Here is a 51,300-nt window from a genome sequence, read left to right as displayed (position 1 = left end):
CGCTCCGGCCCCGCGCCAGCAACCGGCGCCGCAGCCCAGCGTCGAAGACGATGCCGCCGCCTTCGTAGCGCCGCGCGCCCGCACCCCGGGCACGCCGTCGCCCGAAGCCCTGGCGCGTCTGGCGGCCGCGGTGCACAAGCAGCCCGCCGGCCGCGCCGCGCCGCAGCAGCAGGCCGCCCCCGCGGCGCCTGCCGCCCCGACTCGGGCACAGCAGGCAGAGCGCCCGCGCTTTGGCATCAACTCGCTGATCAATCGCATGACCGGCCACGGCCACGAGGGCGCCGCCGAGCATCGCGGGCCCGAGCGGGGCCAAGCCGCGCCGCAGCGCCAGCAACCGCCGGTCACGGCGTTCGAGGAAGACCACGACAACGATCCCGAGCAAGAGCGCATCGAGATCCCCGCGTTCCTTCGGCGTCAGGCCAACTGACACCGACCTGGCCCACCGACTGGGCCCGCCGGGCAGTCCCGCAACCGCCCGCATCACCACTCACGCACCGCACAGGGGCCGGGGAAACCCGGCCCCTTGGCTGTTTCAGGGGGCGTGATCGGGGCCGTTGACGCCACGGAAACCGCGGGGAAACCGTTCACAAATTTACGTCGTGAGACATCGTTGTCGCCGCTATGGAGCGAATGATTTCAGTGGGTTGCGTGGCGGAAGGTCAGCTTCGGCGCCGTTTTGCCAAAGCGTGAAGCCTATGTTACATCGCGTTGCAAAGAGTGAGTTGTGATGCGCTCACCCCCCGACTAATTCCAAGATGCGGACCCGGGCATACTGCCTTGAGAAGTTCGCGCAACCAGTCGAGGTCGTCGTGCAAAACGCTCTCAAATCGCCAGTTACCTTCACCGGTGTCGGCCTGCATGGCGGCAACCCCGTGCGCATGCGCGTGCTGCCGGCCTCTGCCGACTACGGCATCTGGTTCAAGCGGACCGACGTGATCGGCACCGACCCGATGATTGCGGCGCGCTGGAACAGCGTCGTCCCGTCGAGCCTGTGCACCCTGATCGAGAACGCCGCCGGCGTTCAGGTCTCGACCATCGAGCATATCATGGCAGCCCTTGCCGGCTGCGGCATTCACAATGCGCTGATCGAGATCGATGGCCCCGAGGTTCCGATCCTCGACGGTTCGGCCATGCAGTTCGTCAACGCCTTCCTCGCCCGCGGCATCCGCCAGCTGGGCGAGCCGGTCCGCGCATTCCGCATCGAGAAGACGGTCGAGGTCCAGCACGGCCTCGGCTGGGCGCGGCTGGAGCCGTCGGACATGCTGGAAATCGACTTCGCCATCGACTTCGACGACGGGGCGATCGGCCAGCAGCGCAAGACGCTGAACATGGCCAACGGCGCCTTCGTGCGCGAGCTCTGCGACAGCCGCACCTTCTGCCGTCAGTCGGACGTCGACGCGATGCGCGAGAAGGGCCTGGCGCTTGGCGGCACGGTCGAGAACGCAGTTGTGGTCGATGGTGATCGGATCCTCACGCCCGGCGGTCTGCGCCACGCGGACGAGCCGGTGCGCCACAAGATGCTCGACGCACTGGGGGACCTTGCGCTGGCCGGTGCGCCGATCCTCGGCCGCTACACGGGCTACCGTGCGGGCCACGCCATGACAAACAAGCTCCTGCACGCCCTCTTCGCCACGCCCGGCGCCTTCCGACTGGTCGAGGTCGGCAGCTTCACCGGCTGCAAGCTGCCCGGTGTCGGCCTCTCGCGCCTCGACATCCCGGCCGTCGCGTAAGGCATGATCCCCCTGCCAAAGGCGTTTTGCGCCCCGGATTTTTCTGTGCTAACAGACGGTCGAAGAGGGGCCCTGCGTCATCGCGTCTGCCCCCGAAATCGGTAAAGGGGCAGGCGGAAATGGCAGGCGGCATCTCGTATGCGAAGCTGATCGGAGCAGGTGCGCTGGTAACGATTCTCGCGTCCTGCGGCGGCGGCAAATCGGCCAAGGACGCCCCGCTCGATCAATACACCGCCAAGCAGATCTATCAGCGCGGCGAGTATGAGCTGAACGTCCGGCACAAGGCCAAGGACGCGGCGCATTACTTCTCGGAGGCGGAGCGGCTTTATCCCTATTCGCAATGGGCCAAGCGCGCGATCATCATGGAGGCCTACGCCTACCATGCCTCCAAGCAATACGAGAAGTCGCGCGGCGCGGCGCAGCGCTACCTCGATTTCTACCCCGCGGATGACGACGCGGCCTATGCGCAGTACCTGCTGGCGCTCAGCTATTACGACCAGATCGACGAGGTCGGCCGAGACCAGGGCCTGACCTTCCAGGCGCTCCAGGCGCTGCGTGACGTTATCGAGAAGTACCCGGATTCCAACTACGCCAAGTCGGCGATGCTCAAGTTCGACCTCGCCTTCGATCACCTCGCCGCGAAGGAGATGGAGATCGGGCGCTACTACCTCAAGCGTCAGAACTACACCGCCGCGATCAACCGCTTCCGCACCGTGGTCGAGAATTACCAGACCACCGAGCAGACGCCCGAGGCGCTGGAACGGCTGGTCGAGGCCTACCTCGCGCTTGGGCTCGACAACGAGGCCCAGACCGCCGGCGCCATTCTCGGCTACAACTTCCAGTCCAGCCCGTTCTACAAGGAGGCCTACGCCAAGCTGAAGGGCCACGGGCTGGAGGCGAAGCCGAAGGGCAAGGGCTGGCTGCGCGAAGTGTACCGCCAGATGATTCAGGGCAAGTGGCTCTGACGGCGTAGACGCGGTTCCTCCCCGTCGCGGGGGCGGGGGCCGCGGCACGCCCGGACCGGAGTTTCGACGCAGATGCTGCGCAGCCTCGATATCCGCGATCTTCTCATCATCGACCGGCTGGAGCTTGGCTTTCAGCCCGGCCTCAACGTGCTGACCGGCGAGACCGGGGCGGGGAAGTCCATCCTGCTCGACGCGCTCGGCTTCGTTCTCGGCTGGCGGGGCAGGGCGGAGCTTGTGCGCACGGGGGCCGATCAGGGGGAGGTCACGGCGGTCTTCGACCTGCCCGCCGGCCATCCCGCCCGCGCCGTCCTCGACGAGGCAGGCCTTCCCGCGGGGGACGAGCTGATCCTGCGCCGGGTGAATGCTGCCGACGGGCGCAAGACCGCCTGGGTCAACGATCGCCGCGCCAGCGGCGAGGTGCTGCGCGCGCTCTCCGAGACACTGGTGGAGCTTCACGGCCAGCATGACGACCGCGGCCTCCTGAACCCGCGCGGCCACCGCGCCCTGCTCGACGATTTCGCGGGCAATGCGGGCCTTCTGTCCGATACCGCGACGGCCTGGTCCCGCCTCGCCACCGCGCGCAAGGCACAGGAAAAGGCCGAGGCGGCGCTGGATGCCGTCCGCGCCGAGGAGGAATTCCTGCGCCACGCGGTGGCCGAGCTCGACAAGCTCGACCCGGCCCAGGGCGAGGAGGGCATCCTCGACATCCGCCGCCGCGAGATGCAGGCGGCAGGCAAGATCCGCGAGGATATCCGCCGCGCCCACCAGGCCCTCGGGCCGGAGGGGGCCGAGGGCCCGATGCGCGACGCCATGCGCTGGCTCGAAGGTGTCGCCGACCGGGCCGAGGGGCGCCTCGACGCGGCGCTCGAGGCGCTGAACCGTGCCCTGATCGAGCTGGGCGAGGCCGAGCAGGGCGTCGCCGACACGCTCGACGCGCTCGACTTCGACCCCGGGGAGCTGGAACGGGTCGAGGAACGCCTCTTTGCGATCCGCGCCCTGGCCCGCAAGCATTCCGTGGCGCCCGACGATCTCGGCACGCTGGCGGCCGATCTGCGTGCACGCCTTGAGGCGCTCGATGGGGGCGAGGCCGAGATCGCCCGCTTGCGCGAGGCGACCGAGGCGGCGCGCAAGGCGCATGGCACCGCCTGCGCCGCCCTGACCGAGGCCCGCAAGGCCGCCGCCATCCGGCTCGACGCGGCCATGGCGGGCGAGCTGGCCCCCCTGAAGATGGAGCGCGCCAGCTTCTCGACCGAGATCGCGTCGGCCGACCCGGGCCCCGAGGGCGCCGACCAGGTGGCCTTCACGGTGGCCACCAACCCGGGCGCCCCGGCGGGTCCGCTGAACAAGATCGCCTCGGGCGGCGAGCTGTCGCGCTTCCTCCTCGCGCTGAAGGTCTGCCTGACCCGCGGCCAGACCGCCCTGACGATGATCTTCGACGAGATCGATCGCGGCGTCGGCGGCGCCACGGCGGATGCGGTCGGCCGCCGCCTCGCCCGCCTCGCCGAGGAGGCGCAGGTCCTCGTCGTCACCCATTCGCCCCAAGTCGCCGCCCGCGGCGCCCATCACTGGCGCGTCGCCAAGGCCGTGAGCGACGGCATGACCACCTCGCAGGTCACCCCCCTCTCCCCGCGCGAGCGCGTCGACGAGGTCGCCCGCATGCTCGCCGGCGACACCATCACCGACGCCGCAAGAGAGGCCGCAAGAGCCCTCCTCAAGACCTGATCTTCTTCTGAGCGAAAATATCCTCGGGGGGTGCAGGGGGCAGACGGCCCCCCTGCTTTCCTTTTGGTGCGCCATTCTCCAAGGAGAATGGCGGCGGGGCAGACGGCCCCCTCCCGACCCTCGGTGCGCCGTCCAGGCGAAATCGGCGGGCCCGAGGCCTCCCTTCAGCTCTCCTCGACCGCGAACTGGGCGGAAACCGCCTGCCAGCCGCCGCCCGGCGCCTTGGTCACCACCGCCATCAGGATCGTCGCGATCCGCCCCGCGTCGGAGCCGTCGGCGTTCAGAACCCCCGACAGGACGAAGCGCTGGTGGAGGATCGCCGCCTCCTTGCCGAGGATGCGCATCTTCGATCGCCCGGTGACCAGCCGCGCCTTGGCGAAGGCGCCTTTCAGCTCTCCCGTCAGGGTGCGGGCGATGGCCTGGCGGCCCTCGCACCAGTCGCCGGTCAGCGTCAGGAAATCCGCGTCCTCGGAAAACAGCGTGGCCAGCGCCGGCACGTCATGAGCCAGCCACGCCTGTGAGAAGGCGCGGGCGAAGACCTCGGGTGCTTCAACCGGCATTGGTCGGCACCATCTTGCCGGGGTTCATCAGGTTCAGCGGATCGAGTGCCCGCTTGATTTCGCCCATCACGTCCCAGCCCCCGCCATGCTCGCGCTCCATGTAGCCCAGTTTGCCTATGCCGATACCATGCTCTCCGGTCACGGTGCCACCCAGACGAAGCGCCCTTTCGGCCAGGCTGGCGGCAAGCCGCTTGGCGGCGGAGATTTCGGCGGGATCGTCGGGCATGACCAGCAAGATGGCATGGAAGTTGCCGTCGCCCACATGGCCCAGGATCGGCCCGGGGATCGGCCCAGCGGCGATCTCCGCCGCGGTCTCCTCGACCGCCTCGGCCAGGCGCGATATCGGCACGCAGACATCGGTGACCCAGGCGGTGGCGCCAGGCCGCTGGCGCAGGATCGAATGGTAGGCCTCGTGGCGCATCTTCCACAGGCGCGACCGGTCCTCGGCCGCCTGCGCCCACTGGAACGGGCCGCCGCCGAACTCCTCGACGATCTCGCCGAAGCGGGCGGCCTGCTCGGCGACGCCGGCCTCGGAGCCGTTGAATTCCACCAGAAGGTGCGGCTGCTCGGGCATCGCGGCGCCGGATTGGGCGTTGAAGGCCGCAACCGTGGCGCCGTCGACGAACTCGATCCGGGCGACCTGTATGCCCGACTGGATCGTCGCGATCACCGCCTCGACCGCGGGCGCCATCGCCTCGAAGGCGCAGATCCCGGCCGAGACCGCCTCGGGCTGGCCATGCAGGCGCAGCGTGATCTCGGTGATCAGGCCCAGCGTCCCCTCGGAGCCCACGATCAGCCCGGTCAGGTCATAGCCGGCCGAGGATTTCGGCGCCATGGAACCGGTGCGGATCACCCGCCCGTCGGCCAGCACCACCTCGAGCCCCAGCACGTTGTCGCGCATCGTGCCGTAGCGCACCGCCGTGGTGCCCGAGGCGCGCGTGGCCGCCATGCCCCCGAGGGAGGCATCGGCCCCGGGGTCGACCGGGAACATGAGGCCCGTGGCACGCAGCTCGGTGTTCAGGCCGGTGCGTGTGAGGCCGGGCTGCACCCGGGCGATCATGTCCTCGGGAAGGATCTCGATCACCCTGTTCATGCGGCTGAAATCGACGGTCACGCCGCCCTCCACCGCCAGCGCGTGACCTTCCAGCGAGGTGCCTGTGCCCCAGCCGATCACCGGCACCCGTGCCGCGGCGCAGGCGCGGACGATGGCGGCGACCTCCTCGGTCGTTTCGGGGTAGGCCACGGCATCGGGCGGGGCGGGGGGGAAATGGGTCTCGTTTCGGCCATGCAGGTCACGGTCGGAGGGGGAGCGCGAGAAGCGCGCACCCAGCAGCGCGCCGAGGGCGTCGGTCAGGGTCTTGGGCAGTTCGGGCATGGGATCAGCTTCCGCAGCGATAGGCGTAGACTTCGCCATACCCCCCCGGCGGGCTGAATTCCAGATGGTCGATGGCGCTGCCGTAGCTGACCATGCCAACCCGCATTCGCCCGATCTTGTCGCCGTTCAGGATAAGCTCCTGCCCCGCGATTCGGTAGGTGACCTGGTAGACCGTCGCCTGAGGGCCCTCGGAGATCCGCAGAAGGCCGTGCTGGAAGGTGACCGGATCGGTGCAATCGGCGAACACCGTGCCCGGCGCTACCCGCTGGGTGGCCGAGCGCATGGTCCAGCGACCCACGATGAACGAGGGCACCTGCGCCTGCTCGTGGGTATAGCCCTCCAGCAGGCGGTACTTGTCGAGATAGGCGGCGAACCCTTCCGACTTGCGCAGATCGTCGAGGTAGCGCAGGGGGTCGGTCTTGCGCAGGTTGGCGTAATAGGCCTCGGCCCGGTAGTTCTGGATCGAGAGGTAGCCCACGTAGAAGGCGGCGAAGAGCGCGACCCCGAAGAGCACCTTGATCGTCTCGCGGCGCAGACCCACGCGGCGCCGTTCGGTCTGGGCAGCCATGTCGCCCCTTCCTCTGTCATTCCTCGATCCCGGCCGCAGGACGGCCGGCTCCAGTTGACAAAAAGGCTGCGCGGGAAGCAACCACCGATTATAACTGCACGGAAAAAGGTGCATTTTCGAACCCCGGTGCAGGGCGCCGGTCTTGACGGCGCGGCAAGGAGGAGATTGTCTGAGGTCATGCCGAACACACAGCCTGCCGGCCCGCGCGCCGCGACGTCAGATTCCGCCGCCACGCCCGCCAGAGCCTCTGGGCAGGCCGATACCCGACAGGCCTCGGTGATCGCGCTGTCGCTGATGGCGGTGGTGATCGGCATCGTCGCGGGGCTTGGCGCGATCGTGCTGCGCTGGATGATCTCGATCTTTCACAACCTGGCTTTCTCGGGCACGCTGTCGGCGCATTACGATGCCAACATCCCGACGCCGCCCTCGCCCTTCGGTCCCTGGGTGATCCTGGCGCCGGTCGTGGGCGGGCTGATCGTGGTCTTTCTGGTCAAGACCTTCGCGCCCGAGGCCAAGGGCCATGGCGTGCCCGAGGTTCTGGACGCGATCTATTACAAGCGCGGGCGGATGCGCCCCGTGGTCGTGGTGATCAAGGCGATCGCCTCGGCGCTGTCGATCGGCACCGGGGCGTCGGTCGGGCGCGAGGGGCCGATCATCCAGATCGGATCGGCCATGGGGTCGGTGCTGGGACAGGTGTTCCACCTGCGGTCGTGGCAGATCATCACGCTGGTCGGCGCCGGCGCCGGGGCGGGGATCGCTGCGACCTTCAACACTCCGCTGGGCGGTGTCCTCTTCGCGGTCGAGCTGATGCTGCCCGAGATCACGGCGCGCACTCTCCTGCCGCTGGTTCTGGCCACGGGGACCGCCACCTACATGGGGCGTCTGGCCTTCGGGATGGAGCCCGCCTTCTCGGTCGCGGCCTATGAGCGGCCCGACATCTTCGTGCCGCTCTCGGCCGACATGCTGCCGCTCTACGTGCTGCTGGGCGTGCTTTGCGGGCTTGCGGCGACGCTGTTCGTCAAGACGCTCTACTGGACCGAGGACAAGTTCGACGAGCTGCCGATCAACGACTACCTCAAGAACGTCCTCGCGATGACGTCGCTTGGCGTGCTGTTCTACGTGCTGATGCAGACCACCGGCATGTATCACACCCAGGGTGTGGGCTATGCCACGATCCAGGCGATCCTGTCGGGCCAGATCGACGCGCCGGCCTTCCTGTTCCTGCTGTTCCTGCTGAAGCTTTTCGCGACCTCGGTCAGCCTGGGCGGCGGCGCCTCGGGCGGGGTGTTCTCGCCCTCGCTGTTCCTTGGCGCGACGCTCGGGGGCGCGTTCGGATCGCTCTTGAGCCTGGCGTTCCCGTTCCTCGCCTTCTCGCCCATCGCCTTCGCGCTGGTGGGGATGGCGGCGATCGTGGGCGGCACGACCGGGGCCTCGATCACCTCGATCGTGATGATCTTCGAGATGACGGGAGATTATTCGATCACCGTGGCCGCGATCATCGCGGTGGCCTGCGCCGTGGGTGTGCGGACGGGCCTGTCGCCCGAGGATATCTACACCACCAAGCTGGCGCGCCGCGGCCACCACATCCCTCGCGGCCTGCGCACCCACATGTTCGCGATCCGCAAGGCCCGCGACGTGATGGAGAAGGTGGTGGGCGTGGTCGAGACATCGGCGCTGCACGGTGCGGGGCGTCTGCCCCATGCCTCGGACGATCCGCATTACGCTGTGGTGGTCGAGGGGCGGCATATCCTCGGCGTGATCCAGGTCGACCCGGAGGACAAGACCCGCGCGCTGGGGCCGCTGATCGAACCCGTGGGCGTCGCCAAGGAATCCTCGTTCATGCAGACGGTGATGAGCCACATGGCCGACCGCAAGCACCTTGCCGTGCTGGTGGTGCCGGACAAGAAGGTGCCCCGGCCCGAGAATGTCATCGGCGTGCTGACCCGCGACGCCGTGGCGCGGGTGGTGATGAACGACTACCGCAGCTGAGGCAGGGCGGGGGCAGCCCCTGACGTCCGGGACGACCAGCCCCGGGCCGCGCTCGACTCCCTCCCGGGAGGGCGCATCGCAACCTCACCGCACGCACAAGCGTGGGAGGGGTGCGGGACGATAAAGCGCAGACCACGCGCGCGGCACATGCGCCCAACCAAGGGCCGGGTGCGTTCCTAATCCCCAAGGGCTGCAAGCCGTCTGGGGAAGGCGCCTCAGATCCGCTCGACCGTCGCCCGGTCGGGGTAGAAGGCGAGGTGGCCCCTGATCCGCTCCACCCCCTCGATCGGGTCCTCATAGCTCCAGGCCGCGTCCTTGATCGTCGTCGACTTGGTGACGATCGAGTAATAGCTCGCCGCGCCCTTCTTGGGGCAGGTCGTCACCGTGTCCGACGAATCGAGGAAGGCCATCGCGATATCAGTGCGGGGAAAGTAGATCACGGGCGGATAGCTGCCCTCGGTAAGCTCCAGCGCTTCCTTGGTCTCGCCCAGGATCGCGCCGCCCGCGCGCACCACCCAGGTGCCCGGTGCCTTGACGATGGTGATGTCGCGTTCGGGCATCGGCCCCTCCCTCAGTCTGACGGACCCCAAGCTAGCGGGAAATCGTGACGGCGCCAGCGCTCAGATCGGTGCGGTCGCGTCGGAAAGCCAGTTTCGGGCGGTTTCCGAGACCCGCGGGCCGATCTTCGCGAACACTTCCGCGTGATAGGCATTCAGCCATGCGCGCTCGTCGGGGGCCAGCATCTCTGCCCGGATCAGCCGGCGGTCGATCGGCGCGAAGGTCAGCGTCTCGAACGACAGCATCTGCCGCTCGGGGTCGGCGGTGTCCAGCGCCGGGGCCTCCTCGACCACGAGGAGGTTCTCGATTCGGATGCCGAAGGCCCCCTCGCGGTAATAGCCCGGTTCGTTCGACAGGATCATGCCGGGTTCCAGCGCGATCTCGGACACGCGCGACAGGCGCTGCGGCCCCTCGTGCACCGAGAGGTACGACCCGACGCCATGCCCGGTGCCGTGGTTGAAATCCTGCCCGACGATCCAGAGGTGATAGCGCGCCAGCGGGTCCAGGTCGCGACCGGCAAGCCCCTTGGGCCAGCGTGCGCGAGAGATCGCGATCATCCCCTGCAGCACCCGGGTGAAGGCGGCCGAGGCCTCTTCCGGCGGGGTGCCGATGGCGACGGTGCGGGTGATGTCGGTGGTGCCGTCGATATACTGCCCGCCGGAATCCACGACGATCAGCTCGCCCTCGGTCAGTGTGCGGTTCGTATCCTCGGTCACGCGGTAATGCATGATCGCGCCGTGCGGGCCTGTGCCGGCGATGGTTTCGAAGCTGATTTCCTTCAGCGCATTGGTGGCGCTGCGGTACCCCTCGAGGCTGGTGACCACGTCGATCTCGGTCAGCCCGCCCTTGGGGGCGGCTTGGTCGAGCCAGCAGAGGAATTCCACCATCGCCGCCCCGTCGCGCAGATGCGCGTCGCGCGCGCCCTGCACCTCGGCCGGGTTCTTGCGCGCCTTGGGCAGAAGGCAGGGATCCTGGCCCCAGCTGACCGGAATCCCGGCCTCTTCCAGCGCACGGCTGACGGCGACGGGGGCGGTCGCGCGGTCGACGCGAACCGGACCGGTCAGCGCGGTCAGCTCCGCCTCGAAATCGGCGGGTGCGTACAGGGTGACGCCCTCGCCCAGATGCGCGCGCACCTCGTCGTCAAGCTTGGCCGGGTCGATGAAGAGCGCCAGCGTCGCGTCGGCATGGAGGATCGCGAAAGCATGCACCACCGGGTTCCGCGCAACGTCGGAGCCACGGATGTTCATCAGCCAGGCAATCGAATCCGGCAGGGTGATGACGCAGGCAGCCTGGCCCTTGGTAGCCATCTGCGCGGCCAGATCGGCACGCTTGTCAGCCGAGGAGACGCCCGCGAATTCAAGAGGCTGCACCGCGACCTTGCCACAGGGCGGGGCGGGCTGATCGTCCCAGATCGCATCCACCGGATTCCCGGCGACCGCAACCAGCGAGGCACCGCTGTCCTTCAGCGCCGCTTCGATCTTGGCGATCTCGTCGGCGGTGTGCAGCCACGGATCGTAGGCAACCTGCCCCTCGGGCAGGTGCTGGGCAATCCAGGGGCCCGGAAGCTCATCCGGCCAGGGCACGGGGGTATAGACCCCAAGATCGACCTGCGATTTCACCTGGGTACGGTAGCGGCCGTCAATGAAGACGCCCGCGACGTCCGGCAGCACGATGCAGAAGCCCGCCGAGCCGGTGAACCCGGTCAGCCAGCCGAGGCGCTCGTCATGCGGTGCCACGTATTCGCCCTGATGGACATCGGCGCGCGGGATGATCATCCCGGCAAGGCCCCGGTCCTTCAGATGGGCACGAAGCGCGGCAAGGCGCGGCGGCCCCTGTTCGGGGCGGGCGGTGACGGTAAAGGTCTGGTACATCAGCGGGCGGCCTTGGCTATTCCCATGATCCGGGCGCGGGCCCGGGGATCCTGGTCGAAGAGGGCGGCGAGTTGCTCGGTCATGGCACCCGCCAGCTGTTCCACGTCGGTGATGGTCACCGCGTGCTGGTAATAGCGCGTCACGTCATGGCCGATGCCGATGGCGATCAGCTCCACCATCCGGCGTTTCTCGACCATGGCGATCACGTCGCGCAGGTGCTTTTCCAGAAAGCTGGCCGGGTTGACCGAGAGGGTGGAATCATCAACCGGCGCGCCGTCGGAAATGACCATCAGGATCTTGCGGGCCTCGGGGCGGGCGGCCATGCGGCGGTGCGCCCATTCCAGCGCCTCGCCGTCGATGTTCTCCTTCAGGAGGCCCTCTTTCATCATCAGGCCGAGGTTGGCGCGCGCCCGGCGCCAGGGCGCATCGGCGGATTTGTAGATGATGTGGCGCAGGTCGTTCAGGCGGCCCGGCGATTGCGGACGGCCGGCGGCAAGCCAGCGCTCGCGGCTTTGCCCGCCCTTCCAGGCGCGGGTGGTGAAGCCCAGGATCTCGACCTTGACGTCGCAGCGTTCCAGCGTGCGGGCCAGAACGTCGGCGCAGATCGCGGCGATGGAGATCGGGCGGCCGCGCATGGAGCCCGAATTGTCGAGGAGCAGCGTCACCACCGTATCGCGGAACTCGGTGTCTTTCTCCTGCTTGAAGCTGAGCGGCGTGGTGGGGTTCGCGACCACGCGGGCAAGGCGGCCCGCGTCGAGGATGCCTTCCTCCAGATCGAACAGCCACGAGCGGTTCTGCTGCGCCTGCAACCGGCGCTGAAGCTTGTTGGCCAGCCGCCCCACCGCACCTTTCAGCGGGTCGAGCTGCTGATCGAGATAGGCGCGCAAGCGTTCGAGTTCGGCCGGCTCGGCCAGATCCTCGGCCTTGATCTCCTCGTCGAAATCGGTGGTGTAGACGGTGTAATTCGGGTCAGCGTCGGAATGCGCGGGCGGCGGCGGCGGCTCCAGCGGGGCGTCGGCATCCGGCATCTCGGTGTCTTCCGACATGTCGGTGTCGGCGTCGTCCTCCATCGAGACCTGGGCCTGGCTGTCGTCTTGCTGTTCCTCCTGGGATTGCTCGGGCGAGGCCTCGGCCTCTTCCTGCTCATCCTCCTGGCCCTGGCTGTCGGGGTTCTCCTCGTCTTCCTCGGCCTGGTCCTGGTTGTCGTCCTCGTCCTCGAAATCCGGGTCTTCGCCGAGTTGGTCGCCGTAGCCCAGATCCTGGATCACCTTGCGCGAGAACCGGGCGAAGGCGGTCTGGTCCATCAGCACGTCGTTGATGTCTTCCAGCGTGCCGCCGGCCTGTTCCTCGATGAAGCCGCGCCAGAGGTTCATCACGTTGTCGGCGCCCTTCGGCAGGGGGCGCCCGGTGGCGAGGTGGCGCACGAGATAGCCCGCGGCGGTGGCGAGCGGCGCGTCCTCGGCCCGCGTGATCTGGTCATAGCCCTTGCGCGCGGCCTCGGCGCCGATCTTGGCGTCGATGTTCTTGGCCGTGCCCGGCATGGTGTGGGCGCCCACGGCCTCGCACCGCGCGGTCTCCATCGCCTCGTAGAGGTCGCGGGCCATCTGGCCCGAGGGCTCGTAGCGGGCGTGGGTCTTGGCGTCGTGGTAGCGGTGGCGCAGCGCGTAGGCATCGGCGGTGCCGCGGGCAAGCAGAACCTCGTCCGCGGACATGCGGCGGCTGACCTGCGGCAGGCGCATCGCATCGCGCGTCAGCCCCGGCGGGTCGACCGAGTAGGTGACGCCCAGGTCGGGATCGTCCGCCATGGTGCGGGCGGCCTCGGCCAGGGCCTTCTTGAAGGGATCGGCTGGGTTGTCGCTGGGCTTCGTCATAGGGGAAGGTAAAGCACCGCCCCGCGGCCCCCGCAAGCGCGAAAGCGCGGGCAGGGGGGCGCGTCGATGCCTCGCCGGGCCCTTGCGGGCCCTCGCCGACCCCTCGTCGGGCGCCGACGCCTCTCCTCGTCTGTGCGGCGCGGAGAGGCGGGGCGCGTGAGGGGTGGCCGGGTGGTGCCCCCGGGGGGCGGGGGGGGGCAGTGCCCGGGGGGGCAGTACCGGTGTTCGCTAAAGGGCATCAGGCCCCGAGGCGTGCCGCCCCGGTCGCCAGATCGGCAAGCAACGCCACGTGAACGTCAAGCGCGTCGATCACCGGGTAGCCCGGATCATGCCCGTCGAAGGCAAGCCCGAGGTCGGTGCCGCCCAGCACCACCGCCTCGGCACCCTGATCCTCCACCATGCGCCGCCCGGCCTCGAACAGCGTGCGGCGCTGCGCGTCCGAGCATGTGCCAGCCACGGCGATGTCCTGATAGAGCTGACCGATACGGTCGATCTCGTCGCTGTCGGGCGCCGTGGGCGCGACCGCGCGGGTGCGGCTGAGCTGGCCGTAAAACCCGGTGCGCATCACCACCCGGGTCCCGAGGATGCCGACACTCCCCAGCCCCCGGCCCGCGAAATGGGCGTCGAGCGGGGCGATCGCCGAGACCAGCGGCAGGGCCGAGATCGCCGCCGTCTCGTCAAAGCAGAAATGCCCGCCGAGCGAGGTGATCGCCGCGCAATCGGCGCCCGCGGCGGCGAGGCGGTCGATCAGGCGCCGGTAGATCTCGGCCTGTTCGCCGCGCCGGTCGGCGAGGTTGTTGGCGATCAGCTCATGGATGTCGGCCTGCACGATCGTCAGCTCCAGCCGCCCGCCGCGCGCGGCGACGGCGGCACAGAGCCTTTGGTAATAGACCACCGTGGCGGCGGGACCGATGCCGCCGATCAGGCCGATGTGCATGTCATGCCTCCCATGACGCGTTCTGCAGAACGACGCGGTGGCCGTCCGGGTCCTCATAGGTGCGCCCGCGCCGGTCCCAGTATGGATTGAACGAAGCGACCGGCGCATGGCCTGCGGCTTCCATCCTCGTGCAGGCATCGCGCCATTCGGCCGGGTCGGGGAGGTAGAGCACCAGGAGGTTGTCCTCGGTCGGCGCCTCGCCTGCCGCATGGCCCTCGCGCCGGGTGAATTCCAGGTGCCAGGGCGCGGAGGGATGCCCCAGCATCACCCCGTCGAAACCATCGTGGCAGGTGACGCCGCCCAGCACCGAAAGGCCGAGCCCGTCGCGGTAGAAGGCGGTAACCGGCCCAAGCCGGTCGGTAGGGCGCGCGACCCGCAGGATCGGGGTCGCGGCCATCCCGCTCACCGCATCGCGGTGGAGACGGCGCTTTCCGGCAGTTCCTCGTCGAAGCAGCGCTGGTAGAACTCGGCCACCGTCTGGCGCTCCAGCTCGTCGCACTTGTTGAGGAAGGTCAGGCGGAAAGCATAGCCGATGTTGCGGAAGATCTCGGCGTTCTGGGCCCAGTTCAGCACCGTCCGCGGCGACATCACGGTCGACAGATCGCCGTTCATGAAGGCGGTGCGTGTCATGTCCGCCACCGTCACCATCTGGCCGATCTGCTTGCGGCCCTTCTCGGTGTTGTAATGCGGGTTCTTGGCCAGCACGATCGCGGTCTCGGCGTCGTGCGACAGATAGTTCAGCGTCGACACCAGCGACCAGCGGTCCATCTGCGCCTGGTTGATCTGCTGCACGCCGTGATAGAGGCCGGTCGTGTCGCCCAGACCCACCGTGTTCGAGGTGGCGAACAGGCGGAAATAGGGGTTCGGCGTGATCACCTCGTTCTGGTCCAGCAGCGTCAGCTTGCCGTCATGTTCCAGCACGCGCTGGATCACGAACATCACGTCGGCCCGGCCCGCATCGTATTCGTCGAAGACGATGGCGGTGGGGTTGCGCAGCGCCCAGGGCAGGATGCCTTCCTGGAACTCGGTCACCTGCACGCCGTCGCGCAGCTTGATCGCATCCTTGCCGATCAGGTCGATCCGGCTGATGTGGCTGTCGAGGTTGACGCGCACGCAGGGCCAGTTCAACCGCGCCGCGACCTGTTCGATATGGGTCGACTTGCCGGTGCCGTGATAGCCCTGGATCATGACGCGGCGGTTGTAGGCAAAGCCCGCCAGGATCGCCAGCGTCGTGTCCGGGTCGAACTTGTAGGTCGTGTCGATCTCGGGCACGCGGTCGGTGCGCTCGGCGAAGCCCTTCACCTTCATATCGGTGTCGATGCCGAAGACCTCGCGGACCGAAATCTCTTCGGTGGGTTTCGCGTTCATATCCATCGTGCCGTCCGCCATGTGTCTGCCTCAACGTGCCCGGGCGCCGGCCCGGAAAAATCCAACCCTCGTTTGATGGAGCATTTGCCGCAGGGGTGCAAGGGGAGGGGGCGATGGGAGAGGAGGATCCGAACGCCGGGCCGGATGCGCGGCCCGGGAAGCCGGCACCAAAGAGTTTTCAGAAAACTCTTTGCAAATTCCTTCGAAAGGAATTTGGGCCCGCCCCGCCGCCGCGTCTCAATCCCGGAAGTTGCGGCTGTCCTTGATCTGGTCCCAGGCCCAGACGACCTCCTGCAGGCGGTCCTCGTCCTCGCGCTTGCCACCATTCATGTCGGGGTGCAGATCCTTCACCAGGCTCTTGTACTGCTTGCGGATCTCGACCCGGGTCCAGGTGTCGCGGGCCTCGAGGATCTCGATCGCCTTGCGCTCGGTGGGCGGCAGCTTGCGGGTCGCGCCGGAGGGGTTGGCCTTGCCCGGGTTGCGGGTCGCGTTCTCGCCCAGGATCTCGTGCGGGTCCTCGACGCCCAGCCGGTGCCAGGCACGGGTTTCCTTGGCGTCGGCGAAGGGTTTCGTCGCGCGGCCCCAGACCCGGTCGTTGTCGAGCATCTGCTCGAACTCTTCCTCGGTCTGACCCGAGAAGAAGTTCCACTTGAGGTTATATTCGCGCACGTGGTCGCGGCAGAACCAGCGGTATTCGTCGAGGTGGTCGGGCGAGCGCGGCGCGCGGTATTGCCCGGCTTCGGTGCAGCCCGGATGTTCGCAGACCCGCGTCGACGTCTCGAAGGCGCCCGACATGCCGCGCTTTCCGCGGTTGCGGCGCTTCTTGTCCGACGAGACGCTTATGTCGAATTCGAAGGGGGAACCTTTGGTCATCTAGCTGCCTTTCCGACTCGGACGCATGAGTTTAGGGTTTTTCCCGACCAGTTGAAGGGGTTGACAGGCAGAAAGTGCCGATCCCCGGGGAGGAAGAATGAGCGTAACGCAAGAGATCGAGACCCGTCTGCGCGATGCCTTCGCACCGCGGGAATTGGAGGTGGTCGACGACAGCGCGCGCCACCGCGGCCATGCCGGATACCGTGAGGGCGGAGAGAGCCATTTCAACGTCACGATCCGTGCGCCCGCCTTCGAGGGGATGAGCCGGATCGCCCGTCACAGGGCGGTTCATTCCGCCCTTGGGCGCGACCTTGTCGGGCGAATCCACGCGCTGGCCCTGACCATCGAGGCCTGAGCGTCGAAGTCTGACTATCGGTGTCTGCGCCGGGGGCGTGTCAGTCGGCGGGTGACTCGCCGCGGGCCGGGCCTACGGCGGGGGCCTTGCCGCCCTCGTCCTCGCGCGAGGAGACAAGGCGCGGCCCCTCGGCGCGCGGTGTCTCGGTGCGGTTCGGTTCGGTTCTGTGCGGCTCGGTGCGGGAGGCCTCTGGGCGAGGGGCCGAGATCACGCTCGGCATCCGGTTGCCGGCGGGGATGTCGGGCGCCTGGGTGTCGTCCATCGGGTCGAAGCTGGGGGCTGCGCGACCCTCGTCCTCGATCACCCGGCGGAACACCAGCATGTTCTGGAAGGTCGTGGTGCGCCCGGTCAGGCCCGAGCGTTCCTCGCAGGGCAGGGTTTCGGCGCGCAGGTAATCCCAGCCGTCACGCCCCATGCGGTTCATGAGCGAGGCCAGCGCATGGGCGAAGCGGTCCTCGGTCTGCTTGGCCCCGCGCGCCTTTTCGCCGCGCCGCGGGGCGGGCACCACCTTGTATTCGTAGCGGGTCGTCACGCGGGTCATGGGTAAGGGCCTCCGGGTCGCAGAATGGCGCCACCTTAAACGTTTTGCCCACCCGAGGCCAAGGCACCATCGGCCGGGCCTGCCTTCGGTGGCGGCCTGTCCGGCGGGAACGCGCCGCCGGGCAGGAGGTTCCCCTGTCTTTCCCACCTCCGGTTCCGCGTCAGCCCCCGGCCGTGGCCCGTATCGCGCGCAGCGACGGGGCAGGACAGGGGTGGGGCAAGTCAGGGGCGGGGCAAGTCAGGGGCGGCGCAAGGGCCGTGGGCGCCGGCAGCAATTCACCATCGGCCGATCAGAAGTCGCCGTTCGCGCCCTTCTTCATGATGTCGAGGATGACCTCGCGCACGTGAAGCGCCTCTTTCTTCAGATCCGGCGGCAGCGGTTTGCCGCCCCAGATCATCATGTCCATGTTCAGGGAATAGAGCCAGAGCTGCCCCGACTTGTCCTCGACCAGCGCGATGCGGCAGGGCAGGTAGGCACTGTAGGCCTCGGAATAATCGACCATCTTCGCCGCGGTCAGCGGGTTGCAGTAGAGGTAGATCTTGAGCTTGCGCCAGGGCTTGCCCTGCATCGCCGAGACCTGGTCTCCAAGCGGCAGGTTGCCCACGTCCTTGATGTTGTCTGCAAGAGCGGCGGACTGGATCGACTGGTCGACATCATCGAAGCTCAGCCCCGCCTTGACCTTGGCCTTCCACACCGTCGCCTCCGCCGCGTTGCCGGTGGCGGCCAGTGTCTTGGCCATGTTCCAGTAGACGCCCGGCGCCTTCGGGTCGAGGTCGCGGAAACTCCACGCGACCCAAAGCACAGCGACGAGCGCGACAACGCCGATGATCGCCATCAGGTTTCTCAGAAACGTCATGAAGGCCCTCCCTGTCCTCATGGCTGCATGCGCCACGGCCTAGGGGGCACCCGGCCGCGACCTTTTGTCAACCCGTGATATTCGAATGCGTCTATCCAATGGCGGCCGCCCCCGTGAAGCGGGGGAGGCGTCGTGCGGGCGCGGTGACGGGGGCTCAGAGCCCCAGTTTCTGCGCCACCAGTTCGGTCACGACCTTGGGGTTGGCCTTGCCGCCGGTGGCCTTGAGGACCTGCCCGGTGAACCAGCCCGCAAGTTTCGGATTGGCCTTGGCCTTTTCCACCTGCGCCGGGTTCGCGGCGATCACCTCGTCCACCGCCGCCTCGATCGCGCCGGTGTCGGTGACCTGCTTCATCCCGCGGTCCTCGACGATCTTCGCGGGATCGCCGCCCTCGGTATAGACGATCTCGAACAGGTCCTTGGCGATCTTGCCCGAGATGTCGCCCTTCTGGATCAGGTCGACGATGCCGCCCAGCTGCGCGGCCGAGACCGGGCTGTCGGTGATCTCGTGGCCTTCCTTCTTCAGCCGGCCGAACAGCTCGTTGATGACCCAGTTCGCGGCCATCTTGCCGTCGCGCCCTTCGGCCACCTTCTCGAAGAAACGCGCGGAATCGAGTTCCGCGGTCAGCACCGAGGCGTCGTAATCGGTCAGGCCGAAATCGGCCATGAAGCGGGCCTTCTTGGCGTCCGGCAGCTCCGGCATCGCGGCTGCGATGTCGTCGACCCAACCCTGTTCGATCTCCAGCGGCAGGAGGTCGGGGCAGGGGAAGTAACGGTAGTCGTGCGCCTCTTCCTTCGACCGCATCGACCGCGTCTCGCCCTTGTCGGGATCGTAGAGGCGGGTTTCCTGGTCGATCTTGCCGCCGTCTTCCAGGATCGCGATCTGGCGCCGGGCCTCGTAGTCGATGGCCTGCTGGATGAACCGCATGGAGTTCATGTTCTTGATCTCGCAACGCGTGCCGAGATGGCCGAAATCCTGGGTTTCCTGGTACTTCTCATAGGCACCCGGCAGGCAGACCGAGACGTTGACGTCGGCGCGCAGGTTGCCGTTCTGCATGTTGCCGTCGCAGGTGCCGAGGTAGCGCAGGATCTGGCGCAGCTTGCCGACATAGGCGGCGGCCTCTTCCGGGCCGCGGATGTCGGGGCGCGAGACGATTTCCATCAGCGCGACGCCGGTGCGGTTGAAATCGACGAAGGACATGGTGGGATCCATGTCGTGGATCGACTTGCCCGCGTCCTGTTCGAGGTGGATCCGCTCGATCCGGACCAGCCGCGCGACGCCCGGGCCCATCTCGACCAGCACCTCGCCCTCGCCCACGATCGGGTGGTAGAGCTGGCTGATCTGGTAGCCCTGCGGCAGGTCGGGGTAGAAGTAGTTCTTGCGGTCGAAGGCCGAGGTCAGGTTGATCGCGGCCTTGAGGCCGAGGCCGGTGCGGACCGCCTGCTCGACGCAGAAATCGTTGATCACGGGCAGCATACCGGGCATCGCCGCGTCGACGAAGGAGACGTTGGAATTCGGCTCCGCCCCGAAGGCGGTCGAGGCGCCGGAGAACAGCTTGGCGTTCGACGAGACCTGGGCGTGGATCTCCATCCCGATCACCAGCTCCCAGTCGTGCTTGGCGCCGGTGATGCGTTTCGGCTTGGGCGTGTCGAAGGTCAGGTCGAGCATGGCGGCATCCTTTGCGTCTTGCCCGGGTGTTCTAGGCGCAACTTCGCAAGGGAGCAAGCGGGTGGAGGGGGAGAGAGGGGGGCGCTGCCCCCCTCGCCGCGATGCGGCTCACCCCCCGGGATATTTTCGAGCAGAAAGTGGGGGGCGGGGATCCGAGAGCCGGAGGCGGGGTCAGGCGATCTTGTAGCTTTCCCAGCCGATCTCGCCGCCCCAGCGCCAGGCGGCGAGCATCGGGCGGGTGTCGGTGCGCGAGGCATGCGGGGCGAAGGACGGGTGGAAGATCACCGCGCCGGGGCCGTGGAGCGTGTGCGCGGCGTGGTCGAGGCTCCAGCCACCCTCGCCTGCGAGCACGAGGTAGGTTTCCTCGGCGGCATGGGTGCGGACGGGATAGTCGACGCCGGCTCCTTGCCAGAACAGGCCGATGCGGGCGCGGGTGTCGTGGATCAGCCCCTCGGGGCCCACTAGTTCGGCAGTCAGCATGCGGCGGGCGACCGCCTCGGGGATCTTTCCGTCGTCGAGACCTGCGTGGTACCAGGGGATCAGCGGACCCGCCGCATGGATCGCCGCCGCGAGCGGATGGGCGCCGGGGGCGAGGCCGTCCACGGGGGGCATCGTGCGGTCGGTCAGGATCGGCTGGTCGGTGAGGCGCCCCAAGGCCTCGCCGAGGACGAGGGCGGCCTCGGTGCCGCCGTCGCGGCCCTCGTTGGCATAGAGAAACTGCAGCCCGAGGAGCAGCAGGGCCAGTGCGTCTTGCGGTGTCATCGCGGCCTCTCCCCGATGCGGTGTCGGGGCGAGGATGACACCGGGTGAGTCGCGCGTCGTCGCGATGAGCGACCTGGGGAATGTCGAAAACCGGAGGCCCGAACGCGACACACGTGTCGCGCACGGAAGGCCGGATTGCGACCCGTGGGTCGCGTTCGGGACAGCCGGGCCAGGACAGCCGGGCCGGGACAGCCCGGGCGGGCCGGGCCGGGCCGGACGGGTAGGGGGGGCGGGGCCTAACGGCCGCCGGAGACGTCGAGGGTGGTGCCGGTGACGTAGGAGGCCCCGTCGGACATCAGCCACAGGATCGCCGCCGCGATTTCCTGCGCGCTGCCCACGCGCTGCATCGGCACGTTGGAGGCGAGGCGCCGGGCGCGGTCGGCATCGCCGCCCTTGGCGTGGATCGCCGTCTCGATCAGGCCGGGGCGGACGGCGGCGACGCGGACGCCCTCGGCCGCCACCTCGTCGGCAAGGCCCTTGGTCAGCGCGTCGATCGCGGCCTTGGAGGCGGCATAGTCCACGAACTGGTTGGCCGCCCCCAGCCGTGCCGCGACCGAGGAGACGTTGACGATCACCCCGCCCGCGCCGCCGTGGCGCGTCGACATCCGGCGCACGGCGAGACCGGCGAGGCGCATCGGGGAGATGCTGTTGACCTGGAACATCCGGGCGAGGCGGGCGTAGTCCATCTCGTCGACACGGGCGGCGACGTCGACGATGCCGGCATTGTTGACCAGCGCGTCCAGCCTGTCGAACTCTGCATCGAAGGCGGCCATCAGGGCTTCCGGCCCGTCCGGTGCCGCCATGTCTGCCTGCAGGACGGCGGCCCGGGCGCCGGCGGCGCGGCAGGCCTCGGCGGTGGCGTCGGCGCCCGCTCGGTCACGGCCGTAGGCGACGGCAACATCGTATCCGGCGGAGGCGGCGGCGAGGGCGGTGGCGGCGCCGATGCCGGCGCTGGCCCCGGTGACGAGGGCGACCTTACGCATCGTCAGCCCCCCGCATCCGCGCGACCATCTCGCCGAGGTCGCGGCTCAGGCCCGGGGTGGCGGCGATCCGCGCCAGTTCCTCCCGGATCAGTCCCTGGCGGTCGGCATCGTAACGCGCCCAGCTGTCGAAGGCCGTCGAGAGCCGCGCCGCGGTCTGCGGGTTCAGCGGGTCGACCTTGATCAGCCAGTCGGCAAGGAAGCGGTAGCCCGCGCCCGAGGCATGGTGGAACCCCGCCGCGTTCGCGGCGACGGCGCCCAGCACGCTGCGCAGGCGGTTGGGGTTTTTCCAGTCGAAATCTGCGCGTTCGGTCAGGGCGGTTGCGGTGGCGGCGCAGGCTTCGGGCGCGGCCATGATCACCTGCAGGGTGAACCACTTGTCCATCACCAGCGGGTCGTCCTTCCAGCGCGCCTCGAAGGCCGCAAGCTCGGCCTCGCCGCGGCCGATGTCGAGAAGCGCGGTGAGGGCCTGAAGGCTGTCGGTCATGTTGTCGGCGGCGGCGAATTGCGCCGTGGCCGCCGTGCCGCCGTCGGTGCGGGTGAGATAGGCCAGCGCCGCACCGCGCAGCGCCCGCTTGCCCGCGGGGGCGGCCTCGGGCGTGTAGGGGCCGGCGACCGCCATCGCGGCGTAGGTCGCGGGCAGGTCGGCCCCCAGATGGGCAGCGATCGCATCCTTCAGCGCCTCGCGCACGCGGTGGATCTGCGCGGGATCGGGCACGTGGCCGGTCGCGTGAAGCGTCTGGGCCATGTCGTCCTCGGAGGGAAGCCGCAGCGCCAGCGCGCGGAACGCGGGGTCGAGGCTGTCGTCGCGAAGGATCGCCTTGATCCCGTCAAGGTATCCCGGCGCGGGGGCGGCACCTTCGGTCACCATCCGCGCAAGAACCTCCTTGGCGAGGCTGCGGCCGGATTCCCAGCGGTTGAACGGGTCGGTGTCATGAGCGAGGAGGAAGGCGCGCTCCTCGGCCGTGGTGGCGCGTTCCAGGACCACCGGCGCGGAAAAGCCGCGCAGGATCGACGGCACGGGCCGTGCCGACAGCCCCTCGAAGGCAAAGCTCTGCCGGGCCTCGGTCATCTCCAGCACCCGGGTCGGCACCACTTCGTCGCCGTTCGGGTTCAGCAGGCCCACGGCGATGGGGATCACCCGGGGGGGCTTCTCCGGCTGGCCGGGCGTCGGCGCGGTTTCCTGCTCGAACGTAAGGGTATAGACGCCGTCGTTGAAGTCTTCCTCGACGCGAAGATGCGGTGTGCCGGCATCGGTGTACCAGCGCTTGAACTGGGCGAGGTCGCGGCCCGTGGCGTCCTCGAATACCTTCAGCCAGGCCTCGATCGTCGTGGCCTCGCCGTCGTGACGCTCGAAATACAGATCCAGCGCGCGGCGATAGCCGTCATCTCCCACGAGACGCTTGAGCATGCCGATCACCTCGGCGCCCTTCTCATAGACGGTGGCGGTGTAGAAGTTGTTGATTTCCTGGTAGGAGCTGGGCCGCACCGGGTGTGAAAGCGGCCCCGCATCCTCGCGGAACTGGCGCGCGCGGAGCGTCAGCACGTCCTCGATCCGCTTGACCGCGTGGCTGCGCATGTCGCCCGAGAAGGACTGGTCGCGGAACACTGTCAGCCCTTCCTTCAGGCAGAGCTGGAACCAGTCGCGGCAGGTGATGCGGTTGCCGGTCCAGTTGTGGAAATACTCATGCGCGATGATCGCCTCGATCCGGGCGAAATCGTCGTCGGTCGCCGTCTCGGGCGAGGCCAGAACGTATTTGGAGTTGAAAATGTTCAACCCCTTGTTCTCCATCGCGCCCATATTGAAGTCATCGACTGCGACGATGTTGAAAATGTCCAAGTCGTATTCGCGGCCATAGGTGTCCTCGTCCCACGTCATGGAGCGTTTCAGCGCCCCCATCGCGTAGGCGCAGCGATCCTCGTCGCCCTTGCGGACCCAGATGTTCAGCTCCACCGTGCGGCCCGACCGGGTGCGGAAGAAATCCTGGTGCGCCACGAGGTCGCCCGCCACCAGCGCGAACAGATAGGCGGGCTTGGGCCAGGGGTCCTCCCATTCGGCCCAGCCGGGGCCCGCGTTCACCGGGTCCCCGTTCGACAGGAGCACCGGCAGATCGCTCTCGATCGTCACCCGGAAGGGGGCCATCACGTCGGGCCGGTCGGGGTAGAAGGTGATCTTGCGAAAGCCTTCCGCCTCGCACTGGGTGCAGTACATGCCCTTCGACATGTACAGCCCCTCGAGCGCGGTGTTCGAGGCGGGCGCGATCTCGACCTCGGCCTCGAAGAGGAAGGCGCCGCGGGGCAGGGCGTCCGCCGGCAGGGTCAGCCCGGTCGCGTCCGGCGCGGCGTCGATCGCCACCCCGTCGACCACCGCCGAGATCAGGCGCAGATCCTCGCCGTCGAGGCGCAGGTCGGCCTGACCCGCCACGGCATCGGCGCGGGCGGGATTCGGCACGAAGCGGATCGCCGACCGCACCCGGGTCGCCCCGGGGTCGAGGGTGAAGTGCAGCGCGACCTCTTCGACAAGATGGCTGGGCGGCATGTAATCGGCCAGACGGACCGTTTGCGGGGCGGCATCCTTCATCGCACTCTCCTTGGCTCCTGTGCCATGTGTAGGCCAAGGAGCGGCGGGCGCAAGGTGGGGCGGCTCAGGCCCGGGCGGGGCCCTGCGCGTCGAGGCCCCGCGCGTAGTCGACAAGCTGATCGACCACCGTGCCCCACCCATCGTGAAAGCCCATGGCGCGGTGTTTCTCGGCGGTTTCGGCGGTGCGGTGGCGGGCGATCGCGGTATAGGCGGTGCCGCCCCCGGGCGCGTCCGACAGCAGGAGAAGCGCGGTCATGAACGGGTCGGGCGCGGGCTTCCATCCCTCGCTGTAGGCATCGGTGAAGACCAGCTTCTCGCCGGAGATCAGTTCGAGGTAGACGCCCTCGTTCTGCATCTCGCGGCCCTCGACCTCGAAGGTGGTGTCGAACCGGCCGCCGACCCGCAGGTCGATCTCGCACCGGGTCACCCTGTGGGGCTTCGGCACGAAGAAGTTCACCAGGTGCCCGGGCGTCGTCCAGCACTCCCACACGAGGGCGCGGGGCACCGGGATCGTGCGGGTCAGGTGCAGGTCGGTCTCGGGGTCGAGGGTCTTGATCAGCGCGGGTTCCATGGCCGGTCTCCTCCTTGCCATCGGGAATGGAGGCGGTCGAAAGACGGCGCCCCGGTGCGGGATCAGCTGCGCGACAGCGCCGCGGTCATCACGCCCATTCCGATCAGCGCGCCGCCGCCGGTGCGGTTCATCGCGCGCAGCACGCCGGGCCGCCGGATCCGGCTGCGCAGCCGGTCGGCAAGCAGCGCGTAGATCAGCGCGTTCGCGGCGGCGAGGCCCACGAAGGTTGCGATCAGCTCGGCGAATTGCGGGGCGAGGGGCGCGCCGGGGCTCAGGAACTGCGGCACGAAGGCGATGAAGAAGGCGATCGACTTGGGGTTCAGCGCCGTCACGGTGGCGGCATGGGCAAAGACCCTGCGGGCCTCCTTCGGCGTCGCCTCGGGGATCTCGAGGCCGCGCGGCGCGCTGCGCAGCAGCTTGACGCCCAGCCAGACCAGATAGAGGGCGCCGATCCACTTGAGCGCGGTGAACAGTTCGGCCGAGGCCATCACCAGCGCGCCGAGACCGAGGAGCGAGGCGCTCATCGCGACGAAATCCCCAAGCGCGACGCCAAGTGCCATCGCGAGGGCGACCCGCCGGCCCTGACTCAGCGCGTAGGAGATCACCAGCAGGATGGTCGGCCCGGGGATCATCAGAAGGACGGTCGCGGCGGCGACGAAGGCAAGCCAGAGGTGGAACGTCATGGGGGGCTCCTCCCGTTGCGGGAGATATGGCCTCCTCCCGTTTCGGGGGGAAGCCAGCCATGCCGCGGGCGCGCCTGTCAAGCGCGACGGCGGGGTCGGGGCTCCGGGCCGGGGCCGCCGCCTCAGCGCCGCGGCTGCACCCCATCGCCCTCCAGGCGGGGGTCGGCGTCCCCGCGGCAGGGAAGGTGTTCGATCACCTGCACGACATCGTCGAGCGTGATCCGGGGGTAATGCGCCTGCATTCCTGCCAGCATTATCCGCGGCGGCCAGACGTCGGCACGGCCGACAAGATCGGCTGCGGCGCGCAGCGGAACGTCGGTCACCCGGATCACTTCCACCACCGCGCGCCGGCCGGTGCCTTCGCAGACATAGGTCATCGGTCCCGTCACGATCCGCGGCTCGCGCCAGCGGATCGTCACGGTCTTGTCGCCCGACAGGACCGCGGGAAAGAGCCGCGCGGTGACCGGCACTTCCTGCATCAGAAGAACGCCTGAAGCCCCGTCTGCGCCCGGCCCAGGATCAGCGCGTGCACGTCGTGGGTGCCCTCGTAGGTGTTCACCGTCTCGAGGTTGACCATGTGGCGGATCACCTGGAATTCCTCGGAAATCCCGTTGCCGCCGTGCATGTCGCGGGCCATCCGGGCGATATCCAGCGCCTTGCCGCAATTGTTGCGCTTGATGATCGAGATCATCTCGGGCGCGGCTTCGGCTTGATCCATCAGCCGGCCCACCTGAAGCGCGCCCTGCAGGCCCAGCGTGATCTCGGTCATCATGTCGGCCAGCTTCTTCTGGAACAGCTGGGTCTGCGCCAGCGGCTTGTTGAACTGCTTGCGGTCAAGGCCATACTGACGCGCCGCGTGCCAGCAGAACTCCGCCGCGCCCATGGCGCCCCAGGCGATGCCGTAACGCGCCCGGTTGAGGCAGCCGAACGGCCCCTTCAGCCCCTCGACGAAGGGCAGCAGGGCATCCTCGCCCACCTCGACGTCCTGCATCACGATCTCGCCGGTGATCGAGGCGCGCAGGCTGATCTTGCCGCCGATCTTGGGCGCCGAAAGCCCTTTCATGCCCTTGTCCAGCACGAAGCCGCGGATCTTGCCGCCATGGGCCTCGGACTTGGCCCAGACCACGAAGACATCGGCGATCGGCGCGTTCGAGATCCACATCTTGGAGCCGTTCAGCACATATCCGCCGTCGGTCTTCTTCGCGACCGTCTTCATCCCCGCCGGGTCCGACCCGGCGTCGGGCTCGGTCAGGCCGAAGCAGCCGATCCATTCGCCCGAGGCAAGCTTGGGCAGATATTTCTGCCGCTGCGCCTCGGTCCCGTAGGCGTAGATCGGGTACATCACCAGTGAGGATTGCACCGACATCATCGACCGGTAACCCGAATCCACCCGCTCGATCTCGCGCGCCACCAGACCATAGGCCACGTAGCCCGCGCCGATCCCGCCGTATTCCTCGGGGATGGTCACGCCCAGAAGGCCCATCTCGCCCATCTCGGCAAAGATCGCGGGGTCGGTCGCCTCGTTGCGGAAGGCCTCGATCACCCGCGGCTGGAGCTTTTCCTGCGCGTAAGAACGGGCGGCGTCGCGCATCATGCGCTCATCCTCGGTAAGCTGCGCGTCGAGGCGCAGCGCATCCTCCCAGTCGAAGCGCCCGAGGTCGGGGGCGTCCTTGGCCTTCAGCTTGGGGCGGGCCTGTTCGGGGGTGTCGGTGACGGCGGTGTCCATGTCGATCTCCTCTCGAGTCTGGGGCGGAGTCTTGCACGGTCGGCGCCCGGGGTCTAACGAAACCCTGTCTTGGGGTCATGAGGAAAACTCATATGTCCATCGCCCGCCGCTACCTGCCTTCGATCGCCGCGTTGACCGCGCTGGAGGCCGTCGCGCGCCTTGGAACGGCCTCTGCGGCGGCGCAGGAGCTGTCTTTGACGCAGGGCGCGGTCAGCCGACAGATCCGTGCGTTGGAAGAACAGCTTGGCGTCACGCTCATGATCCGCGAGCGGCAGCGGCTGGTGCCCACGGCGGCGGCGGCGGATTACGTGGCCGAGGTGAGAAAGGCGCTGGGTCTTTTGTCGAGCGCGGCCCTGACGCTGAAGACGAACCCACGGGGCGGCAACCTGAACCTCGCCATCCTGCCGGCCTTCGGGATGCACTGGCTGGCGCCGCGGCTGGCGGATTTCGCGGCCCGGCATCCGGAGGTGAACGTCAACCTCTCGACCCGGCTCCGCCCGTTCGACTTTGCCGGAACCTCGTTCGATGCGGCGATCCACTACGGGCGGCGCGACTGGCCGGGGGTGCGCTATCTCAAGCTGATGGACGAGGAGATCCTTGCGGTCGCGGCGCCGTCGCTTCTGCCGCGTCCGCTGGCCGCGCCGGAGGAGGTGCTGACCCAGCCGCTTCTGCAACTGGAAAGCCGGACGGGCGACTGGGGGCGTTGGCTTGCGCATCACGGACGCACCGGGTTTCGGCCGGGGGGGATGCTGTTCGACCATTTCGCCACCATGACGCAGGCGGCGATTCACGGGCTGGGGCTGGCGTTGCTGCCGCAGTTCCTGATCGGGCGCGACCTGGCGGAGGGGCGGCTGGTGCCGGCCCATGGCGGGCCGGTCCGGGCGCTTGGCTCCTATTACCTGGTCTGGCCCGAGGAGCGGCCCTTGCGGGGGCCGCTCGCCAGTTTTCGCGACTGGGCCGAGGGGCAGGCCGATCCGGGCGCGGAATAGGTGTGGGGCAGGCCCATTCAGCCCATGAAGCTCTTGATCGACAGCGCATTTCCCAGGTGATGCAGGTTATCGCGCAGCGCCTCGCGCGTCACCGATCCGCCAAGGCAGACCCGCAGCGCCTCGACCGGCGTGCCGGTCACGGTGAAGGCGTCGGAGGGCATCAGGCCGAGCCTGCGCCCGGCAAACCGTGCCACGATGTCGGCCCGTCCCACCCCCTCGGGGAGGGTGAGCCACAGGTTGAAGGCGTTCGGCGCGCTGGCGAAGGTGCAGCCCTCCAGCGCCTCGGCGGCCAGCGCCTGGCGCGCGGCCGTCTCGGACCGGATGAAGCGGCGGATGCCGTCGGCGGTGCCGTCCTCGATCCACTGGGTCGTCAGTGCCATCGACAGCGGTGAGGGCATGACCGACAGCGCCCGGATCGCCTGCGCCAGCCTGAACGCGCATTTCGCCGAAGGCGCGACGGTGAAGGCCAGCCGCAACCCCGCGCCGATGCATTTGGCCAGGCCGCCGATATGCCAGGTTAGGTCCGGCACCGAGACCGCGATCGGCGCGGGCGCGCGCTTGGGGATGAAGCCGTAGGCGTCATCCTCGATCAGCGTCAGCTCGTGTTCGCGCAGGATCTCGGCCAGTTCCAGCCGCCGTGCCTCGGGCACGGTCAGCGTGGTCGGGTTCTGCAGCGTGGGGTTGAGGTAGAGCGCCTTGGGCCGGTGCTCGGCGATGGCCCGGTCGAGCGCCTCGGGCGTGACGCCGCTCGCGTCCATCTCCAACCCCACCAGATCCACCCCGAAGCGGCCGGCGATGTTGCGCAGGCCCGGATAGGTGATCGCCTCGCACAGGATCCGGTCGCCGGGGCGGGTGATGATGCTGAGGATCGCGGCCATGGTGGCATGGGCGCCCGGGGTCACCGCGATCCGCTCCATCATCGGGATCATGCCGCGCAGGCTCAGCCAGCTTGACGCCGCCTCGCGGTCGCGCTCCGTCCCGATCGGCGACTGGTAGCGCATCAGGTCGATCAGGTTGGCCGAGACATAGCCCAGCCCTTCCTGCATGCGCGACAAGAGCTCGGGGTCGTCCGGCTCCGGCGGCATGTTCATCGACAGGTCCTCGGCCGCGGCGCGGGCCGGGTCGGGGGCCTGGTTGCGGGCGGCGGCCGAGACGAAGGTGCCGCGGCCCACGTGGCTTGCGATCAGCCCGCGGCTCTGAGCCTCGGCATAGGCGCGCGAGACGGTGGTGAAGTCGATCCCCAGCGCCGCCGCCAGCCGCCGCTGCGGTGGCAGCCGGTCGCCGGCGCCCAGCCGCCCCTCGCGGATGTCGCGCCCGATCGCGTCGGCGATCGCCAGATACCGGGGCGCGCCCTCGGCCAGGTCTGCGGGTGTCCAGTCCATCTTGTGCCCCTCTTGCCTGCCTCGTTCATAGCAGGTGATTCCCGGAATTGAAGGGGTATTGTATGGATATTTGCGCGATCATCGGCAGGGCGAAAGCGGTAGCCTTGAGGGATTATCCTCATATCGCATGGATTCCCGGCGATTTCTGAATCTGATGCCCGATCAAAATGCAACATTGTGGGTATATGTTGCATTAATTGTATGTAGATTGAATTGCTTATTGATCGGATCATTCGTCCCGACTCACCCTGACCTCACACAGCTTCAAGGACAGCGACCAGGAGGGCGAGATGCCGCAGGTTACCACGGAAATGCACAAGGACGGGGATTTCTTCGTCAACTACGAGGAAAAGGTCTTCGAGGACGTGAAGGCCGAGGCCGGCGAGAAGGCGCTGGTCACCTTTCACACCGTCGCCTTCGAGGGCTCGATCGGACTGGTCAACATCCTCAACGCCATCCGCCTGAACCGGAAAGGCTACGAGACCTCGATCCTGCTCTATGGTCCGGGCGTGACGCTGGGCATCCAGCGCGGTTTCCCGACGCTGGGGGACGAGGCCTTCCCGGGACACCAGAACTTTGCCGTGAACCTCAAGAAGTTCATGGGTGAGGGCGGCAAGGTCTATGCCTGCCGCTTCGCGTTGCAGGCGCTCTATGGCCATGGCGAGCCGTCGCTGCTGCCCGGGATCACGCCGATCGCGCCGCAGGACGTGCTTGACTGCATCCTGCTGCACAAGCGCGACAACGCGGTGATCCTCGACACCTGGACGGTCTGACCCCGGGGCCGGGCCGCGCGCTCCTTGCGGCCCGATGCCCTTTCATGCCCACCACCGAAAGGCAGAGCCATGAGAACCGATGTCATTCGCGCGGCGGCGGTGCAGATCGCGCCGGATCTGTCAGGCCGCGCCGGCACCATCGCGCGCGTACTGAACGCCATCGCCGAGGCCGCTGACAAGGGCGCCCGGTTCGTCGTCTTCCCCGAGACCTTCGTCCCCTACTATCCCTATTTCTCTTTCGTCCTGCCGCCGGTGCAGCAGGGCGCGCCACATCTCGAACTGATGAAGGAAGCCGTCGTCGTGCCGTCGCCCGAGACGCAGGCGGTGGCCGAGGCTGCGCGCAAGCGGGGCGTCGTGGTGGTGCTGGGCGTGAACGAGCGCGATCACGGATCGCTCTACAACACGCAGCTGATCTTCGACGCGGACGGCACGCTGGCGCTGAAGCGCCGCAAGATCACGCCGACCTATCATGAGCGGATGGTCTGGGGGCAGGGCGACGGTGCGGGCCTCAAGGTGGTTGAGACGCAGGTGGGCCGCGTCGGCGCGCTGGCCTGCTGGGAACATTACAACCCGCTGGCCCGCTACGCGCTGATGACCCAGCACGAGGAGATCCACGCGGGCCACTACCCCGGTTCGCTGGTGGGCGACATCTTCCGCGACCAGATCGAGGTGACGATGCGCCATCACGCGCTGGAATCCGGCTGTTTCGTTGTCAACGCGACCGGCTGGCTGACCGAGGAGCAGATCGCGCAGATCCACCCCGACCCGGCGCTGCAGAAGGCCATGCGCTCGGGCTGCATGACCTGCATCATCAGCCCCGAGGGCCGTCATCTGGCAGAGCCGCTGACCGCGGGCGAAGGCATGGTGATCGCCGATCTCGACATGCGGCTGATCGCCAAGCGCAAGCGGATGATGGACAGCGTGGGCCATTACGCGCGGCCCGAGCTTCTCAGCCTTTTGCACGACACCCGGCCCGCCGAGGCGCGGCATGCGATCGCCCCAGCGCCCGGGCTACCAGCCCAGCCGTCCCCCGTCCCCCTGCCGAAAACGGAGACTGCCGATGTCTAACCTCTCCCCCTCGGACCTGATCAACGAATTGCAGACCCATGGCATGCGCCTTGTCGATCCGAAGGCGGGTCAGGAAAGCCGCCGCGGCGGCGCCGGCCCTTCGGACCACAAGGCGGTGACAATCGGCGACGTGACGGTGATGATCCCGGTCCATACCGCGCCCAGCTTCGACAGCCCCTACCTTGTCGAGGCGCCCGATCAACTGGGCACCGCGCGGGTCCTGCGCGACGGTGACGAGGTGGCCCGGGTGCGCTTTCCATCGCGGGCGAGGTTCTACGATCTCAGCACCGCCGACGGCATCCCTTACAGCCACATCGCCACGCTGCATTCGCGCGACGTGCTGGCGACCACCGTGCTGCAAACCTGCATCCGGTATGAGAGCCGCAAGAAGACCTGCCAGTTCTGTTCCATCGGCCAGTCGCTGGCCGCGGGCCGCACCATTGCGCACAAGACGCCGGAACAGCTGGCCGAGGTGGCGAAAGCGGCGGTGGAGCTGGATGGCGTCACTCACATGGTCCTGACCACCGGCACGCCTGCGGGCAAGGACCGCGGCGCGCAGGTGCTCTGCGACAGTGCCCGCGCGATCAAGGCCGCAGTGGACCTGCCGCTTCAGGGCCAGTGTGAGCCGCCCGAGGATGACGCCTGGCACCAGCGGATGTTCGATGCGGGCATCGACGCGCTGGGGATGCACCTCGAGGCGGTCACGCCCGAGGTCCGCGCCCGGATCATGCCCGGCAAGGCCAGCGTGCCCCTGGAGAAATACTTCTCCAGCTTCGAGGCGGCGGTGAAGGTCTTTGGCCGGGGTCAGGTCTCCACCTACATCCTCGCAGGTCTGGGCGACAGCGCCGAGGCCGTGCTGGAGATGGGCGAGAAACTCTGCGCGATGGGGGTCTATCCCTTCGTCGTGCCCTTCGTCCCGATCTCGGGCACGCCCTTGGAAAGCCACCCGGCGCCCGACGCCCGGTTCATGGCCTCGATCCTGCGTCCTCTTGGCGCGATGATCTCAGCCTCCGGCATGCGCTCGGGCGACATCAAGGCGGGCTGCGGCAAGTGCGGGGCCTGTTCGGCGCTTTCCACCTACGAAAAGCTGGGCGCGCCCGCGGTGCCGGAGCTGCGGCCATGATCGAGCTTGAACCGCGCCAGTTCCACTGCCCCGGCTACTACATCCGCGCGGCCTCCAAACCCTTCGAGGCCAGGGGCGCCGCCGCCCTGCGCACCCGGGTCTTCGTTGAGGAACAGGGGATCTTTCGCGACCATGACCGCGACGAGATCGACCTGATCGCCACCCACCTCGTCGCGCTCTCGACCTATGCGCACGAGGCCGACCAGATCGTCGGCACCGTGCGCATCCACGAGGAGGCGCCGGGTCTGTGGTGGGGTTCCCGCCTGGCGGTCGACCGCGATTTCCGTGCCGTGGGCTTGCTGGGGTCCGGCCTGATCCGGCTGGCCGTCAGCACCGCGAACGCCCGGGGCTGCCGGCGTTTCCTTGCCCATGTGCAGATTCAGAACGAGACGCTCTTTCACCGGCTGCACTGGCGCACGCTGGATCATGTCGCGCTGCACGGCGTGGCGCATGCGAAGATGGAGGCCGATCTGACCGCCTATCCGCCCTGCGCCGACCCGGTGGCGGGCTGGTATCACCGCAGCCCCGACAAGCGGCGGATACCGGGATGATGGCCGTGCTGTCCTCTTCGTGCGAAGCGCTGGCGCAGGAGTTGCGCAACCATCCCTCGATCCGCTCGAAACTGGCGATCGGCATGGCCGGCGCGGGGCTGGGGCTGAACGCCGGAAGCTATGGCCAGCCCGGTGACGACGCGGCGGTGCTGCCGGGCTCGGGGGGCTACGATCTGCTGGCGGGTGAAGGGTTCATTCCGCGCTTCGTGGCCGACGACCCGTGGTTCGCGGGCTGGTGCGCGGTGATGGTGAACCTCTCGGACATCGCCGCGATGGGCGGCCGCGCCCGCGCTGTCCTCGACCAGATCTGGGCCCCCGACGCCGAAACCGCCGCACCGGTCCTCGCCGGGATGCGTGCCGCGTCCGAGGCCTACGGCGTGCCGCTGGTCGGAGGGCACACCAATTTCGCGGCCCCGGAGCTGGGCCTTGCCGCCAGTGTGCTGGGCCGGGCGACCGCGCTCATCAGCAGCTTTGCCGCGCGCCCGGGCGACATACTGATCGCCGCCATCGACCACCGCGGCGCGTATCGTAACTTCGACAACTTCTTCGCCGCCGGCGACGCCCCGCCCGACCGCCTTCAGGGCGACCTCGCCCTCTTGCCCGCTCTGGCCGAGGCAGGCCTCGTGCGCGCCGGCAAGGATATCAGCCAGGGTGGCATCGCGGGCACGGCGCTGATGCTCGCCGAATGCTCCGGCGTGGGGATCGAGATCGACCTTGCGGCCCTTACGCCGCCGCCCAACGTTCCGCGGCCCCGCTGGCTGCGCAGCTTTCCCAGCTACGGCTTCCTGTTGTCGCTGGAACCGGCCGCGGTGGACGCGGTCTGCGCAAAGTTCACCGGCCGCGGGATCGACGTGGCCGCCATCGGCCGGGTCACCCCCGGCAGCACGGTGACCTTGCGCGACGACACGGGTGCGGCCGTCTTCTGGGATCACGCCCTCACCCCCTATCTCAACCTCGGAGGCCCCGATGCCTGAAACCTTCTGGACCGTCCGCTGGCCCGATGGCGCGGAAGAGCGGCTCTATTCCCCCTCGACCATCATCGCGACCGCCTTCACCCCGGGCGAGACCTATTCCGTCGCAGACTTCCTTGACCGCTCACGCACGGCGCTGAACACCGCGTCCGAGCGGGTGCAGCGGAAATACGGCTATCACTGCAGCTCCGCGATGGATCAGCTCGCCCGGATCGAGGACCGGCTGAGCGCCTTCGAGGCCAATCCCGAGGCGCGGATCACCTGCGTGAAGATCACCCAATGAGGAGCGTCACGATGAAGGACACCCATATTCCCCACATCCCTGTGGCGATCGTCGGCGGTGGGCAGGCCGGTCTATCGGTCGCCTACACGCTGGGGCGGAAGGGCATCGCCTCGATCATCTTCGAGCGGCACGAGAAATTCCATTCCTGGCGCGTGAATCGCTGGGACAGCTTCTGCCTCGTCACGCCGAACTGGCAGTGCCGGCTGCCGGATTTCCATTATGACAGGGAATACGGCGGCACCGATCCCGACGGCTACATGCTGAAGGACGAGATCACCGATTACCTCGACGCCTTCGCCGAGAAGACCGCCCCTGACCTGCGCGAACATGTCGAGGTGACGCGCGTGGCCCCGCGCCGGGAGGGCGGCTTCACGGTGGAGACCAGCATCGGCACATGGACCGCCGATCAGGTGGTGATCGCGACCGGCGGCTACGACACGCCGATCGAACCTGCCTATGCGAAGAACCTCGATCCGGGCATCTTCCAGATGCATTCGGTCGACTACCGCAATGTCGCCCCCTTTCCCGACGGCGGGGTGCTGATCGTCGGCACCGGACAATCCGGCGTGCAGCTGATGGAGGATTTCACCCGCGCGGGCCGTGACGTGCACCTTGCCGTCGGCCCCGCGCCGCGCAGTCCCCGCAAGTACCGAGGGCGCGATGCGACCGACTGGCTCTACGATGCGGGCCATTATGCGATCACCATCGCCGAGCATCCCGACCCGGTGAAGGCGTTGACCCAGACCAATCACTACATGTCGGGCCGAGACGGCGGGAAGGAGATCGACCTGCGCCGCTTTCACCTCGACCAGGGGGTACAGCTTTACGGTTCGCTCGCCGACATGGACGGCACCACGGTTCGCTTCCTGCCCGACCTGCGCAAGAACCTCGACGATGCCGACCGCTCCTATATCGGCATCCGCACCCAGATCGACGCCTATATCGAACGCGAGGGGATCGCGGTGCAGGTCGAACCGCCCTATGAGCCGTGCTGGGAGCCCGAGACCGAGATCACCGAGATCGACCTGGCCGAGCGCGGGATCACCTCAATCCTCTGGGCGATCGGCTTCCGCCCCGATTACAGCTGGATCGAGGCCGACGTGTTCGACGAACGCGGCAAGCCGGTCCACGACCGCGGTGTGACGGCGCACCTGGGGCTCCACTTCCTCGGGCTCGGCTGGCTGAACACCTGGGGATCGGGCCGTTTTCTCGGGATCGAGGAGGACAGCCGCCACCTTGCCGATCAGATCGCGGCGCAGTTGGACGCGCCCGTGGCCGCGCCGCTCGCGCGTTGACAGGCGGCAACATTTGCGGGCCATACGGTTGTGAGCCGTCGTCCGGACCGCCGTGCGGGCACGTGAAGGAGGGGATCACCAAGGGGGAGAATGGTGGGCGACCCTGGAATCGAACCAGGCATGGGTCTCCCCGGCGGAGTTACAGTCCGCTGCCGCACCTTGCAGCACGTCGCCCGACGCGAGGGGGTGGATAGCCTCCCGCCCCGGGGGCGTCAACAGGAAATTCCGGCACTTCGGGCAGTTCGTCGCGACGGGCCGTCGCCGCCGTCCCCCGGGGGCTGCGGGGCGCTGCCAGGGGCGGCCATGCGCGGGATCGGCGGAGCGGGATGCCATGCCGCGGCCGGAATCCGCTTGCGGCCCGCGAGGGCTTCGCGCATGGTCCGGCCCGCCTGCAAACCGCCTGCAAGAGGGGCCGAGCCATGACCGGACAGGGGCCGAGGAACGTGGGGCCGAGAGGCCCGAAGAAACCCGCCTGGGTGGTCGACAAGGAACGCGCCAAGCGGGCCTCGGCGGCGGCAACGGTGTGGCTGTTCGGCCTGCACGCGGTGCGCGACGCGCTGGCGAATCCCGCGCGCCGCAAGCTGCGGCTGGTGGTCACCCGCAACGCCCATGACAAGCTGGCCGATGCCATCGCCGCCAGCGGGATCGAGGCCGAGATCGTCGATCCGCGCAAGTTCGACGTGCCGATCGACCCGGGCTCTGTCCACCAGGGCGCCGCGCTCGAGGTCAAGCCGCTCGACTGGGGCAAGCTGGCCGAGGTCTGCATCGGCGGCGGGGTCGACGATGGCGGCGCGCCGCTGGTGGTCTGTCTCGACCGGGTCAGCGATCCGCACAACGTGGGGGCCATCCTGCGCTCGGCCGAGGTGTTCGGCGCGCGGGCCGTGATCGCCACGGCGCGCCATTCGGCGCCCGAGACCGGCGCGCTGGCCAAGACCGCCTCGGGCGCGCTGGAGCGGCAACCCTATCTTCGGGTGACCAACCTGTCCGAGGCGCTGGGGGAGCTGAAGGAGATGGGCTACCTCGTGCTCGGTCTTGCCGGCGAGGCCGAGCAGGACCTGTCGGCGGCCCTCGATTCGGCGGGGCAGGGGCGTGCGGTGGCGCTGGTGCTGGGGGCCGAGGGGCCGGGCCTGCGCGACAAGACCCGGGCAACCTGCGACGCGCTGGTCAAGATCCCGTTCCGCGGCGCCTTCGGGTCTCTCAACGTCTCGAACGCGGCGGCTGTCTCGCTCTACGAGGTGGCGCGCCGGTCCGGGGGCTGACGGGCGCCCGTGCACAGCGGCCCCCGCAGAACGGGGCGGCGGTGCGGGAAATCGCCATCTGGCGGGCCGGTGACATGTCGTATGGCGGGGCGTGCGCGGGGCTCCGCCCGGCCGTGTCCAGGCCCTGCCGCACCTTGGTCGGGTCCGCATCGGGAGGGGGTCGGGGGCGTCCGGCCCTTGTCTCTGCGCCGCAGCATCGCCTCCTGGCGCAAGTTCTTGCATGGCCGCGGTTTTCACTGCCGTGCCCGGTTGACGCAGGGCAATTGTTTCAACCCGCTGACGGTACCTGACGGGCCGTCACGCTTTGGTTAGGTGGGCTAGCGCGGTGACGCCGTTGGGCGCATCTTGGAGCCGGGCCGCAACCGCCGGATTCCCCGCCGGGGAACGCCTTCCGCGGAGACCGGCCCCGCCGCCAGATCAGCCCGCATGTCCGCGCCCCGGACGCCACCCCGTCCAAGACACGAGACTGCCCAGACAGACCCGCCCGGACCCGCCATGACGACCCTCGACACTCTGACAGACCCGGCCGAGCCGACCCGCCGCAGCCTTCTGGCGCTGGCCGCCTGCGCGCCGCTGCCATGGATCCTGCCGGCGATGGCGCGGACCCAGGCCGAGCCTGCGGTCTGCACCTATGGCGGGCTGGCGATCGGCGGGCACGACCCGGTCACCTATTTCACCGCGGGAGTCCCGGAGGAAGGCAACAGCGATTACGCGCTGAAATGGCGCGGAGCGCTGTGGCTCTTCGTGTCCGAGGCGTCGATGGACCATTTCACCCGCACGCCCCATGCCTTCGCGCCCCGCTACGGCGGCTATTGCGCGATGTCGATGGCGGACGGGCACCTGATTCCCGGCGATCCGCAGGTCTGGGAGATCGACGAGACCCATCTCTACCTGTTCGCGAACACCTCCGAGCGTGATGCCTGGCGCGCCGACGTGAAGGGCAACATCTCGCGCGCCGACGTGAGCTGGCCGTCGATCCTGAAAGTCTGAGCGGACCCAGGCACGGGCAGGGGGCGGCACGGGGACGGCGCGCAGCGGCCGGCGTGATTAACAAAGCTTTCACAGGTTTGCTACAGGGTCTTCTCATCCGCAAAGGCGTGCTTATGTAGTTTCCCGGAAGCGCTGGTACGGAACACCGGCGTTTCAATTCACTGTCCCTCGTTCCGCACTTGCGCCCGGGCTCTGGTCCGGGCGCTTTTTTGTGTTAGATCTGCGGCATGACCGAGTATCCCGACGCCCTGCTGAAACGCATCCTGACCGAGACCAAGGTGATCGCCGTCGTCGGCGTCTCGCCCAACCCGGTGAGGCCGAGCTATTACGTTGCGCGCTACCTGTCGCTGAAGGGGTTCCGGGTGATCCCGGTCAATCCCGGCCACGCGGGCGAGCGGCTGTTCGGCGAGGAGGTGCGCGCCGACCTGTCCGAGATCGACGTGCCGGTCGACATGGTCGACGTGTTCCGCAGGTCCGAGGCGGTGCCGCCGATCGCCGAGGCGGCGCTGGCGGCGTTTCCGAAGCTGAAGACCTTCTGGATGCAGATCGGGGTGCAGAACGCCGAGGCGCGCGAGAAGCTCGAGGCCGCCGGCGTGACGGTGATCGAGAACCGCTGCCCGAAGATCGAGTATCAGCGGCTTTTCGGTGAGCTTCGGATGGCAGGGTTCAACACCGGGATCATCTCGTCGAAGCTGTGAGGCGCCGCTTGATCGGGGTGCCTCGCCCGGTTGCCTCGCCCGGGGGGGCCTCATCGGGGCGCCTCGTCATGCGCTTCGCTTCTCCTCGTCGTGACGACGAGCAGCAAAGCGCCCGAGGAGTCAGTCGCGTGCGGCCTTTTCCGCGATGCCGGAGGTGCCTTCGCGACGGGCAAGTTCGGCCAGCACCGCGTCGAGCGTCACGTCGCGGGCGGCGAGCATGACCAGCAGGTGATAGAGCACGTCGGCCGCTTCGGAGGTCAGCCGCGCGCTGTCGCCCTTCACCGCCTCGATGATCGCCTCGACAGCTTCCTCGCCGAATTTCTCGGCGCATTTCTCAGGCCCCTTGGCGAAGAGCTTCGCGGTCCAGGAGCTTTCGGGATCCGCGCCCTTGCGCGCGGCGATCGTCGCCGCCAGCCGTTCCAGGGTCTCGCTCATGTCAGCCTCATGGGAATGCCGGCGGCGGCCATGTGCTCCTTGGCCTCGCGGATGGTGTAATCGCCGAAGTGGAAGATCGAGGCGGCCAGCACGGCGCTGGCGCCCCCCTCGGTCACGCCCTCGACGAGGTGGTCGAGGGTGCCGACGCCACCGCTCGCGATCACCGGGACGGGGACGGCATCGACGATGGCGCGGGTGAGGGGGATGTTGAACCCCGAGCGCGTGCCGTCGCGGTCCATCGAGGTGAGCAGGATCTCGCCCGCGCCCCTGGCGGCAACGGTGCGGGCGAAGTCGACCGCGTCGATGCCGGTGGGCTTGCGGCCGCCGTGGGTGAAGATCTCCCACTTGCCGGGGCTTACGGTCTTGGCGTCGATCGCAACCACGATGCACTGGCTGCCGAAGCGGTCCGCGGCCTCGGCCACGACGTCGGGATTGGCCACCGCGGCGGAGTTGAAGCTGACCTTGTCCGCGCCCGCCAGCAGGAGGGCGCGGACGTCTTCGGAGCTGCGCACCCCGCCGCCTACGGTGAGCGGCATGAAGCATTGCTCGGCCGTGCGGGTGACGAGGTCGAACATCGTGCCGCGATTCTCATGCGTGGCGTGGATGTCGAGAAAGCAGAGCTCGTCGGCGCCGGCTGCATCGTAGGCGCGGGCGGCCTCGACCGGGTCGCCCGCGTCGCGCAGATCGACGAAGTTCACGCCCTTGACGACGCGACCGTCGGCCACGTCGAGGCAGGGGATGATGCGGGTCTTGAGCATCGGGGTCTCCTTTGCCCCTAGGTAGCCGCTTGCGGCGGGACGGGGAAGGGGGCTGTCGGCCCCCTCGGCCGCAAGGGCGGCCTCACCCCCCGAGGATATTTGTACCCAGAAGAAGGGATCAGGCGGCGAGGGCCGCGATCGCCGCGCGCAGGTCCAGCGCGCCGTCGTAGAGTGCGCGGCCCGAGATCGCGCCGGCGATGACGCCGGTGTCCCGGAGTGCTGCGAGATCGGCAAGCGAGGAGACGCCGCCCGACGCGATCACCGGGATCGAGACGGCGCGGGCGAGGGCCGCGGTCGCCTCGACGTTCGGGCCGCCCATGGCGCCGTCGCGGTCGATGTCGGTATAGATGATCGCGGCCACGCCCGCATCCTCGTAGCTTTGCGCGAGGTCGGTCGCGATCACCTCGGTTTCCTCGGCCCAGCCCTTGGTGGCGACGCGGCCCTTGCGGGCGTCGATGCCGACTGCGACCTGGCCGGGGAAGGCCATCGCGGCCTCGCGCACCAGGTCGGGGTCCTCCACCGCCACGGTGCCGAGGATGACGCGAGCGAGGCCGCGGTCGAGCCAGCGTTCGATGGTCGCCATGTCGCGGATCCCGCCGCCGAGCTGGGCGGGGACGTCGATGGCCTTCAGGATCGCCTCGACGGCCGCGGCGTTCACGGGTTCGCCCGCGAAGGCGCCGTTCAGGTCGACGAGATGGATCCAGCCGCAGCCGGCCTCGGCGAAGGCGCGGGCCTGGGCGGCCGGGTCGTCGGAAAACACGGTGGCCTTTTCCATCTCGCCGCGCAGAAGGCGCACGCACTGGCCGTCCTTGAGGTCGATCGCGGGGTAGAGGATCATCGTCGTCAGCTCCTGTCGGGATGGCCGTCCAATGCCACAGCCCGGGGGGGAATGCAAAGCGCGGCGGCGGGCCCGCGGCGCGGCCTGCCGGGCGCCGGGACATGGGCGGGGCGGGCCCGGGGGCGCAACGTCAATCTTGCCTGGCGGGCCCCGGCTGGCGGAAGATGCCGTCAGTCAAGGGAGGAGACCCATGAAGAATTTTGCCATTGCCGCGGCGCTGCTGGCGCTGACGAGCGTCCCCGCCTTCGCCGCCGATCCGCTGGTCGGCACCTGGAAGACCAAGCCCGACGACAACGGCCATTTCGGCTTTGTCGACATCAAGCCTTGTGGTGGGGCCTTCTGCGGCACGCTGGTCAAGGCCTTCGGTGCCGACGGCCAGGCGATGCAATCCGACAATGTCGGCAGGCGGATCGTCTGGGACATGAAGAACCAGGGCGGCGGCCATTACGGCGGCGGCAAGGTCTGGTCGCCCGACCGCGACAAGACCTATACGTCCAAGATGGACCTCAAGGGCGATGCCGTCGCCGTGTCGGGCTGCGTGTTGGGTGGCATGATCTGTCGCAACGGCGGCACCTGGACCCGGGTGAAGTAGCCCGGCCCGCCCTATCCGAAGACCGACCAGCCGGTCCTGCGCGCGAGCATCTCCATCGCCTCGGTGCCGAGGGCCGAGTTGCCGCGCGCGTTCAGCCCCGGCGACCAGACCGCGATCGCCGCCTTGCCGGGCGCAACCGCGAGGATCCCGCCGCCCACGCCGCTCTTGCCGGGAAGGCCCACGCGGAAGGCGAACTCGCCCGAGCCGTCGTAATGGCCGCAGGTCATCATCAGGGCGTTGATCCGTCGTACCCGTTCGGCCGAGACGAGGCGGGGCAGGGTGGGGGCATTGACGAGGAACCGCCCGGCGCGCGCGAGCTGGCGGCACGACATGGCGATGGCGCATTGGTGGAAGTAGGTGCCCAGCGTCAGCTCGGGCGCGTGGCGCAGGTTGCCATGCGCCTTGATGTAATGCGCCAGCGCGAAATTGCCGTGGCCATGGGCGGTTTCCGACCGCGCCACCGCCTTGTCGATATGGATCGCGTCGTCCTCCGCCGCCTCGCGGATGAAGCGCAGGATCGCCCCCAGCGTCTCGCGCGGGGTCGATCCTTCCAGGATCGCGTCGGTGGTGACGATGGCGCCCGAATTGATGAACGGGTTCCGCGGCCGCCCCTTCTCGTGCTCCAGCTGGAGGATGGAGTTGAAGGCGAGGCCGGAGGGTTCGCGCCCGACCCGCGTCCACAGCCGGTCCCCCAGTTTGCCAAGGGCCAGCGCCAGGGTGAAGACCTTCGACACGCTCTGGATCGAGAAGGCCGCGTCGGCGTCGCCCGCCGCATGGTCCCGCCCGTCGGCGGTGACCACGGCGATGCCGAACTGCCCCGGGTCGACGCGGGCCAGCTCGGGGATATAGCTTGCGGGCGCGCCGCGCTCGCTGCGCGTGGCCATCTCGGCGGCGATCTCGTCGAGGATGCCGCGCAGGTCCATCCTCAGGGCCGCCAGGTCAGGAAGTTGGCGATCAGCCGCAATCCGGTGGCCTGGCTCTTCTCGGGGTGGAACTGGGTGCCCACGATGGTGTCGCGTCCCACGATGGCGGTGATCTCGCTGCCGTAGTCGCAATGCGCCAGCCGATGCGCCGGGTCGGCGACACGGAAATGGTAGGAATGCACGAAATAGGCGTGATCGCCCGCCGCGATCCCGTCCAGAACCGGGTGGCCTGCCGCCCCGGGGTCGAGCACGAGATCGTTCCAGCCCATGTGCGGCACCTTCAGCGCCGGGTCCTCGGGCGCGATCCGCACCACCTCTCCGCCGATCCAATCGAAGCCCGCCGTCGGTTCGTATTCCAGCCCGCGCGTGGCCATCATCTGCATGCCGATGCAGATCCCCAGGAAGGGCCGCCCCTGGCCGATCACGACCTCCTCGATCGCCTCGAACACCCCGCGATGATCGAAGAGCGCCCGCCGGCAGGCCGGAAACGCCCCGTCGCCCGGAAGCACCACCCGGTCCGCGCCGCGCACCACCTCCGGATCCGAGGTCACGACGACCTCGCCCGCGCCCTGCTCGGCCGCCACCCGTTCGAACGCCTTCTGCGCCGAATGCAGGTTGCCCGAATCGTAATCGACGATCGCCGTCCGCATGATCAGACCCCTTGCCCTTCTTCTGAGCAGAAATATCCCGGGGGGTGCAGGGGGGCAGCGCCCCCCGCCGACCCCGCCGGCCCTAGAGCGCGCCCTTGGTCGAGGGCACCGCATCGGCCTTGCGCGGATCGGTCTCCACCGCCTCGCGCAGGGCCCGCGCCACCGCCTTGAAGGCGGCTTCCGCGATGTGGTGGCTGTTGATCCCGTCAAGCGCCTCGACATGCAGGGTGATGCCGCCGTGGGTCGCGAGCGCCTGGAAGAACTCGCGCACCAGCTGGGTGTCGAAGGTACCGATCTTCTCGGTCGGCATCTCGGCCTTCCACACGAGATACGGCCGCCCCGACAGGTCCAGCGCGGCCCGCACCAGAGTGTCGTCCATCGGCAGCAGGCACGCGCCGTAGCGTCGGATCCCGCGCTTGTCGCCCAGGGCCTTCGCCAACGCCTGGCCCAGGGCGATGCCGGTATCCTCGACCGTGTGGTGATCGTCGACATGCAGGTCGCCCTTGGCCGTCACAATCATGTCGATCAGCGAATGCCGCGCCAGCTGGTCCAGCATGTGGTCGAAGAACCCGACGCCGGTCGCCATCTCGTAGTGTCCCGACCCGTCAAGGTCGATCCGGACCGAGATGTCGGTCTCGGCGGTGGTTCGCGTGATCTCGGCCTGTCGCATCGGGCACTCCCCCTGACCTCGCGGGGCAGAGGGCCCCTGCGGTTCGCGCGCCTTATAGGGCGCCCCGCGGCGCTTGTTAAGCGGCTTGGCGCGAAAGGCGAATTCGGCGGGCGGCATTAAGCGGCCTTTAAGCCATTCACGGTCTAGTGAGACCACGATGTCTGGGCGAACGGCGTGTCGGAGGTATTCGTGAAGATCATGATTCTCGAACGGCCAGGAGACGAGGTCGCGGAAATTTCGGACCGGCTGAGCGGACTTGGCCACGATGTGCGTCACATCCCGGCGGTCGGGCGGGCGATGAACCTGGCCCGGGTCGATCCGCCCGACCTGCTGATCTCGGCGCTGTTTCCCGAAAGCGAAGGGGTGGGGGGCGAAAGCGGGCTCTCGGTCGCTATGGCGGCGCAATTCCACAATCCCTCGCTGGTCACGATCCTGCTGTCCGACAGCCTGATCTTCTCGCAGGGCGAGCTGTTCTCGATGCTGGGGTCGCTGCGCTGCGTGATGCGGCGGCCGGCGAAGGTCGACGACCTGATCGAGATCTCGGAACATTTCCTGGGCCACGGTCCGGTCAATTGCGCGCCCTCGGCCAATGGGCCGGACATCTGCGGGCACTGCCTGCTCACCGACATCTGCACCCGCGCCGCCCGGGCGCGTGCCGCCGCCGGCGAGGGGAGGGAGGCCTCCCGCCGGGAGAGCAACGCCGCCTGAACGACCTGCTGCGCCGCCGGATGTCGTGAAAGCCGGTGAAAATGAAAAAACCCTCCCGCAAGGGAGGGTCTTGTCATTGGAGCGGGCGATGAGATTCGAACTCACGACCCTAACCTTGGCAAGGTTATGCTCTACCCCTGAGCTACGCCCGCGCTCCGTGCCGCCCTATTAGCGGGGGCGAAGAGGGGCCGCAAGGGTTTTTTGAACCTCTCGGCCGGCGAAAGTGCGGCACGGAGCATCGGGGGGGCGGGGCCCGTGATCAGGGCGGTGCGGTGGCGCCATCGCCGTCCGGGGCGGGCGGTCGAGGGTTAGCGTTTCCGGCGCTTCGACGGCGGTTCGTCCTCCTCCAGGTGCCGGCGCTTCACCGATCGGCGGTCGGCGTTCTGCTGCTGCGCGATCTGCCCCGGCGGAATCGCGGGGGCGCCCGCGAAGATGATCGATTCGGCCATGTCGCCGCCGCCGTCCGCCCCCTCCACGTCCATGTCGTCCGCGCCACCGCCCGTCGCGGCGAAGGTCTTCTCCAGCTTCTCGTCCAGACGGGCGATCAGCTTGTCCTGCCGGGCGTTCTCGTAATCGTTCGGCATGTTCTCCATCGTGCGGGTCAGGACGACGTCGCCCGCCTTGTCCCGCACGGTCACGTGGAAATACTTCGGGTTCGCGGGATGGCGGCCGTATTCAAGCTCGACCTGCATGCTGTGGCTCCAGTCCGCCTTGCTCGTCTTGATAAGCTTGAGGATCTCGCGCTCCATCTTCCGCCAGTCGCCGGTCTGCTGCCAGAACCGCAGTTGCGGCACGATGTTGAAGGGGTGGTCGACGCCGCCAAGCTCCAGCGCGATGACGTGGCCGCGGTCCTCCGGCTTGTACTTGATGTCGGCGCCGCCCGCGGAATCGGGGGCCGAGGCGCGGCCCGTGGTGACGCAGGCCTTCAGCTTGCCCTCGACGCTGCGTATCTGCGGATAATAGGCCCGCCCCGGCCCCGGCGAAACGGGGTTCAGATCCAGGTAGACCTTGCGCTCCTGCCGCACCGCCATGAGGTCGAGCGAGGCGAGGCGCCCGTTGATAGAGACCCAGTCGTAGGTGACCGTGATCGGGCAGCCGGTGGGGCGGGACAGGTAGCTGCCCTTGTCGCGCATGTTGTCGAAAAGCGTGATCGTCTGGGCGCCAGGCATGAGCTTTACTCCTTCACCGGAAATTTTCCCTGCGGGATCGTCTTCTGGTCGAATCGTGCCGCGCGTGCTGCCCCGGGGCGTGCGGTTCCATGCAGCGTGGCCGATGGGCGCAGCGTTGACAACACTGGTGTCACAGGGGGCGGCGGCGGCGATGCGGGGCCCGGGCTGTCGGAGTGTGGAGGCGAAAACAGTAGGCCGACCCTCTGGGTCGGCCTTACTTGTTGTAATCTTTGAGAAGATCTTGGAGCGGGCGATGAGATTCGAACTCACGACCCTAACCTTGGCAAGGTTATGCTCTACCCCTGAGCTACGCCCGCATCCTTGGGTAGGCGGTCATCTAATGCCTGCGCCGCCCGCCCGCAAGAGGAAATTTCATCTCGTCGTCATCTGTCGTGCCGAACCGGTGCGGCGCCGCTCCGTGGTGATAGTGGCGCGCCGCGCGCGCTTGTGCAGGGGCAGGCTGGACGGCGGCGCCCGGGGCGGGCAATCTTGGCGCCATGACAGCACAGAATTCACAGAATTCCGCCGCCCGCACGCTTGTGCGCAAGGTTTTCGATGCGGGCGTGGCCGCGGCCGATCCCGCCCGTGCCGTGACCGAGGCGCTGGGCCGCCGCCCCGTCGGTGCAGGGCCGGGCGGGCGGTTGGTGATCGTCGCGATCGGCAAGGCGGCGCTGGGGATGGCGCGGGCGGCGATGCAGGCCTGCGGGCGGGCCGAAGTTCTCGCCGTCACCAATTACGAGAATGCGGCCGACCTGCCAGGGGCGGTGGTGATGGCGGCGGGCCACCCGGTGCCCGACACCCAGGGCGAGGCCGCGGCGCGGGCGGTCGAGTCGCTCCTGCAAAGCCTTGGGGCCGGCGACCGCGTGCTGGCGCTGATCTCGGGCGGCGGCTCGGCGCTTCTGCCGGCGCCGGTGGCGGGGCTCAGCCTCGACGACAAGGCCATGGTGAACCGGCTGCTGCTGGGCTCCGGCGCCTCGATCACCGAGATGAACCTGGTGCGCCAGCAATTGTCGCGGCTCAAGGGGGGCGGGTTCCTGCGGGCGGCGGCGCCGGCCGAGGTGACCGCGCTGATCCTGTCCGACGTGATCGGCGACGATCTGCGGGTGATCGCCTCGGGGCCCACGGTCGCGCCGATCGGCACGCGGGCGGAGGCGGCGGCGACGCTGCGCGATCGCGGCCTGTGGGACAAGGTGCCCGAGGTGGTGCGCGCGCATCTCTCGGCCGAGGCCCCTGAGGCCCCAGAGCCAGAGGCGCTTCCCGGGGCCGACAACCGGCTGGTCGGGTCGAACGGCCTGTCGGTCGGCGCGATGGCCGAGGCCGCGGCGCGGGCGGGGCAGGCGGCGCAAGTGGTCGACACGCCGCTAGACGGGGATGTGGCAGAGGCGGCGGCGCTGCTTGGGGCGCTGGGTCCGGGTCTCTGGCTTCTGGGCGGCGAGACGACGGTGGTGCTGCGCGGCACGGGCCGGGGCGGGCGCAACCAGGAGCTGGCGCTGCGGGTCGCGCTGATCGCCGAGGAGGGGGGCTGGCCCGAGGGCTGGGTCTTCCTGTCGGGCGGCACCGACGGACGCGACGGCCCGACCGACGCGGCGGGCGGGCTGGTCGATGCGGGCACGCTCGGCCGGATCCGGGCGGCGGGCCTCGATCCGCGGGCGCTCCTTGACGAGAACGACAGCTACGCGGCCTTGGAGGCGGCGGGGGATCTTCTGATGACCGGCGCGACAGGAACCAACGTGGCCGACCTTCAGGTGCTGTTCCGGCCCTGAGCGGGGGAGGCTCCGCGCGTGCCTATTCTCCCGGCGCGCGGTCGCGGGCCTTGCCGAGCAGGCGCCCGATCAGGAACGAGGTCCGCGGCACGTAGACATAGGAGGTGCGCGAGACCGAGGGCCGCGCCCGCATCCTGGCAAGGCCGAAGACGATGAGCAGGATATGGGCAAGGCTGATGAAGACGAACATCGACTTCGGTCCCGCGACCGCGATCAGGGTGGAGACGAAGACCGGGCTCGCAATCGCGCCGACGGCATAGAGGAACATCTGCGCCGCCGACAATTCCACCCGCTGGTCTGGACGGGCGTAGTCGTGGCCATGCGCCGAGGCGACCGAGTAGATCGGGATGGTGAAGAAGCCGAAGAGCCCCGCGCCCAGCGATGCGCCGAGCGGCCCCATGCCGGCAAGCGCGATCGTGGCGATGCTGGCGAGGATGGCGCCCGCCGACAGCCAGATCAGGATCATCCGCCGGTCGAACTTGTCCGCCAGCGCGCCCATCGGGATCTGCGCAAGCCCGCCGCCGGCGACGTAGGCGGCCAGGAACAGCGCGATGTCCGAGGTCGATAGCCCCACGGCGATGCCGTAAATCGGCCCGACCATGCGGAACGCCGCGCCCGAGACGCCCGAGACGATCACCGCGACCGATCCCAGCGGCGAGCATTGGAACGCCAGCCCCGGGCGCAGCCGCGGCGCGGCGGGGGTTTCCGGCTGGCCGACCCGGGTCAGGGTCAGGGGCAACAGCGCCGCGCAGCAGAAGATCGCGAGAAGGTTGTAGGACATGTATTCCGCGGGCGGCAGCACGCTGACCAGAAGCTGGGCCAGCAGACTGCCCGAGATGTCCACCACCCGGTAGACCCCGGTCGCGCGGCCCCGGGTCTCGTTCGTGACCTTGCCGTGCAGCCAGGCCTCGATCACCGTGTAGCAGCCCGCGACCGACAGGCCCGACAGGACGCGAAAGCCGGCCCAGGCCACCGGGTTCACCCACATCATGTGGGCAAGCATCCCGATGGTGCCGGCCGCCGCGCAGGCCGCGTAGGCGCGCGAATGGCCGATCGTGCCCATCAGGCGCGGGGCCCACCAGCAGCCCACGAAGAAGCCCAGGAAGTGCGCCGAGCCGAGAACGCCGACCTCGGCCTTGGTGAAGTGCAGCTGCAACCCCGACACCGCGTCGATCGGCGCCACGCCGCCCGCCCCCAGCTGCATCAGCAGCACCGAGGCGAAGAGGGCGGCAAAAGAGATCAGCAGGCGCATCGCGCGACTCGGGGCAGCTATGTCGCGCTCACACTGGCGAGAAGCGCGGGCGAAGCCCAGACCCGATCTTGCGATGAGCCGACTTTCGATTCCGGAGGAAAGTCGCGCAGACGCCGGGGCGCTTCAGCGGTGCGGCCTGAGCCTGCTGCGGTGAGCCTGCTGCGGGACGCGAGCCAGACACACCCTGAGGGCTCGCCATCAAGGTCCTTCAGGGGACGCAAGGAAGCGACCCGGGCGACTGGAGGACCGCCCGGGCCGCCGATCGGCACAGTCTTGGGACTTCTGCGCCGAATCCGGTCCCGCTCCGCGTGGCTCGGTGCGGGAACCATGATCGCCGGCCCTGGAATCTCGGGGCCGGACCTGCGCGCCCCGGGGGTCAGCACTCCCCCGAGCCGCCGGCCGTCCCCTGGGCGGCGACCGATCGCTCTTGCATCGGTGTCACAGATGGGAATTTTCTTGCGGTTTTCATCCCTGCGTCGGTCAAATCGGCGGGAGTTGGCCGTGATCTGCGCGACCGGAAGGCGCTACGCCGCGGCGGTAGTACGGGCCGGAGGGGGTGTTTGCGTATTTGGGGAACAATGAAAGGGCAGGGGAGCGAAAGGGAAAGGGCGGGGGAGCGAAAGGGAGGAGGGTGTCAGAACTCCACTTCCAGCTCGACGATCTCGTTCGGCTCCGCCAGCGCGCCCTCGGTCCATTCCACCATGAGGGGCCATTCGAAGATCGTGTCGCAATAGGCCTGCAACGGCGGGTCGAGCGGTACCCCGTAGGTGCGGAAGCGGGTGCAGACCGGGGCGTACATCGCGTCGGCGACGCTCGGCTTGCCGAAGAGGTAGGGGCCGCCATAGGCCTCGAGGCATTCGTGCCAGATGGCCTTGACCCGCTCCACGTCCGGGCGCGCGCCCGAGAAGATCTTGAAGCTTTCGTGCCGCGCCTTGAGGTTCATCGGCAGCGCCGAGCGCAGGTTGTGGAAGCCCGAGTGCATCTCGCCCGAGACGGCGCGGCAATGGGCGCGGGCGGCCTTGTCGCGCGGGTAGAGGCCCGCCAGCGGCTGGATCTCGTTCAGATATTCGGCGATGGCGAGGGTATCCCAGACCTCGACCTTGCCATGGGTCAGCCGCGGCACCAGCACCGAGGGCGACAGCAGCAGAAGTTCCTGCCTTGCATCCTCGTCCTCGGGGTCGACATGCGATTCCTTGAAATCGAGCCCGGCCATCCGGCACAGAAGCCAGCCGCGCAGCGACCAGGACGAGTAATTCTTGGACGAAATCGTGAGGGTTGCCTGTTGCATGATCGTCTTGGCTCCGGGTCCGGGTCGGATAGGCCGATTTTCATCCCGTGGGGGGCATGCTGCACTAGCGTTGATCGAAAATCGGACGGGTGCCCATGCTTTATGCCGCTTATCAAGGCCAGGACGACCTGATTGCCCCTTTCCGCGCCGCTGCGCGGATGGCGCAGGCCTATTTCCCCGGGGGCGGCGGCCCCTTCGCCACGATGATGCGGCCGTTCGGCGCGCTGGCCGAAATGGTCTCGCGGTTCGAGCTGTCGCATGTGCGGCCCGATTTCGGCATCCGCGCCGTGCCGGCCGGCAACCGGATGGTGCCGGTGCGCGAGGAGGTGGCGCTGGACCTGCCGTTCGGCAACCTCCTGCATTTCGTGCGCGAGATGGACGCGCCGCAGCCCAAGGTTCTGATCGTGGCGCCGCTCTCGGGGCATTTCGCGACGCTGTTGCGTCACACGGTCGAGGTGATGCTGCGCGACCACGACGTCTACATTACCGACTGGAAGAACGCCCGCGACGTGCCGCTTGCGGCCGGGCGCTTCGGGATGGATGAATACCTCGACTACCTGATCCGCTTCCTGCAGGAGATCGGGCCCGGTGGCCACGTGCTGGCGGTCTGCCAGCCCTGCGTGCAGACCCTGGCCGCCGTCGCCGCGATGTCGGAGGCCGAAGACCCCGCGACGCCCCGCACGATGACACTGATGGCGGGGCCGATCGACGTGCGCGAAAGCCCGACCGAGGTGAACGCGCTGGCGCAGGAAAAGCCGCTCTCGTGGTTCGAGACTCAGGTGATCTCCACCGTCCCGCAGCGCTATCCGGGCAGCGGGCGGCGGGTCTACCCGGGGTTCGTCCAGCTCACCGCCTTCATGCAGATGAACATGCAGCGCCACAAGGAACAGCACCAGAAGATGTACCGCCACCTCGCCGCGGGAGAGCTGGCCGAGGCGGAGAAGATCAAGACCTTCTACGACGAGTATTTTGCCGTCCTCGACCTGACCGAGGAATTCTATGTCGAGACCATCGACCGGGTATTCCAGCGGGCCGAGCTTGCGACCGGCGCATTCACCTATCACGGCGGCAGGGTGAACCCCGGCGCGATCCGCAAGACCGCGCTGCTGACGGTGGAAGGGGGGCGCGACGACATTTGCGGGCTGGGCCAGACCTCGGCGGCGCATGACCTGTGCTCCTCGCTCCGCCCACACCTGAAGCGCCACCACCTTCAGGCCAATGCCGGGCATTACGGCGTCTTCGCCGGCCGTCGCTGGGAGACGCAGGTCTACCCCGCCGTGCGCAACCTGATCCTCGCGATGGAATAGGGCCGGCCGGCATCCCTGCACGAAAGCCGCGGCCCCGTCCCCTTTCATTGTTCCCCAAATACGCCGGGGGGTGCAGGGGGCAGCGCCCCCGCCGGCGCGACCTCTCCACCCCGCCCGTCCGCCTGGCTCGCATTGCCACCCTGCCGCGCGACTGTCACATAGTTCCTTCAAGACAGCCGGACACCGACACGAATACGTCGAGGAGGACACATGACCCTTTCCGCCTTCACCGCCCCCGGCCGCTTCTGGCGCGGGAACCTGCACACCCATTCCGACCGCTCGGACGGCGCCCTGCCGGCCGAGGAGGTCTGCCGCCGCTATGCCGCCGAAGGGTATGACTTCATCGCCCTGACCGATCATTTCACCGGCATGTTCAATTACCCGATCACCGACACGACCGGGTTCCGCCGTAACGATTTCACCACCATCCTCGGCGCAGAGCTGCATTCCGGCGCGA

General features: G+C 68.5%; 51 protein-coding genes, 3 tRNA genes and 1 pseudogene (1 of these 55 cut by a window edge). 22 read left to right on the top strand and 33 right to left on the bottom strand.

Annotation, left to right across the window (positions count from 1 at the left end):
- From CVV76_RS25010 to recN, 4 genes and pseudogenes are all read left to right on the top strand, one after another.
- Window positions 1-427 (top strand): annotated as a pseudogene (locus CVV76_RS25010) (cell division protein FtsZ); the annotation flags it as partial.
- Between the two features lie 382 nt (window positions 428-809).
- Window positions 810-1,730 carry a UDP-3-O-acyl-N-acetylglucosamine deacetylase gene (gene lpxC / locus CVV76_RS19990; protein ID WP_102226462.1) on the top strand — a complete coding sequence of 307 codons (921 nt, stop codon included), beginning with the start codon at window positions 810-812 and terminating at the stop codon, window positions 1,728-1,730.
- A 119-nt stretch (window positions 1,731-1,849) separates the two neighbouring features.
- Complete coding sequence (locus tag CVV76_RS19985) at window positions 1,850-2,695, top strand: outer membrane protein assembly factor BamD (RefSeq protein ID WP_102226458.1); 846 nt, start codon at window positions 1,850-1,852, stop codon at window positions 2,693-2,695.
- A 72-nt stretch (window positions 2,696-2,767) separates the two neighbouring features.
- The gene (gene recN, locus CVV76_RS19980) at window positions 2,768-4,417 is read left to right on the top strand and encodes a DNA repair protein RecN (protein ID WP_102226457.1); all 1,650 of its coding nucleotides are present in this window, start codon (window positions 2,768-2,770) and stop codon (window positions 4,415-4,417) included.
- Window positions 4,418-4,581: 164 nt separating this feature from the next.
- On the opposite strand, the gene CVV76_RS19975 is transcribed toward recN, so the two are convergent.
- The 3 genes from CVV76_RS19975 to CVV76_RS19965 are packed head-to-tail and all read right to left on the bottom strand — an operon-like array spanning window position 4,582 to window position 6,920.
- A complete protein-coding gene (locus CVV76_RS19975; RefSeq protein WP_102226456.1) occupies window positions 4,582-4,977 on the bottom strand; it encodes a YybH family protein in 396 nt (131 codons plus the stop codon).
- Window positions 4,967-6,352 (bottom strand): FAD-binding oxidoreductase, encoded by a 1,386-nt coding sequence (locus tag CVV76_RS19970; protein ID WP_199178657.1) that lies wholly within the window; start codon window positions 6,350-6,352, stop codon window positions 4,967-4,969. Before CVV76_RS19970 ends, CVV76_RS19975 begins: the two co-directional genes overlap by 11 nt.
- 4 nt (window positions 6,353-6,356) lie before the next feature.
- Window positions 6,357-6,920, bottom strand: a complete 564-nt coding sequence (locus CVV76_RS19965) for a hypothetical protein (RefSeq protein ID WP_102226454.1) — start codon at window positions 6,918-6,920, stop codon at window positions 6,357-6,359.
- Between the two features lie 177 nt (window positions 6,921-7,097).
- On the opposite strand from CVV76_RS19965, the gene CVV76_RS19960 reads away from it, so the two are divergent.
- Entirely contained in the window at window positions 7,098-8,909 is a 1,812-nt protein-coding gene (locus CVV76_RS19960; RefSeq protein WP_102226453.1) for a chloride channel protein, read from the top strand.
- 215 nt (window positions 8,910-9,124) lie between these two features.
- On the opposite strand, the gene CVV76_RS19955 is transcribed toward CVV76_RS19960, so the two are convergent.
- From CVV76_RS19955 to CVV76_RS19925, 7 genes are all read right to left on the bottom strand, one after another.
- Complete coding sequence (locus CVV76_RS19955; protein WP_102226452.1) at window positions 9,125-9,469, bottom strand: DUF427 domain-containing protein; 345 nt, start codon at window positions 9,467-9,469, stop codon at window positions 9,125-9,127.
- Window positions 9,470-9,529: 60 nt separating this feature from the next.
- Complete coding sequence (locus CVV76_RS19950; protein WP_102226451.1) at window positions 9,530-11,338, bottom strand: aminopeptidase P family protein; 1,809 nt, start codon at window positions 11,336-11,338, stop codon at window positions 9,530-9,532.
- Window positions 11,338-13,209: a cobaltochelatase subunit CobT gene (gene cobT, locus CVV76_RS19945; protein ID WP_102226450.1), complete on the bottom strand. Its 1,872-nt coding sequence runs from the start codon at window positions 13,207-13,209 to the stop codon at window positions 11,338-11,340. The genes CVV76_RS19950 and cobT overlap by 1 nt, the downstream gene beginning before the upstream one ends.
- 238 nt (window positions 13,210-13,447) lie before the next feature.
- Entirely contained in the window at window positions 13,448-14,146 is a 699-nt protein-coding gene (locus CVV76_RS19940; RefSeq protein ID WP_102226449.1) for an aspartate/glutamate racemase family protein, read from the bottom strand.
- A gap of 1 nt (window position 14,147) precedes the next feature.
- Complete coding sequence (locus tag CVV76_RS19935) at window positions 14,148-14,543, bottom strand: VOC family protein (RefSeq protein ID WP_102226448.1); 396 nt, start codon at window positions 14,541-14,543, stop codon at window positions 14,148-14,150.
- A gap of 5 nt (window positions 14,544-14,548) precedes the next feature.
- Complete coding sequence (gene cobS, locus CVV76_RS19930) at window positions 14,549-15,535, bottom strand: cobaltochelatase subunit CobS (protein WP_102226447.1); 987 nt, start codon at window positions 15,533-15,535, stop codon at window positions 14,549-14,551.
- Window positions 15,536-15,751: 216 nt separating this feature from the next.
- Window positions 15,752-16,387, bottom strand: coding sequence for a J domain-containing protein (locus tag CVV76_RS19925; protein ID WP_102226446.1), 636 nt, complete (start codon window positions 16,385-16,387; stop codon window positions 15,752-15,754).
- 97 nt (window positions 16,388-16,484) lie between these two features.
- Between CVV76_RS19925 and CVV76_RS19920 the strand changes: the two genes are divergently transcribed.
- A complete protein-coding gene (locus CVV76_RS19920; RefSeq protein ID WP_102226445.1) occupies window positions 16,485-16,742 on the top strand; it encodes a BolA family protein in 258 nt (85 codons plus the stop codon).
- Between the two features lie 40 nt (window positions 16,743-16,782).
- On the opposite strand, the gene CVV76_RS25495 is transcribed toward CVV76_RS19920, so the two are convergent.
- The 10 genes from CVV76_RS25495 to CVV76_RS19870 form a co-directional block, all read right to left on the bottom strand.
- Window positions 16,783-17,283 (bottom strand): DUF4177 domain-containing protein, encoded by a 501-nt coding sequence (locus CVV76_RS25495; RefSeq protein WP_233193035.1) that lies wholly within the window; start codon window positions 17,281-17,283, stop codon window positions 16,783-16,785.
- Window positions 17,284-17,572: 289 nt separating this feature from the next.
- Window positions 17,573-18,139, bottom strand: coding sequence for a DUF302 domain-containing protein (locus tag CVV76_RS19910; RefSeq protein WP_102226444.1), 567 nt, complete (start codon window positions 18,137-18,139; stop codon window positions 17,573-17,575).
- A gap of 154 nt (window positions 18,140-18,293) precedes the next feature.
- Window positions 18,294-19,805 (bottom strand): Asp-tRNA(Asn)/Glu-tRNA(Gln) amidotransferase subunit GatB, encoded by a 1,512-nt coding sequence (gatB, locus tag CVV76_RS19905; RefSeq protein ID WP_102226443.1) that lies wholly within the window; start codon window positions 19,803-19,805, stop codon window positions 18,294-18,296.
- Between the two features lie 171 nt (window positions 19,806-19,976).
- Window positions 19,977-20,567 (bottom strand): dimethylsulfonioproprionate lyase family protein, encoded by a 591-nt coding sequence (locus CVV76_RS19900; protein WP_102226442.1) that lies wholly within the window; start codon window positions 20,565-20,567, stop codon window positions 19,977-19,979.
- 236 nt (window positions 20,568-20,803) lie between these two features.
- Window positions 20,804-21,550 carry an SDR family oxidoreductase gene (locus CVV76_RS19895; protein WP_102226441.1) on the bottom strand — a complete coding sequence of 249 codons (747 nt, stop codon included), beginning with the start codon at window positions 21,548-21,550 and terminating at the stop codon, window positions 20,804-20,806.
- Complete coding sequence (gene pepN, locus CVV76_RS19890) at window positions 21,543-24,128, bottom strand: aminopeptidase N (RefSeq protein ID WP_102226440.1); 2,586 nt, start codon at window positions 24,126-24,128, stop codon at window positions 21,543-21,545. The genes CVV76_RS19895 and pepN overlap by 8 nt, the downstream gene beginning before the upstream one ends.
- A 64-nt stretch (window positions 24,129-24,192) precedes the next feature.
- Window positions 24,193-24,699, bottom strand: coding sequence for an SRPBCC family protein (locus CVV76_RS19885; protein ID WP_102226439.1), 507 nt, complete (start codon window positions 24,697-24,699; stop codon window positions 24,193-24,195).
- Window positions 24,700-24,761: 62 nt separating this feature from the next.
- Complete coding sequence (locus CVV76_RS19880) at window positions 24,762-25,382, bottom strand: LysE family translocator (protein WP_102226438.1); 621 nt, start codon at window positions 25,380-25,382, stop codon at window positions 24,762-24,764.
- Between the two features lie 122 nt (window positions 25,383-25,504).
- Window positions 25,505-25,861: an ASCH domain-containing protein gene (locus CVV76_RS19875; protein WP_102226437.1), complete on the bottom strand. Its 357-nt coding sequence runs from the start codon at window positions 25,859-25,861 to the stop codon at window positions 25,505-25,507.
- Window positions 25,861-27,108, bottom strand: a complete 1,248-nt coding sequence (locus CVV76_RS19870) for an acyl-CoA dehydrogenase (RefSeq protein WP_102226436.1) — start codon at window positions 27,106-27,108, stop codon at window positions 25,861-25,863. Before CVV76_RS19870 ends, CVV76_RS19875 begins: the two co-directional genes overlap by 1 nt.
- A 92-nt stretch (window positions 27,109-27,200) precedes the next feature.
- Here CVV76_RS19870 and CVV76_RS19865 point away from each other — a divergent pair, with 92 nt between their 5' ends.
- Complete coding sequence (locus tag CVV76_RS19865; protein ID WP_102226435.1) at window positions 27,201-28,097, top strand: LysR family transcriptional regulator; 897 nt, start codon at window positions 27,201-27,203, stop codon at window positions 28,095-28,097.
- A 17-nt stretch (window positions 28,098-28,114) separates the two neighbouring features.
- Here CVV76_RS19865 and CVV76_RS19860 read toward each other — a convergent pair whose 3' ends face one another.
- Complete coding sequence (locus CVV76_RS19860; RefSeq protein ID WP_102226434.1) at window positions 28,115-29,479, bottom strand: aminotransferase-like domain-containing protein; 1,365 nt, start codon at window positions 29,477-29,479, stop codon at window positions 28,115-28,117.
- Window positions 29,480-29,769: 290 nt separating this feature from the next.
- Here CVV76_RS19860 and CVV76_RS19855 point away from each other — a divergent pair, with 290 nt between their 5' ends.
- The 7 genes from CVV76_RS19855 (at window position 29,770) to CVV76_RS19825 (ending at window position 35,543) form a co-directional block, all read left to right on the top strand.
- On the top strand, window positions 29,770-30,252 hold the full coding sequence (locus tag CVV76_RS19855) for an MSMEG_0572/Sll0783 family nitrogen starvation response protein (protein WP_102226433.1): 483 nt from the start codon (window positions 29,770-29,772) through the stop codon (window positions 30,250-30,252).
- 69 nt (window positions 30,253-30,321) lie between these two features.
- The gene (locus CVV76_RS19850) at window positions 30,322-31,320 is read left to right on the top strand and encodes a Nit6803 family nitrilase (RefSeq protein ID WP_233193034.1); all 999 of its coding nucleotides are present in this window, start codon (window positions 30,322-30,324) and stop codon (window positions 31,318-31,320) included.
- Window positions 31,313-32,443, top strand: coding sequence for an MSMEG_0568 family radical SAM protein (locus tag CVV76_RS19845; protein WP_102226432.1), 1,131 nt, complete (start codon window positions 31,313-31,315; stop codon window positions 32,441-32,443). The genes CVV76_RS19850 and CVV76_RS19845 overlap by 8 nt, the downstream gene beginning before the upstream one ends.
- Window positions 32,440-32,994, top strand: a complete 555-nt coding sequence (locus CVV76_RS19840; protein ID WP_102226431.1) for an MSMEG_0567/Sll0786 family nitrogen starvation N-acetyltransferase — start codon at window positions 32,440-32,442, stop codon at window positions 32,992-32,994. The genes CVV76_RS19845 and CVV76_RS19840 overlap by 4 nt, the downstream gene beginning before the upstream one ends.
- Window positions 32,991-33,968 carry a sll0787 family AIR synthase-like protein gene (locus CVV76_RS19835; protein ID WP_233193033.1) on the top strand — a complete coding sequence of 326 codons (978 nt, stop codon included), beginning with the start codon at window positions 32,991-32,993 and terminating at the stop codon, window positions 33,966-33,968. The genes CVV76_RS19840 and CVV76_RS19835 overlap by 4 nt, the downstream gene beginning before the upstream one ends.
- Window positions 33,961-34,248, top strand: coding sequence for an MSMEG_0570 family nitrogen starvation response protein (locus CVV76_RS19830; protein WP_102226430.1), 288 nt, complete (start codon window positions 33,961-33,963; stop codon window positions 34,246-34,248). The genes CVV76_RS19835 and CVV76_RS19830 overlap by 8 nt, the downstream gene beginning before the upstream one ends.
- A gap of 11 nt (window positions 34,249-34,259) precedes the next feature.
- On the top strand, window positions 34,260-35,543 hold the full coding sequence (locus tag CVV76_RS19825; RefSeq protein WP_102226429.1) for an MSMEG_0569 family flavin-dependent oxidoreductase: 1,284 nt from the start codon (window positions 34,260-34,262) through the stop codon (window positions 35,541-35,543).
- 91 nt (window positions 35,544-35,634) lie between these two features.
- On the opposite strand, the gene CVV76_RS19820 is transcribed toward CVV76_RS19825, so the two are convergent.
- Window positions 35,635-35,718, bottom strand: a tRNA-Tyr gene (locus tag CVV76_RS19820).
- A gap of 244 nt (window positions 35,719-35,962) precedes the next feature.
- On the opposite strand from CVV76_RS19820, the gene rlmB reads away from it, so the two are divergent.
- The 3 genes from rlmB to CVV76_RS19805 all read left to right on the top strand — a co-directional run bounded on the left by rlmB (window position 35,963) and on the right by CVV76_RS19805 (window position 38,490).
- The gene (gene rlmB, locus CVV76_RS19815; RefSeq protein WP_102226428.1) at window positions 35,963-36,802 is read left to right on the top strand and encodes a 23S rRNA (guanosine(2251)-2'-O)-methyltransferase RlmB; all 840 of its coding nucleotides are present in this window, start codon (window positions 35,963-35,965) and stop codon (window positions 36,800-36,802) included.
- Between the two features lie 495 nt (window positions 36,803-37,297).
- Window positions 37,298-37,792, top strand: a complete 495-nt coding sequence (locus CVV76_RS19810; RefSeq protein ID WP_102226427.1) for a YHS domain-containing (seleno)protein — start codon at window positions 37,298-37,300, stop codon at window positions 37,790-37,792.
- 227 nt (window positions 37,793-38,019) lie between these two features.
- On the top strand, window positions 38,020-38,490 hold the full coding sequence (locus tag CVV76_RS19805; RefSeq protein ID WP_102226426.1) for a CoA-binding protein: 471 nt from the start codon (window positions 38,020-38,022) through the stop codon (window positions 38,488-38,490).
- Window positions 38,491-38,610: 120 nt separating this feature from the next.
- Here CVV76_RS19805 and CVV76_RS19800 read toward each other — a convergent pair whose 3' ends face one another.
- The 3 genes from CVV76_RS19800 to hisA form a co-directional block, all read right to left on the bottom strand.
- Window positions 38,611-38,925 (bottom strand): phosphoribosyl-ATP diphosphatase, encoded by a 315-nt coding sequence (locus CVV76_RS19800; protein WP_102226425.1) that lies wholly within the window; start codon window positions 38,923-38,925, stop codon window positions 38,611-38,613.
- Window positions 38,922-39,683 carry an imidazole glycerol phosphate synthase subunit HisF gene (hisF, locus tag CVV76_RS19795; RefSeq protein WP_102226424.1) on the bottom strand — a complete coding sequence of 254 codons (762 nt, stop codon included), beginning with the start codon at window positions 39,681-39,683 and terminating at the stop codon, window positions 38,922-38,924. The genes CVV76_RS19800 and hisF overlap by 4 nt, the downstream gene beginning before the upstream one ends.
- 118 nt (window positions 39,684-39,801) lie before the next feature.
- Window positions 39,802-40,521: a 1-(5-phosphoribosyl)-5-[(5-phosphoribosylamino)methylideneamino]imidazole-4-carboxamide isomerase gene (gene hisA, locus CVV76_RS19790; protein WP_102226423.1), complete on the bottom strand. Its 720-nt coding sequence runs from the start codon at window positions 40,519-40,521 to the stop codon at window positions 39,802-39,804.
- Between the two features lie 190 nt (window positions 40,522-40,711).
- Here hisA and CVV76_RS19785 point away from each other — a divergent pair, with 190 nt between their 5' ends.
- Window positions 40,712-41,113, top strand: coding sequence for a DUF2147 domain-containing protein (locus tag CVV76_RS19785; protein WP_102226422.1), 402 nt, complete (start codon window positions 40,712-40,714; stop codon window positions 41,111-41,113).
- Between the two features lie 11 nt (window positions 41,114-41,124).
- On the opposite strand, the gene CVV76_RS19780 is transcribed toward CVV76_RS19785, so the two are convergent.
- The 3 genes from CVV76_RS19780 to hisB form a co-directional block, all read right to left on the bottom strand.
- Window positions 41,125-42,036 (bottom strand): glutaminase, encoded by a 912-nt coding sequence (locus CVV76_RS19780; protein ID WP_102226421.1) that lies wholly within the window; start codon window positions 42,034-42,036, stop codon window positions 41,125-41,127.
- A 2-nt stretch (window positions 42,037-42,038) separates the two neighbouring features.
- On the bottom strand, window positions 42,039-42,686 hold the full coding sequence (hisH, locus tag CVV76_RS19775; RefSeq protein WP_102226420.1) for an imidazole glycerol phosphate synthase subunit HisH: 648 nt from the start codon (window positions 42,684-42,686) through the stop codon (window positions 42,039-42,041).
- A gap of 82 nt (window positions 42,687-42,768) precedes the next feature.
- The gene (gene hisB, locus CVV76_RS19770; RefSeq protein WP_102226419.1) at window positions 42,769-43,356 is read right to left on the bottom strand and encodes an imidazoleglycerol-phosphate dehydratase HisB; all 588 of its coding nucleotides are present in this window, start codon (window positions 43,354-43,356) and stop codon (window positions 42,769-42,771) included.
- Between the two features lie 189 nt (window positions 43,357-43,545).
- Between hisB and CVV76_RS19765 the strand changes: the two genes are divergently transcribed.
- A complete protein-coding gene (locus CVV76_RS19765) occupies window positions 43,546-44,064 on the top strand; it encodes a hypothetical protein (RefSeq protein WP_146010334.1) in 519 nt (172 codons plus the stop codon).
- 77 nt (window positions 44,065-44,141) lie between these two features.
- Here the strand turns inward: CVV76_RS19765 and CVV76_RS19760 are convergent.
- The 3 genes from CVV76_RS19760 to CVV76_RS19750 all read right to left on the bottom strand — a co-directional run bounded on the left by CVV76_RS19760 (window position 44,142) and on the right by CVV76_RS19750 (window position 45,550).
- Window positions 44,142-44,216 (bottom strand) — tRNA-Gly (locus CVV76_RS19760).
- A 156-nt stretch (window positions 44,217-44,372) separates the two neighbouring features.
- The gene (locus CVV76_RS19755) at window positions 44,373-45,233 is read right to left on the bottom strand and encodes a DNA/RNA non-specific endonuclease (RefSeq protein ID WP_102226417.1); all 861 of its coding nucleotides are present in this window, start codon (window positions 45,231-45,233) and stop codon (window positions 44,373-44,375) included.
- Window positions 45,234-45,475: 242 nt separating this feature from the next.
- Window positions 45,476-45,550: transfer RNA gene (locus tag CVV76_RS19750), tRNA-Gly, on the bottom strand.
- A gap of 180 nt (window positions 45,551-45,730) precedes the next feature.
- On the opposite strand from CVV76_RS19750, the gene CVV76_RS19745 reads away from it, so the two are divergent.
- The gene (locus CVV76_RS19745) at window positions 45,731-46,996 is read left to right on the top strand and encodes a glycerate kinase type-2 family protein (RefSeq protein ID WP_102226416.1); all 1,266 of its coding nucleotides are present in this window, start codon (window positions 45,731-45,733) and stop codon (window positions 46,994-46,996) included.
- Window positions 46,997-47,018: 22 nt separating this feature from the next.
- On the opposite strand, the gene CVV76_RS19740 is transcribed toward CVV76_RS19745, so the two are convergent.
- Window positions 47,019-48,248, bottom strand: coding sequence for an MFS transporter (locus CVV76_RS19740; RefSeq protein WP_102226415.1), 1,230 nt, complete (start codon window positions 48,246-48,248; stop codon window positions 47,019-47,021).
- 634 nt (window positions 48,249-48,882) lie between these two features.
- Complete coding sequence (locus CVV76_RS19735; RefSeq protein ID WP_102226414.1) at window positions 48,883-49,536, bottom strand: glutathione S-transferase; 654 nt, start codon at window positions 49,534-49,536, stop codon at window positions 48,883-48,885.
- A gap of 95 nt (window positions 49,537-49,631) precedes the next feature.
- Between CVV76_RS19735 and CVV76_RS19730 the strand changes: the two genes are divergently transcribed.
- Both CVV76_RS19730 and CVV76_RS19725 read left to right on the top strand, forming a co-directional pair.
- Entirely contained in the window at window positions 49,632-50,843 is a 1,212-nt protein-coding gene (locus tag CVV76_RS19730) for a polyhydroxyalkanoate depolymerase (RefSeq protein ID WP_102226413.1), read from the top strand.
- A gap of 210 nt (window positions 50,844-51,053) precedes the next feature.
- Window positions 51,054-51,300: the 5' end (the start) of a CehA/McbA family metallohydrolase gene (locus CVV76_RS19725; RefSeq protein WP_102226412.1), read on the top strand. It continues 674 nt past the right edge of the window; 247 of the gene's 921 nt are visible here — the first part of the coding sequence; it begins with the start codon at window positions 51,054-51,056; its stop codon lies off the right edge, out of view.

Origin of the sequence: Acidimangrovimonas sediminis, from assembly GCF_002871005.1 — a bacterium.
In the GTDB taxonomy this organism is placed as follows: domain Bacteria; phylum Pseudomonadota; class Alphaproteobacteria; order Rhodobacterales; family Rhodobacteraceae; genus Acidimangrovimonas; species Acidimangrovimonas sediminis.
The sequence above is the reverse complement of the archived record's forward strand: the minus strand, read 5'-3'. Positions and strand labels throughout refer to the sequence as shown.

Excerpts from the sequence above, each read along its gene's own strand:
- CVV76_RS19985 (WP_102226458.1), top strand. The coding sequence starts at position 1,850 with ATGGCAGGCGGCATCTCGTATGCGAAGCTGATCGGAGCAGGTGCGCTG.
- recN (WP_102226457.1), top strand. The coding sequence starts at position 2,768 with ATGCTGCGCAGCCTCGATATCCGCGATCTTCTCATCATCGACCGGCTG.
- CVV76_RS19975 (WP_102226456.1), bottom strand. The coding sequence starts at position 4,977 with ATGCCGGTTGAAGCACCCGAGGTCTTCGCCCGCGCCTTCTCACAGGCG.
- CVV76_RS19970 (WP_199178657.1), bottom strand. The coding sequence starts at position 6,352 with ATGCCCGAACTGCCCAAGACCCTGACCGACGCCCTCGGCGCGCTGCTG.
- CVV76_RS19965 (WP_102226454.1), bottom strand. The coding sequence starts at position 6,920 with ATGGCTGCCCAGACCGAACGGCGCCGCGTGGGTCTGCGCCGCGAGACG.
- CVV76_RS19960 (WP_102226453.1), top strand. The coding sequence starts at position 7,098 with ATGCCGAACACACAGCCTGCCGGCCCGCGCGCCGCGACGTCAGATTCC.
- CVV76_RS19955 (WP_102226452.1), bottom strand. The coding sequence starts at position 9,469 with ATGCCCGAACGCGACATCACCATCGTCAAGGCACCGGGCACCTGGGTG.
- CVV76_RS19950 (WP_102226451.1), bottom strand. The coding sequence starts at position 11,338 with ATGTACCAGACCTTTACCGTCACCGCCCGCCCCGAACAGGGGCCGCCG.
- cobT (WP_102226450.1), bottom strand. The coding sequence starts at position 13,209 with ATGACGAAGCCCAGCGACAACCCAGCCGATCCCTTCAAGAAGGCCCTG.
- CVV76_RS19940 (WP_102226449.1), bottom strand. The coding sequence starts at position 14,146 with ATGCACATCGGCCTGATCGGCGGCATCGGTCCCGCCGCCACGGTGGTC.
- CVV76_RS19935 (WP_102226448.1), bottom strand. The coding sequence starts at position 14,543 with ATGGCCGCGACCCCGATCCTGCGGGTCGCGCGCCCTACCGACCGGCTT.
- cobS (WP_102226447.1), bottom strand. The coding sequence starts at position 15,535 with ATGGCGGACGGCACGATGGATATGAACGCGAAACCCACCGAAGAGATT.
- CVV76_RS19925 (WP_102226446.1), bottom strand. The coding sequence starts at position 16,387 with ATGACCAAAGGTTCCCCCTTCGAATTCGACATAAGCGTCTCGTCGGAC.
- CVV76_RS19920 (WP_102226445.1), top strand. The coding sequence starts at position 16,485 with ATGAGCGTAACGCAAGAGATCGAGACCCGTCTGCGCGATGCCTTCGCA.
- CVV76_RS25495 (WP_233193035.1), bottom strand. The coding sequence starts at position 17,283 with ATGACCCGCGTGACGACCCGCTACGAATACAAGGTGGTGCCCGCCCCG.
- CVV76_RS19910 (WP_102226444.1), bottom strand. The coding sequence starts at position 18,139 with ATGACGTTTCTGAGAAACCTGATGGCGATCATCGGCGTTGTCGCGCTC.
- gatB (WP_102226443.1), bottom strand. The coding sequence starts at position 19,805 with ATGCTCGACCTGACCTTCGACACGCCCAAGCCGAAACGCATCACCGGC.
- CVV76_RS19900 (WP_102226442.1), bottom strand. The coding sequence starts at position 20,567 with ATGACACCGCAAGACGCACTGGCCCTGCTGCTCCTCGGGCTGCAGTTT.
- CVV76_RS19895 (WP_102226441.1), bottom strand. The coding sequence starts at position 21,550 with ATGCGTAAGGTCGCCCTCGTCACCGGGGCCAGCGCCGGCATCGGCGCC.
- pepN (WP_102226440.1), bottom strand. The coding sequence starts at position 24,128 with ATGAAGGATGCCGCCCCGCAAACGGTCCGTCTGGCCGATTACATGCCG.
- CVV76_RS19885 (WP_102226439.1), bottom strand. The coding sequence starts at position 24,699 with ATGGAACCCGCGCTGATCAAGACCCTCGACCCCGAGACCGACCTGCAC.
- CVV76_RS19880 (WP_102226438.1), bottom strand. The coding sequence starts at position 25,382 with ATGACGTTCCACCTCTGGCTTGCCTTCGTCGCCGCCGCGACCGTCCTT.
- CVV76_RS19875 (WP_102226437.1), bottom strand. The coding sequence starts at position 25,861 with ATGCAGGAAGTGCCGGTCACCGCGCGGCTCTTTCCCGCGGTCCTGTCG.
- CVV76_RS19870 (WP_102226436.1), bottom strand. The coding sequence starts at position 27,108 with ATGGACACCGCCGTCACCGACACCCCCGAACAGGCCCGCCCCAAGCTG.
- CVV76_RS19865 (WP_102226435.1), top strand. The coding sequence starts at position 27,201 with ATGTCCATCGCCCGCCGCTACCTGCCTTCGATCGCCGCGTTGACCGCG.
- CVV76_RS19860 (WP_102226434.1), bottom strand. The coding sequence starts at position 29,479 with ATGGACTGGACACCCGCAGACCTGGCCGAGGGCGCGCCCCGGTATCTG.
- CVV76_RS19855 (WP_102226433.1), top strand. The coding sequence starts at position 29,770 with ATGCCGCAGGTTACCACGGAAATGCACAAGGACGGGGATTTCTTCGTC.
- CVV76_RS19850 (WP_233193034.1), top strand. The coding sequence starts at position 30,322 with ATGAGAACCGATGTCATTCGCGCGGCGGCGGTGCAGATCGCGCCGGAT.
- CVV76_RS19845 (WP_102226432.1), top strand. The coding sequence starts at position 31,313 with ATGTCTAACCTCTCCCCCTCGGACCTGATCAACGAATTGCAGACCCAT.
- CVV76_RS19840 (WP_102226431.1), top strand. The coding sequence starts at position 32,440 with ATGATCGAGCTTGAACCGCGCCAGTTCCACTGCCCCGGCTACTACATC.
- CVV76_RS19835 (WP_233193033.1), top strand. The coding sequence starts at position 32,991 with ATGATGGCCGTGCTGTCCTCTTCGTGCGAAGCGCTGGCGCAGGAGTTG.
- CVV76_RS19830 (WP_102226430.1), top strand. The coding sequence starts at position 33,961 with ATGCCTGAAACCTTCTGGACCGTCCGCTGGCCCGATGGCGCGGAAGAG.
- CVV76_RS19825 (WP_102226429.1), top strand. The coding sequence starts at position 34,260 with ATGAAGGACACCCATATTCCCCACATCCCTGTGGCGATCGTCGGCGGT.
- rlmB (WP_102226428.1), top strand. The coding sequence starts at position 35,963 with ATGACCGGACAGGGGCCGAGGAACGTGGGGCCGAGAGGCCCGAAGAAA.
- CVV76_RS19810 (WP_102226427.1), top strand. The coding sequence starts at position 37,298 with ATGACGACCCTCGACACTCTGACAGACCCGGCCGAGCCGACCCGCCGC.
- CVV76_RS19805 (WP_102226426.1), top strand. The coding sequence starts at position 38,020 with ATGACCGAGTATCCCGACGCCCTGCTGAAACGCATCCTGACCGAGACC.
- CVV76_RS19800 (WP_102226425.1), bottom strand. The coding sequence starts at position 38,925 with ATGAGCGAGACCCTGGAACGGCTGGCGGCGACGATCGCCGCGCGCAAG.
- hisF (WP_102226424.1), bottom strand. The coding sequence starts at position 39,683 with ATGCTCAAGACCCGCATCATCCCCTGCCTCGACGTGGCCGACGGTCGC.
- hisA (WP_102226423.1), bottom strand. The coding sequence starts at position 40,521 with ATGATCCTCTACCCCGCGATCGACCTCAAGGACGGCCAGTGCGTGCGC.
- CVV76_RS19785 (WP_102226422.1), top strand. The coding sequence starts at position 40,712 with ATGAAGAATTTTGCCATTGCCGCGGCGCTGCTGGCGCTGACGAGCGTC.
- CVV76_RS19780 (WP_102226421.1), bottom strand. The coding sequence starts at position 42,036 with ATGGACCTGCGCGGCATCCTCGACGAGATCGCCGCCGAGATGGCCACG.
- hisH (WP_102226420.1), bottom strand. The coding sequence starts at position 42,686 with ATGCGGACGGCGATCGTCGATTACGATTCGGGCAACCTGCATTCGGCG.
- hisB (WP_102226419.1), bottom strand. The coding sequence starts at position 43,356 with ATGCGACAGGCCGAGATCACGCGAACCACCGCCGAGACCGACATCTCG.
- CVV76_RS19755 (WP_102226417.1), bottom strand. The coding sequence starts at position 45,233 with ATGCCTGGCGCCCAGACGATCACGCTTTTCGACAACATGCGCGACAAG.
- CVV76_RS19745 (WP_102226416.1), top strand. The coding sequence starts at position 45,731 with ATGACAGCACAGAATTCACAGAATTCCGCCGCCCGCACGCTTGTGCGC.
- CVV76_RS19740 (WP_102226415.1), bottom strand. The coding sequence starts at position 48,248 with ATGCGCCTGCTGATCTCTTTTGCCGCCCTCTTCGCCTCGGTGCTGCTG.
- CVV76_RS19735 (WP_102226414.1), bottom strand. The coding sequence starts at position 49,536 with ATGCAACAGGCAACCCTCACGATTTCGTCCAAGAATTACTCGTCCTGG.
- CVV76_RS19730 (WP_102226413.1), top strand. The coding sequence starts at position 49,632 with ATGCTTTATGCCGCTTATCAAGGCCAGGACGACCTGATTGCCCCTTTC.